This window comes from Bradyrhizobium sp. Ken64, from assembly GCF_055807555.1.
In genome coordinates, this window is the sequence record NZ_JBVVPA010000021.1 from 1 (window position 1) to 57,671 (window position 57,671).

The 57,671-nt window shown below is 60.3% G+C and carries 42 protein-coding genes, 6 pseudogenes and 1 riboswitch; of the genes and pseudogenes, 27 read left to right on the forward strand and 21 right to left on the reverse strand.

From position 1 onward, the window contains the following. The 3 genes and pseudogenes from AC0L2F_RS28220 to AC0L2F_RS28230 all read right to left on the reverse strand — a co-directional run. Window positions 1-560 (reverse strand): annotated as a pseudogene (locus AC0L2F_RS28220) (hypothetical protein); the annotation flags it as partial. Window positions 561-1,259: 699 nt separating this feature from the next. Beyond that, complete coding sequence (locus AC0L2F_RS28225; protein WP_473250659.1) at window positions 1,260-3,149, reverse strand: sensor histidine kinase; 1,890 nt, start codon at window positions 3,147-3,149, stop codon at window positions 1,260-1,262. 278 nt (window positions 3,150-3,427) lie between these two features. Then, a complete protein-coding gene (locus AC0L2F_RS28230) occupies window positions 3,428-3,748 on the reverse strand; it encodes a hypothetical protein (RefSeq protein WP_245313309.1) in 321 nt (106 codons plus the stop codon). 177 nt (window positions 3,749-3,925) lie between these two features. Between AC0L2F_RS28230 and AC0L2F_RS28235 the strand changes: the two genes are divergently transcribed. Next, window positions 3,926-4,189, forward strand: coding sequence for a hypothetical protein (locus AC0L2F_RS28235; protein ID WP_007605545.1), 264 nt, complete (start codon window positions 3,926-3,928; stop codon window positions 4,187-4,189). A 109-nt stretch (window positions 4,190-4,298) separates the two neighbouring features. Continuing rightward, entirely contained in the window at window positions 4,299-4,547 is a 249-nt protein-coding gene (locus AC0L2F_RS28240; protein WP_473250660.1) for a hypothetical protein, read from the forward strand. Window positions 4,548-5,077: 530 nt separating this feature from the next. Here AC0L2F_RS28240 and AC0L2F_RS28245 read toward each other — a convergent pair. The 4 genes from AC0L2F_RS28245 to AC0L2F_RS28260 all read right to left on the reverse strand — a co-directional run bounded on the left by AC0L2F_RS28245 (window position 5,078) and on the right by AC0L2F_RS28260 (window position 9,193). Continuing rightward, complete coding sequence (locus AC0L2F_RS28245) at window positions 5,078-5,221, reverse strand: hypothetical protein (RefSeq protein ID WP_473250662.1); 144 nt, start codon at window positions 5,219-5,221, stop codon at window positions 5,078-5,080. A 58-nt stretch (window positions 5,222-5,279) separates the two neighbouring features. Then, a complete protein-coding gene (locus AC0L2F_RS28250; protein ID WP_473250663.1) occupies window positions 5,280-5,633 on the reverse strand; it encodes a hypothetical protein in 354 nt (117 codons plus the stop codon). 277 nt (window positions 5,634-5,910) lie between these two features. Continuing rightward, on the reverse strand, window positions 5,911-7,335 hold the full coding sequence (locus tag AC0L2F_RS28255; protein ID WP_473250665.1) for a methyl-accepting chemotaxis protein: 1,425 nt from the start codon (window positions 7,333-7,335) through the stop codon (window positions 5,911-5,913). Window positions 7,336-7,444: 109 nt separating this feature from the next. Then, window positions 7,445-9,193: a methyl-accepting chemotaxis protein gene (locus AC0L2F_RS28260; RefSeq protein WP_473250666.1), complete on the reverse strand. Its 1,749-nt coding sequence runs from the start codon at window positions 9,191-9,193 to the stop codon at window positions 7,445-7,447. A gap of 205 nt (window positions 9,194-9,398) precedes the next feature. On the opposite strand from AC0L2F_RS28260, the gene AC0L2F_RS28265 reads away from it, so the two are divergent. From AC0L2F_RS28265 to AC0L2F_RS28295, 7 genes and pseudogenes are all read left to right on the forward strand, one after another. Beyond that, window positions 9,399-10,145 (forward strand): YebC/PmpR family DNA-binding transcriptional regulator, encoded by a 747-nt coding sequence (locus AC0L2F_RS28265; protein WP_007605550.1) that lies wholly within the window; start codon window positions 9,399-9,401, stop codon window positions 10,143-10,145. A 71-nt stretch (window positions 10,146-10,216) separates the two neighbouring features. Then, window positions 10,217-10,744, forward strand: coding sequence for a crossover junction endodeoxyribonuclease RuvC (ruvC, locus tag AC0L2F_RS28270; protein ID WP_007605552.1), 528 nt, complete (start codon window positions 10,217-10,219; stop codon window positions 10,742-10,744). Continuing rightward, window positions 10,741-11,358: a Holliday junction branch migration protein RuvA gene (gene ruvA, locus AC0L2F_RS28275; RefSeq protein WP_473250667.1), complete on the forward strand. Its 618-nt coding sequence runs from the start codon at window positions 10,741-10,743 to the stop codon at window positions 11,356-11,358. Before ruvC ends, ruvA begins: the two co-directional genes overlap by 4 nt. Beyond that, window positions 11,355-11,885: a hypothetical protein gene (locus AC0L2F_RS28280; protein ID WP_473250668.1), complete on the forward strand. Its 531-nt coding sequence runs from the start codon at window positions 11,355-11,357 to the stop codon at window positions 11,883-11,885. Before ruvA ends, AC0L2F_RS28280 begins: the two co-directional genes overlap by 4 nt. After that, window positions 11,882-12,934: a Holliday junction branch migration DNA helicase RuvB gene (ruvB, locus tag AC0L2F_RS28285; protein ID WP_473250669.1), complete on the forward strand. Its 1,053-nt coding sequence runs from the start codon at window positions 11,882-11,884 to the stop codon at window positions 12,932-12,934. Before AC0L2F_RS28280 ends, ruvB begins: the two co-directional genes overlap by 4 nt. Window positions 12,935-13,062: 128 nt before the next feature. Next, complete coding sequence (locus AC0L2F_RS28290) at window positions 13,063-13,980, forward strand: metallophosphoesterase (RefSeq protein ID WP_473250670.1); 918 nt, start codon at window positions 13,063-13,065, stop codon at window positions 13,978-13,980. A gap of 77 nt (window positions 13,981-14,057) precedes the next feature. Continuing rightward, window positions 14,058-14,129, forward strand: a pseudogene (locus AC0L2F_RS28295) (acyl-CoA thioester hydrolase); the annotation flags it as partial. Here AC0L2F_RS28295 and AC0L2F_RS28300 read toward each other — a convergent pair. Beyond that, window positions 14,111-15,814, reverse strand: a complete 1,704-nt coding sequence (locus tag AC0L2F_RS28300) for a recombinase family protein (RefSeq protein ID WP_473250671.1) — start codon at window positions 15,812-15,814, stop codon at window positions 14,111-14,113. The pseudogene AC0L2F_RS28295 and the gene AC0L2F_RS28300 sit on opposite strands and share 19 nt — an antisense overlap. 801 nt (window positions 15,815-16,615) lie before the next feature. Continuing rightward, a pseudogene (locus tag AC0L2F_RS28305) lies at window positions 16,616-16,776 on the reverse strand (IS256 family transposase); the annotation flags it as partial. 1,405 nt (window positions 16,777-18,181) lie between these two features. On the opposite strand from AC0L2F_RS28305, the gene AC0L2F_RS28310 reads away from it, so the two are divergent. Next, window positions 18,182-21,286 (forward strand): efflux RND transporter permease subunit, encoded by a 3,105-nt coding sequence (locus AC0L2F_RS28310; RefSeq protein ID WP_473250672.1) that lies wholly within the window; start codon window positions 18,182-18,184, stop codon window positions 21,284-21,286. Window positions 21,287-22,660: 1,374 nt separating this feature from the next. On the opposite strand, the gene queD is transcribed toward AC0L2F_RS28310, so the two are convergent. After that, on the reverse strand, window positions 22,661-23,023 hold the full coding sequence (gene queD, locus AC0L2F_RS28315) for a 6-carboxytetrahydropterin synthase QueD (protein WP_473250704.1): 363 nt from the start codon (window positions 23,021-23,023) through the stop codon (window positions 22,661-22,663). A gap of 705 nt (window positions 23,024-23,728) precedes the next feature. Here queD and AC0L2F_RS28320 point away from each other — a divergent pair. Continuing rightward, window positions 23,729-25,147, forward strand: a complete 1,419-nt coding sequence (locus tag AC0L2F_RS28320) for an MATE family efflux transporter (protein ID WP_473250705.1) — start codon at window positions 23,729-23,731, stop codon at window positions 25,145-25,147. An 86-nt stretch (window positions 25,148-25,233) separates the two neighbouring features. On the opposite strand, the pseudogene AC0L2F_RS28325 reads toward AC0L2F_RS28320, so the two are convergent. Beyond that, a pseudogene (locus tag AC0L2F_RS28325) lies at window positions 25,234-25,635 on the reverse strand (transposase); the annotation flags it as partial. Here AC0L2F_RS28325 and AC0L2F_RS28330 point away from each other — a divergent pair. Continuing rightward, the gene (locus AC0L2F_RS28330; RefSeq protein WP_473250711.1) at window positions 25,600-25,869 is read left to right on the forward strand and encodes a hypothetical protein; all 270 of its coding nucleotides are present in this window, start codon (window positions 25,600-25,602) and stop codon (window positions 25,867-25,869) included. The pseudogene AC0L2F_RS28325 and the gene AC0L2F_RS28330 sit on opposite strands and share 36 nt — an antisense overlap. A gap of 836 nt (window positions 25,870-26,705) precedes the next feature. Here AC0L2F_RS28330 and AC0L2F_RS28335 read toward each other — a convergent pair. Both AC0L2F_RS28335 and AC0L2F_RS28340 read right to left on the reverse strand, forming a co-directional pair. After that, on the reverse strand, window positions 26,706-28,106 hold the full coding sequence (locus AC0L2F_RS28335; protein WP_007605562.1) for an aspartate ammonia-lyase: 1,401 nt from the start codon (window positions 28,104-28,106) through the stop codon (window positions 26,706-26,708). A gap of 100 nt (window positions 28,107-28,206) precedes the next feature. Further along, on the reverse strand, window positions 28,207-29,262 hold the full coding sequence (locus tag AC0L2F_RS28340; protein WP_204513320.1) for a LysR family transcriptional regulator: 1,056 nt from the start codon (window positions 29,260-29,262) through the stop codon (window positions 28,207-28,209). Window positions 29,263-29,347: 85 nt separating this feature from the next. Between AC0L2F_RS28340 and AC0L2F_RS28345 the strand changes: the two genes are divergently transcribed. Both AC0L2F_RS28345 and AC0L2F_RS28350 read left to right on the forward strand, forming a co-directional pair. After that, on the forward strand, window positions 29,348-29,572 hold the full coding sequence (locus tag AC0L2F_RS28345; protein ID WP_143273817.1) for a hypothetical protein: 225 nt from the start codon (window positions 29,348-29,350) through the stop codon (window positions 29,570-29,572). Between the two features lie 1,055 nt (window positions 29,573-30,627). Further along, complete coding sequence (locus AC0L2F_RS28350; protein ID WP_473250673.1) at window positions 30,628-30,861, forward strand: hypothetical protein; 234 nt, start codon at window positions 30,628-30,630, stop codon at window positions 30,859-30,861. Here AC0L2F_RS28350 and AC0L2F_RS28355 read toward each other — a convergent pair. Beyond that, window positions 30,832-32,037, reverse strand: a complete 1,206-nt coding sequence (locus tag AC0L2F_RS28355; RefSeq protein WP_007605568.1) for an MFS transporter — start codon at window positions 32,035-32,037, stop codon at window positions 30,832-30,834. The genes AC0L2F_RS28350 and AC0L2F_RS28355 overlap by 30 nt on opposite strands. 866 nt (window positions 32,038-32,903) lie before the next feature. Further along, window positions 32,904-33,234: pseudogene (locus tag AC0L2F_RS28360) on the reverse strand (transposase); the annotation flags it as partial. A gap of 741 nt (window positions 33,235-33,975) precedes the next feature. Between AC0L2F_RS28360 and tnpA the strand changes: the two are divergent. The 3 genes from tnpA (at window position 33,976) to tnpC (ending at window position 36,420) form a co-directional block, all read left to right on the forward strand. Next, a complete protein-coding gene (gene tnpA / locus AC0L2F_RS28365) occupies window positions 33,976-34,377 on the forward strand; it encodes an IS66-like element accessory protein TnpA (protein ID WP_473250674.1) in 402 nt (133 codons plus the stop codon). Further along, entirely contained in the window at window positions 34,374-34,721 is a 348-nt protein-coding gene (tnpB, locus tag AC0L2F_RS28370) for an IS66 family insertion sequence element accessory protein TnpB (RefSeq protein WP_204513322.1), read from the forward strand. The genes tnpA and tnpB overlap by 4 nt, the downstream gene beginning before the upstream one ends. Before the next feature lie 45 nt (window positions 34,722-34,766). After that, window positions 34,767-36,420, forward strand: a protein-coding gene (gene tnpC, locus AC0L2F_RS28375) for an IS66 family transposase (protein WP_473250675.1) whose coding sequence is annotated in 2 segments (ribosomal slippage) — window positions 34,767-35,060 and window positions 35,062-36,420 — 1,653 coding nt in all. Because the reading frame shifts where the segments join, the coding sequence is not laid out codon by codon here. 614 nt (window positions 36,421-37,034) lie between these two features. On the opposite strand, the gene AC0L2F_RS28380 is transcribed toward tnpC, so the two are convergent. Further along, on the reverse strand, window positions 37,035-37,241 hold the full coding sequence (locus AC0L2F_RS28380) for a cold-shock protein (protein ID WP_007605570.1): 207 nt from the start codon (window positions 37,239-37,241) through the stop codon (window positions 37,035-37,037). Between the two features lie 408 nt (window positions 37,242-37,649). Here AC0L2F_RS28380 and AC0L2F_RS28385 point away from each other — a divergent pair, with 408 nt between their 5' ends. Beyond that, a complete protein-coding gene (locus AC0L2F_RS28385; RefSeq protein WP_007605576.1) occupies window positions 37,650-37,955 on the forward strand; it encodes a hypothetical protein in 306 nt (101 codons plus the stop codon). 614 nt (window positions 37,956-38,569) lie between these two features. On the opposite strand, the pseudogene AC0L2F_RS28390 reads toward AC0L2F_RS28385, so the two are convergent. From AC0L2F_RS28390 to AC0L2F_RS28400, 3 genes and pseudogenes are all read right to left on the reverse strand, one after another. Beyond that, a pseudogene (locus AC0L2F_RS28390) lies at window positions 38,570-39,774 on the reverse strand (IS91 family transposase). Between the two features lie 22 nt (window positions 39,775-39,796). Next, window positions 39,797-40,630 carry a tyrosine-type recombinase/integrase gene (locus tag AC0L2F_RS28395; protein WP_473250706.1) on the reverse strand — a complete coding sequence of 278 codons (834 nt, stop codon included), beginning with the start codon at window positions 40,628-40,630 and terminating at the stop codon, window positions 39,797-39,799. Between the two features lie 459 nt (window positions 40,631-41,089). After that, complete coding sequence (locus AC0L2F_RS28400) at window positions 41,090-41,779, reverse strand: IclR family transcriptional regulator (RefSeq protein ID WP_473250677.1); 690 nt, start codon at window positions 41,777-41,779, stop codon at window positions 41,090-41,092. A 163-nt stretch (window positions 41,780-41,942) separates the two neighbouring features. On the opposite strand from AC0L2F_RS28400, the gene AC0L2F_RS28405 reads away from it, so the two are divergent. The 6 genes from AC0L2F_RS28405 to AC0L2F_RS28430 all read left to right on the forward strand — a co-directional run bounded on the left by AC0L2F_RS28405 (window position 41,943) and on the right by AC0L2F_RS28430 (window position 47,940). Continuing rightward, window positions 41,943-42,734 (forward strand): ABC transporter ATP-binding protein, encoded by a 792-nt coding sequence (locus tag AC0L2F_RS28405; protein WP_007605580.1) that lies wholly within the window; start codon window positions 41,943-41,945, stop codon window positions 42,732-42,734. Then, on the forward strand, window positions 42,718-43,491 hold the full coding sequence (locus AC0L2F_RS28410; RefSeq protein ID WP_473250707.1) for an ABC transporter permease: 774 nt from the start codon (window positions 42,718-42,720) through the stop codon (window positions 43,489-43,491). The genes AC0L2F_RS28405 and AC0L2F_RS28410 overlap by 17 nt, the downstream gene beginning before the upstream one ends. A 31-nt stretch (window positions 43,492-43,522) precedes the next feature. Beyond that, on the forward strand, window positions 43,523-44,545 hold the full coding sequence (locus AC0L2F_RS28415) for an ABC transporter substrate-binding protein (protein ID WP_473250679.1): 1,023 nt from the start codon (window positions 43,523-43,525) through the stop codon (window positions 44,543-44,545). Window positions 44,546-44,595: 50 nt separating this feature from the next. Continuing rightward, the gene (locus AC0L2F_RS28420; RefSeq protein WP_085383734.1) at window positions 44,596-45,861 is read left to right on the forward strand and encodes a CaiB/BaiF CoA transferase family protein; all 1,266 of its coding nucleotides are present in this window, start codon (window positions 44,596-44,598) and stop codon (window positions 45,859-45,861) included. 55 nt (window positions 45,862-45,916) lie between these two features. Next, window positions 45,917-46,744 carry a citryl-CoA lyase gene (locus tag AC0L2F_RS28425; protein ID WP_007605586.1) on the forward strand — a complete coding sequence of 276 codons (828 nt, stop codon included), beginning with the start codon at window positions 45,917-45,919 and terminating at the stop codon, window positions 46,742-46,744. A 167-nt stretch (window positions 46,745-46,911) separates the two neighbouring features. Next, window positions 46,912-47,940, forward strand: coding sequence for an SMP-30/gluconolactonase/LRE family protein (locus AC0L2F_RS28430; RefSeq protein WP_473250680.1), 1,029 nt, complete (start codon window positions 46,912-46,914; stop codon window positions 47,938-47,940). Between the two features lie 229 nt (window positions 47,941-48,169). Here the strand turns inward: AC0L2F_RS28430 and AC0L2F_RS28435 are convergent, their stop codons facing one another. Then, window positions 48,170-48,628 (reverse strand): GNAT family N-acetyltransferase, encoded by a 459-nt coding sequence (locus AC0L2F_RS28435; protein ID WP_473250681.1) that lies wholly within the window; start codon window positions 48,626-48,628, stop codon window positions 48,170-48,172. 617 nt (window positions 48,629-49,245) lie between these two features. Between AC0L2F_RS28435 and AC0L2F_RS28440 the strand changes: the two genes are divergently transcribed. The 3 genes from AC0L2F_RS28440 (at window position 49,246) to metE (ending at window position 54,647) form a co-directional block, all read left to right on the forward strand. Further along, window positions 49,246-50,460, forward strand: a complete 1,215-nt coding sequence (locus AC0L2F_RS28440) for an EAL domain-containing response regulator (RefSeq protein ID WP_007605590.1) — start codon at window positions 49,246-49,248, stop codon at window positions 50,458-50,460. Window positions 50,461-51,040: 580 nt separating this feature from the next. Then, on the forward strand, window positions 51,041-51,244 hold the full coding sequence (locus AC0L2F_RS28445) for a 4Fe-4S binding protein (RefSeq protein ID WP_007600001.1): 204 nt from the start codon (window positions 51,041-51,043) through the stop codon (window positions 51,242-51,244). Window positions 51,245-52,032: 788 nt separating this feature from the next. Beyond that, a riboswitch (cobalamin riboswitch) is annotated at window positions 52,033-52,232 on the forward strand. A 99-nt stretch (window positions 52,233-52,331) separates the two neighbouring features. Continuing rightward, the gene (gene metE / locus AC0L2F_RS28450; protein WP_473250682.1) at window positions 52,332-54,647 is read left to right on the forward strand and encodes a 5-methyltetrahydropteroyltriglutamate--homocysteine S-methyltransferase; all 2,316 of its coding nucleotides are present in this window, start codon (window positions 52,332-52,334) and stop codon (window positions 54,645-54,647) included. An 820-nt stretch (window positions 54,648-55,467) separates the two neighbouring features. Here metE and AC0L2F_RS28455 read toward each other — a convergent pair. Continuing rightward, window positions 55,468-56,535, reverse strand: coding sequence for a cytochrome-c peroxidase (locus AC0L2F_RS28455; protein ID WP_473250683.1), 1,068 nt, complete (start codon window positions 56,533-56,535; stop codon window positions 55,468-55,470). Window positions 56,536-57,671: the final 1,136 nt, after the last annotated feature.

The following is a 57,671-nucleotide window of genomic DNA, read 5'->3' on the forward strand; positions in this document are numbered from 1 at the left end:
CCTGCCAGAAATGGTCCCCAATACTCAACGACATTGGCCAAATATCCAACCTTCAATTCCACCTGCCGGTTCAGGAAAGTCTGATAATAGCTGAGTGTCGCAAGGCTAAATGCGTTCGGTCCGGCCGGTGCCCAGGTGTCGTAATTGTAGATGCCGCCAACCGCGATCTGACCGTCGGAAATCCCGTATCTGCTGAGGTCGTAAGTCATCTGCATCACGTTATTCGTGAAGAAGGTTGGCTTTTGACCATTATAGACCTGCTGGCCAAACGTGCTCCGTTCGGCGGGCAGCATGTTGTCGTATAAGTTGTTGTTCGTGTAGCCGACGTAGCCGATCCCGAGTGCCGCGAGACTTGATCGGATGCCGGCGAAATCGGGATCGACGGTGTCCTGCGGGCCAGGCAGCGCCACGATAAGCCCCTTGATCCGAAGCGACTGGAAGTCAACCTTTGGCGCGACTGGCGCGGGGCCGAATGCGGTGTCTTCTGTCAGCTCCGCAGCATGACAAGTCGCTTGCAGAAGGAAGCCAGCACAAATCGATAATGCGAACGCCTTCAACATGCAGTCCCAATCGCAACGCGAGGTGCACTATCAGGCTGGCACGGCTAGCAGACCTCATCAAGTGGTAGAGATGATGAGCTTTTGCGACCGCAAATGCGCTTGCTTCTACGGGGGCACATGTCTTTGACATGCGAATTCGTGCTCCGTCATACGCTCGGGAGGACTACCGGAACATGCCCCACAATTTGGTACCAACCCGCAACGCAACCCGAAAACGCCCGGGTGAAATATCTTCAATCTATGGGTCGCGCGGTCCCCGCACAGTTCTATGCCCGTCCAAGGACCCCGGCCTCAGGCCCTGAGACAATCTCTGGGGTGATGGGTGCCGATGTCCGGTCGGATCAGGCGTAGGCTCCGAGTGTGGGCGATGACCTGATCTTCGCAGGTCGGGGGGAACGTCAGAAGATGAAGGGCTTTTTTGTCGGCCTATTCTGCGGTGCCATTGCCGCTGCCATCGTTTGGGCGGCTAGCGCTTTGGTGGAAGCCTCAACGCTCGCCCGAAGACGATGCTCTGTACGACCACGTCTCGCCCGCAATGGCGGCAACGCGGTCGCCTGCGATGCATTCATGCGGGTCTACGCTCGCGCGAAGACGGACGCTGCTTTCGAAAAAACATTGAAAGAGGAAGCGCGACGATGGTTGCCTCAGGGGCCAGCAAACGCGCTACCACGGTGTTCGGCCAACAGGCGCGGTTTTGGATCAACCGACAAAAGGAAGCCTGATCGTGAACGAGGCACCGCCGTGCTCTCGATTGCTCGCTGATATGGACCCGTTGTGCGCTTCGATAATGGTGCGCGCAATGGACAAGCCCATGCCCATGCCTTCGGCTTTGCTGGTGTAAAACGGCTCGAAAACCTGTTTCAATTTGTCTTCTGGAATGCCGGGCCCGCGATCTGATACGGATAGCTCGGCAAATTGATCGGCGCGCGCAGTCCGGATGGTGATAGTGCGGCTTTCGTGAGGCGTGTCCTTCATAGCCTCGACCCCGTTCAGCACAAGGTTCAAAATGACTTGTTGAAGCTGAATGCGGTCGCCGAGGATCGGTAGAGCCTCCGCCGTGATCACGTTGGCCATTTCGAATTTTCGGCTGACGGTCAGCGCCGAAAGAAACCTGATCGTCTCTTGCACAATTTCATTGAGGTCCAATCGCTTCAATTCGAACGGCGCCTTTTTGAGGAGGCTGCGCATCCTGCGAATGACCTCGGTGGCACGCCGGTCATCCTGCAAAATATCGCTCACAATTTCCCTGAGCTCGACAACATCAGAAAGCGCGGCGATATCGGGACGCTGCGATTGCAGGATCGCGGCTGCGGTTTCGGCGTTCGTCAGAATAGACCCAAGCGGCTGGTTGATCTCGTGAGCAATCGAGGCGGTCAGTTCGCCAGCGGTCGCGAAGCGATTGACGTGGGCCAGTTCAGTCATGCGCTGCCGCGACTGTACTTCGGCGAATTGACGACGACGATGCTCAAATAGTAAAAGTGCGATCAGTCCCGCTTGCGCGAGGACAAGCGCGATAGTGAACGTGATTTGCCACCAATATCGCTCCCACAAATTGGGCTCCCGGAAGTAAACCGTGCTGTCAGGCGGCAGTCTGCTTTGAGGAATTCCCCAGCGCTGCAGTTGTCGCCAGTCAAACATAGGCGCGGCCAGCTGGACAAAACTCGGCTTGATGTCGGCAACATTTTCGCCATTGAGGATGCGAAGCGCGACTTCCGCCGCCTGCTTGCTTTGTCTGGCGACGACCTGCATTGGTCCACCGACGATGCCCTCTCCGAAAAAACTTTCGTCGTGAAAAAAGATGGGTGCATTGGCTACGCTGTAAAATCGGGTAAACGCAGTGTTACCTTCATGCGCCACTCCCGCCGCATCGACATTCAAACCAATCCAGAAAATCGCACTGTGCGGCGGAAGGTTGGCCGCATCCTTGAGCATGTCTTCGAAGGAAAGTTCATTGTACCATCGAAACTGGACACGATCCGCGAACCGCGCGGTGGACTTGGCGACCTCGTTACGCCACCAGGTTTCGCTCGGCGAAGCACCGACTACGATGGCAATCGTAGTTGTTTGAGGTAGGACCTGCAGGATATTTTCAAAGAAAACAGGATCGTCGTTCGTGATTGCCACGACGGTGTCGTACTTGGTCAATTTATCGAAGTCCACGCGGCGTCGCTCTACCAGAGTGTACAGCATCGGCGTAGTTGCAAAGAGGTCCTTGCGGTGCGCCTGCACGAAATTGGCAGCAGGCGCACCGATCGCGACGATCAGGTCGGGCGGCTGGTCTATATTGAGGGAACGAAGATACTCGACAAAGGGGGCGTCCGACTTGTCGCTGCTTCGCCGGGCATTCAGCAGCGATTGGTCTTGAAATTCAATGGATGCCCGTCGGCTCAGCTCGGCGCGAAGGGCTTCCGAATAATCGGTCCAAGGCCTGAACCTGAGACCGAATGAATGCAGCATCAGTACTCGCTTTGGCTGTGGATCGGCTGCCGGACTTTGGCCTGTCATCGCGATCAACAATGCGATGCTCAGCCCGGCGGTGAAGCTCCGCACCCGACAGGTTCGCCATGAGCGAGACAGCCAGAAAAGCATCGCGGTCCGAGCCCCGATCCAAGTGGAGTACCGTATCCGCTCGATTAGATTATCAACAAGCGGAGACAAGGGGAAACTACGGGCAATTCTGACACAAGCAGGTCCGCAAGAGTTCATAGCGGGGCGTAGCGCGGTCCCCGCGATAGGCCACGTCGCCAAGAGTACCTGCAGATCGTACCTGCAGACCGATGACGCTGGGTCGCCATCGTCGGACGGTCACCGCCAGCGATTGCTTGCGCGCGCAGAGACCAAGCCGCGCTATCGCGCGTCGCTACGGATCAATAGGCGCAAATATAGTTTCCGTAATAATCGTAGCAACTGCGGCGGTACGCAGCAGCGCCAACGGCAGCCGCGCCGACCGCTGCCGCTCCCACACCGTAGCCGCGATAGCCATAGCCGCGATAGCCGCCCCGATAACCTGCGCCGCGCACTGCAACAGCGCCGCCGCCCCGCGGTCCTCGAACCGCGACCGCACCGCCGCGGTAACCGCCGCCACCCCGATAGGCACCTCCGCCGCGCCGAGCCTCGGCATCATCGGGGATCAAGCAGACGATGAGCAAAACGAAAGCGGCAAGAGGAGCGAGAATATAGCGGAGCATGATGGAACCCTTCCATGAATTCACTAAGCCCCGCTCGCGAGATTGCGGCTCACTCCGCGCGTGAGGTTGATGTAGATCAATCGAACCCGCGCACTGCGACGCCTACGCTGTGTTGAGCCGCACCTGAGGCGGCTTCCGTCACTTTCGGTGACGCAAGTGCGAAAAGGGAGGTCCGCCATGCATTCGAGAAAGCTTCTTTCGATCAGGTCAGCGACTGTTGCCGGGATTGCTGCTAGCGCCCTGTTGGGCCTTGCAGGTCTCACGCTAACTCCAGGCCCAGCCAATGCGGTCGTGTATTGCCAGTACACTGCTTACCCGGTGGGCTGCGTTGCCCGGGCAGGCGTCGTGCTCAGGCCGCGCCCGGTGGCGCGCGCTGCAGTGCGTCATAACGCCGGTGGCAATGCGAATGGCGGCGTCAATCGCGTCGGAGCCAGGCGGTAAAGGCCGATTTCGCAAGCCAGGAGGAAGCCGTCATCGTTTCGTCCCGGTGGCGGTTTTTCTTTGTCTGGCGAGGATAGGCCAGTGGTACCGCCGGGGGCGGCATTAGGGCATGAAACACACTTGGTACGTCACTTTTGAAGTGCCGCCGGACGGCACACTGTCAAGGCGGCGACATCCGCGCCTGACCAACACGTTTGAAAGCGAAGCAGCAGCCAAGGATTTTGCGCGAACCAAATTCAACGACGGACTGATCGTCACTGCAGGGACCATCATCCCTCACTTTCCGAGAGTGTCGATCCCATCGACGGAAATCCCAACGTGGCTTGAAGCACCGGGCCAGGTTGATCCAGATCAATAACTCGGCCACCGACGCTGGTGACATGCTCTGACGGGGCAGCAACCGGGAGCCTGAACATGAATGAACGTTCGGAGCCGAAACAGCTCTGTCGTCGCAACGCACTAACCTTCCTTGGATACGCAGGAGTGTTTGGGCTTTTGGCTTCGTCCGCAATTTTTGCGGCCTCAGAGGCTGTTGCTCAAACCACCGCGCCAGCCGCCGCGCCTACCACGCCGCCAGCGGACGTGCCGAAGTCAGGCACAGAACGCCGACAGGAGCGGCGCAGCGGGCGAACCGAGCGGCGACAGGAACGCCGCACGGGACGCACAGAGCGGCGCCAAGAGAGGCGTACAGGACGTGACGAGCGACGGGACGCTCGCGACGGCACCCCGGCCGCTGCGACGACCACGGAGCAGAAGAAGTAATCCGATTTGGCAAGCACAGCTACCGGGCCACCTCAACGTAGGCCCGGAAGGCCGTACAGCGCGCCGCCAGCGCCGGGCTACCAGACAGCTGCCGAGCCCCTACCGTATCCAGCCTGAAGAACGACCTTAATTCATCTTGCGCCGGAGCTTCTCAACGAGGGCGCGCAGGTCGTCAATATGTTCGGCAAGTAGCTGCCGCGCCTGCTCTATAGGTGATTGTTTCCGCTCCGGCGCGTCGTTGCCCGCAGGGTCTTCGTCAGGATCGTCCATTCTCCTTAGTACGCGGCGTACCGGAAAAAGGTTTTATCAAAAGTGGCAACAGCGTGCCCTAAATAGAGGCGCTGCGGTCTGCCTTATCCGCAGCCTCCAGTATCGCGAGCTGGCTCGCGAGGCCGGTAAAACTGCGGGATATATTCTTCAAGATGTTCAGTGTTCGCTCGGGTGTGCCGGGTTCAGCGGCCCTGCATCTGAACGCAGCGGCGAATTCCAGGCAAGCTGCGGCCGTGGGCATCGCAGCAGGTCCGGTGCCGCTGATTGCTGGTCGACGCAGAAGTTCTTCAGATGCGGCCATCTGTGCGCGTGCGCGTTTTATCTGCTGCTGCACGGCGCCCGTTGCGTGCGGATGCTCGTCAAGTGTGCTGCGGTGGCTTTCTTCGAGGTCCTTGCCCGGGTAATAGCGCATGGCTGTTCTTCGCCCTCTCCACGCATTGGATGAACGTAAATAGTTTCACTCCTCATGATCCTCTGCAAGGAGGGGTGCGGATTTCGGAATAATAGCACTCTACGCCTGTTTTGCCCGACGGCGCAATGGCCTCAACAGGCACCTACTGGATCGACGGATTCATCAGGCGCTTAAGTCCTTGATTCTGCTCGCCCCGGCTACCGTGCATGGGGTTGTTTTCGAGGTTTTTGATTCAAGGACGCCATGCGCCGCCGCCGTAAGCGCGTCGCGACGACCGTCAGCTCTGCCGAAAGCCCATCCGGAAGGCGCCCCAGTGCTTGCCGCGGATCATGATCGGCGAGGACAGATCCTTCATCAGAACGAACTGCCCGCCGCCCATGTCGCGGCGATAGGTCTGCAGCAGGAACGGCTTGGTGTTGGCCGCGACCTTCTGCACCGCGCGATCGGTGAACAGGCGGCGGTTGCGGCAATTGGCGTTATTCCAGACCGGGTCCTTGCCCTGCGGCAGGCGGTAGTTCGGGTTGTGCGTCGGCAGATAGCCGCCCTTGGCCCAGGCGACGCAGAACACGATGCGGGGATCGGACTTCTGGATCGGGTCCTGGATCGCGGGCAGCAAGCGGTCGGTGAAGTCGACATAGTCAGTGTTGTACTGCTTGGGATCGGTGCCGGGGATTTCCCGGTAGTTCTCGTCCATGAACTGGTCGAGCGTGATCTCGCCGCGGCCGATGGCCGCTTCGAACTCGTCGGAGATCCGCTTGGCGGTCTCGACGACGGTTCGGATCAGCGGTGCATCGGATGTCTCCACGCCGCTGTCGGCGATCAGCGCGATCAGGCCTTCGGACGTGTCGAGCAGCTTCGTCACCCGCTGATCGGCGTTCTTGAGATCGCGCGAGGAGAGGTCGACGCCCCTGGCGAGTTCGTTGAGCTCGCTGATGACGGTGTCGCAGTGTCCGAGATTGGAGGTCGCCGCGCGCGTGACGCTGCCGATCTCGGCTTCCACGGAGGCGAAGCCCTGCTGGACCCGCGAGATGATGCCGGAGATGCGCTGGGCGCCTTCGCCGGCCGTCTTCGCACGCTGCGAGGCGTCGCTGCTCTCGCCGATCAGGCCTTCGATCTGGCCGTCGAGATCGCGCACGGTGTCGGAGATCTGGTGTGTGGCCTGGCGCGTGGCTTCCGCGAGGTTCTTGACCTCGCTTGCGACCACCGCGAAGCCGCGGCCGGCATTGCCGGCGCGTGCCGCCTCGATGGTGGCGTTGAGCGCGAGCAGATTGGTCTGCTTCGCGATCGCCTCGATCGAGCCCGACACTTTTGCGACTTGTGCCAGCGCGGAGCCGACGGCGCTCAGGCGCGCCTCGATCCGCTCCACGGCTGCAACGAGCTCGGAGATGTGGCTGACCGCGGCGTCGACTGCGCCGCGCGACTGCGCGATCTCGCCGACCGCCGCTGACGTGGTCGTTTGCACCGCCTGCGACGCGTTGGCGATGTCGTGATTGGCCGACACCATCGTCTCGGCGGTTTCCTGGAGATGATGAAACCGTTCCGACTGGTTCGCGACGCGGCTTGCGACTTCCTGGACGTTGCCGGCGATGTCAGCGAGTTCCACGCCGAGGCCGCCGATGCGGTCGGCGAGCTGATCGATCAGCCGTTCGGCAAGCGTTCGGTTGGAGCCGGTGTCCAGTACTGCAAGTTGTACGACGGACATGTCTTGAGAGTCCTCCAGTCAGAGCCGTTCGCCGGCTCTCCGCGGCATTCCCATTCCAATTCCGGACCTAAGAGGTGATTCGCGCCTTGGCGTCTTGCCTGAGCGCGCACTAGAGCTTGTAGGCCGTCCTGAATCCGCCCCAGTGGCGGCCCTGCACGCGGATCGGAACGTCGATCTCGCGCATCATCACCGTATTTCCGTTCCCCATGTCGCGCGCATAGCTCTGCACCAGATACGAGCGCAGGTTGCGCGCGGCAGCCAACCCCGCCGGATCGTTGAACATCCGCCGGTTGCGGCTGTTGGCCGTGTTCCAGGCAGCATCGCCCGGCCGCTGCGGATGCGAATAGATCCTGTTGTGCACCGGCAGGAAGCCGTTGCGGTCGACCATGGCGCAGAACGCCAAGCGCGGGTCCTTTGCCAGAAAAGCCTCCTGGAACGCCGGCAGCGCGCGGTCGGCCCAGTCCAGATATCTGGTGCGGTACTGCTGCGGATTGGTTCCGGCGATTTCGGCGTAGTCAGTGTCGAAGAGGTCGTCGATCTTCACCTCGCCGCGGGCAACCGCCTGCTCGAAGATCGCGGTCAGCGCGTTGCCCGCTTCCATGGCGCGGGTGACGAACTCGGTGTTCTCTTCGTGGATCGACCAGAGCCTGTCCTCGATCTTCTCGCTGAGCGCAGCATCGGGATTGACGAATTGCGCGCGGGCGCCGGCCTTGGATTGCTCGACCACGCGCAGGCGGCATACGCCGACGCCTTCGAGGGTGCCTTCGACCATTGCTTGCGACGCAAGGCGGCCCGCGTCCGCGCCGCCGATCAGCACGCCGTCCATCGCTATCTCGTAGACCGGCAGCACGCCGCGGACGGTTTCGAGCTTGAGATGGCAGGGCAGCCGCTCGGTCTTGCGGCGGTCGTCGTGCTCGCTCTGGCGCAGCAGCACGGCGCAACGCGATTTCAGTTTCTGTGCGAAGGCGGTCACGGCCTTGCCGGCGCTGGCGACGTTCTCGCCGTGGCTCTCGGCTGCCTTGGTCGCAGCATCGATCTCGGCTGCGCTTTCGCCGACCGAGATGATGAACTCCGACGCGCTTGTCGCGTTGCCGGAGACTTCGCTGGTGGTGGCGTTCTGTTCGGCGACTGCGCCGTTGACGGTCTCGAACACCGGGCGGATCGCCTCGATCGCCTGCGAGATGCGGTGCACCGCATCCGCGGAGCCGGCGGCGTCGCGCTGCAGCGCGTCGATCTTTTTGGTGATCTCCTCCGTCGCGCCCTGGGTCTGCACCGCGAGTGCCTTCACCTCGGTGGCGACGACCGCAAAGCCTCTTCCCGCAGCGCCCGCGCGCGCGGCCTCGATGGTCGAGTTGAGCGCGAGCAGCGTCGTCTGCCGTGCGATCTGCGCGATCAGGTTGACGACGTTGCCGATGGCGGCCGAGGATTCGCGCAAGCGATCGACGTTGGCGCGGGCTTCCTGCGCCGCGGCGCTGGCCTCGTCGGCGAGCTTGCCGGCCTCGCGGACCTGCGCCCCGATGCCCAGCGCGGACTGGGTGAATTTGTCGGCGGCATGGGCGAAGGTGGAGGCGTTCGATTGTGCAGCGTTGGTCCGGCCGGTCAGAGCGTCGGTGCGGTCGCGGATGGCGGCAAGCGTCGTGGCGGTCGCCTCGGCGCCGCCGGCTACCGAATTGGCGGCGCGCTCGAGCTGGCGAATCATGGCGCCCAGCTCGAGTTCCAGCAGTTCCAGGATTTCCTTGGCCGAATCGCTCTCGACGGCCGCGGCAGGCTCGGAATGGGCCGCCGGCTGCGCAGCCTGCGGGGCAGCCGCAGTTGCAGCCATGTCCGGCAGACGCTTCCGAAATAGTCCGAATGCCATCAGGTCTCTCTTGTCGGGGGACGGTCGGAGGCTATTTTCGCAGGCTGGAATGAAATCAGGGTTAACGGTGCCTGACATCTAGGCACGGGCCCATACGGTGTTACCTTAAAGTCGTAGAGCCTCTTTCTTTCCAGGGGGGTGGCGGCCTATAAGGCCGCGCTTCCCACGCTCACCTTGGCGCACGAGTCCCTAGAGAAGATCACGCATGGCCGGACATTCCCAATTCAAGAACATCATGCACCGCAAGGGGCGGCAGGATGCCCAGAAGTCGAAACTGTTCGGCAAGCTGGCGCGGGAAATCACCGTTGCGGCCAAGCTGGGGACGCCCGACCCCAACATGAACCCGCGCCTGCGGGCAGCGATCACCGCTGCGCGTCAGGAGAACATGCCGAAGGACAATATCGAGCGCGCCGTCAAGAAGGCGCTCGGCAATGACGGCGAGAATTATGACGAGATCCGCTACGAGGGTTACGGCCCAGGCGGCGTTGCCGTCATCGTCGAGGCGCTGACCGACAATCGCAACCGTGCGGCTTCCGACATCCGCTCCTTCTTCACCAAGTCCGGCGGCAATCTCGGTGAAACCGGCTCGGTGTCCTTCATGTTCGACCGCACCGGCATCGTCGAATACGACCGCAGCGTCGCCTCCGACGATGCGGTGCTGGATGCCGCGATCGAGGCCGGCGCCGACGACGTGATCTCGAGCGAAGGCGGCCACGAGATCTACGCCTCGACTGAAGGCTATCGCGACGTCGCCAAGGCGCTGGAAGCCAAGTTCGGCGAGCCGCGCAAGGCCGCGCTGATCTGGAAGCCGCAGAACACCGTCGCGGTCGACGACGAGACCGCCGAGAAGCTGCTCAGGCTGATGGACCTGCTCAACGAGCACGACGACGTCCAGCACGTCTACGCCAATTTCGAGGTGTCGGACGCGCTGCTGGCGAAGATGGGCGGGTAGGGGGCCACTTCCCCTGTTACTTCCGTTCTGTTTCTGTTTCCCCCACGGCGGCCAGCCGCTATCACTGGCCCATGACGACGCTCCCGATTCGTGGCCCCGTTCGCATCATCGGCATCGACCCTGGCCTGCGCCGCACCGGCTGGGGCGTGATCGAGGCCGAGGGCAACCGCCTGATCTACATTGCCTGTGGCTCGGTAGAACCGCCGGACGATTTGCCGCTGGCGAGCCGGCTGCTCGCGATCCATGAGGGGCTCGCCGCCATCCTGTCCGGTCACAAGCCGATGGAAGCCGCGGTCGAACAGACTTTCGTCAACAAGGACGGAGTCGCGACGCTGAAGCTCGGCCAGGCCCGCGGCGTCGCCATGCTCGCGCCTGCGATGTTCGGCATCAGTGTTGCCGAATACGCGCCGAACCAGGTGAAAAAGACGGTGGTCGGCGCCGGCCACGCCGACAAGCAGCAGATCGCGATGATGCTCAAGATTTTGCTGCCCAAGGCCGATCCGCCGTCCGCGGACGCCGCCGACGCGCTCGCCATTGCCATCACCCATGCCCATCATCGCCAGAGCACCGCGCTGCGGCTGAAGGTGGCAGGCTTATGATCGGCAAGCTCAAGGGCCTGATCGATTCCTACGGCGAGGATTTCGTCATCCTCGACGTCGGCGGTGTCGGTTATCAGGTGCATTGTTCGACGCTCACGCTGCAGCATCTGCCCTCGCCGGGCGAGGCCGCCGTGCTGTCGATCGAGACCTATGTGCGCGAGGATCAGATCAAGCTGTTCGGCTTCCGCAGCGACCAGGAACGCGAATGGTTTCGCCTGCTCCAGACCGTGCAGGGTGTCGGCGCCAAGGTCGCGCTTGCCGTGCTCGGCACGCTGCAGCCGTCCGACCTCGCCAACGCCATCGCGCTGCGCGACAAGGCCGCGGTGGCGCGCACGCCTGGTGTCGGCCCCAAGGTCGCGGAGCGCATCGTCACCGAACTGAAGGACAAGGCGCCGGCCTTTGCCAATGTCGATCCGGCGGTCGTGCATCTCGCCGGTGCCGTGGACGACCAGCGCGCGCCCCGGCCCGTGGCGGACGCGATCTCCGCGCTGGTCAATCTCGGCTACGGCCAGCCGCAGGCCGCGGCCGCGATCGCATCGGCCTCGCGCAGCGCGGGCGAGAGCGCCGAGACCGCGCAGCTCATCCGGCTGGGCCTGAAGGAGCTGTCGAAGTGAGTGCGGCCCGCGCCAATCCCGTCGCCGTTCTTTTTCGTCGCCTTTCGCGCGTGGCCGGTATCGTCGTGATCTTCGCCGTTGTGGGGCCGCTGACGGTCGCCGCGCTGGTTTCGGTGATGGTGACGACGCTCGGTGCCGCGGTGCTGCAGATGTTTCTTGCGCTCATCGAGCTGGAAGCACTGCGCACCCTGGTTTCGATCGCGATCGTGCTGCTGGCCATCGCCACGGTTCTCGCCTCGTTCCTTCCCGCAGTCGCCGCCGGCTTGATCTTCGCGCTGGCCGCGGTCTACGCCGACCTCAACATGATCTGGATGGCGTGGCTCGCCGCGGCCGTGGCCGCCGCCGGCTTCGTCGGGTTTGGCATGTTCGTTGTGCCCGCCGAAACCTCCGCAGTGATCTTGCCGAGTGTCCGTTCCGCGCCTGAGGCGCTGAAGCTGTCCGCCATGCTCGCTATCGTCGCTGTCATGCCGGCCAGCCTGTGCTGGTGGCTCGCGAAACCGCTGCACCGTGTTATCCTGCCCGCATGAGCACTCCTCCCCGCATGGTCACGCCCGAGCGCCGCAGCGATGATGTCGGCGACACTGCGCTGCGTCCGCAATCGCTATCCGATTTCGTCGGCCAGCAGCAGGCGCGCAAGAACCTCTCGATTTTCATCGAGGCGGCGCGCAAGCGCGGCGAGGCGCTCGATCACGTGCTGTTCGTCGGTCCGCCGGGCCTTGGCAAGACCACGCTGGCGCAGATCGTGGCCAAGGAGCTCGGTGTCGGCTTTCGCGCCACGTCGGGCCCGGTGATCGCCAAGGCTGGCGATCTTGCCGCGCTGCTCACCAATCTCGAAGAGCGTGACGTGCTGTTCATCGACGAGATCCATCGCCTGAGCCCGGCAGTGGAAGAGGTGCTCTATCCCGCGATGGAGGACTTCCAGCTCGACCTTATCATCGGCGAGGGCCCGGCGGCTCGCTCGGTCAAGATCGAGCTGTCGAAATTCACCCTCGTCGGCGCCACCACGCGCGCCGGCCTGCTCACCAATCCCTTGCGCGATCGATTCGGCATTCCTATCCGGCTCAATTTCTACACCATCGAAGAGCTGGAAAGCATCGTCACCCGTGGCGCCCGGGTGCTCAATGTCGGCATGAGCGCGGACGGCGCCAACGAGATCGCGCGCCGCGCCCGTGGCACGCCGCGTATTGCCGGCCGGCTGCTGCGCCGCGTGCGCGATTTTGCCTCGGCGGCCGATGCCGACAGGATCGATCGCAAGATTGCCGACCACGCGCTGAGCGCGCTCGAGGTCGATGCCGCCGGCCTCGATGCCATGGACCGCCGCTACCTCACGACCATCGCGCAGAACTATGGCGGCGGCCCGGTCGGCGTCGAGACGATGGCCGCCGCTCTGTCGGAGCCACGCGATGCGATCGAGGACATCATCGAACCCTATCTGATCCAGTGTGGCTATCTGCAGCGGACCCCGCGCGGCCGCCTGCTCACCTCGCACGCCTTCCGCCATCTCGGGATCGCCGAGCCCTCGCGCGATGTGGCGGCACAGTTCGGCCTGTTCGGCACCGACGAGAGTGACGACTGATCTGCGCAAGTACGGACTGCTCGGCCGTCATTAATTTCCGGTCATCTCGTGCAGAGGGTCTGCACAAACGCACCCCATTTCTGCTCCAATAGGGTCGCATCAAGGAGCTGCATCACCATCGAGCTTCCATGATCACGCGTCGTCATCTCATCCGTTCCATCGGCGCCCTGTCCGCCCTCGGCGTCTCGACCGCGGCCTATGGCGTCGGCGTCGAGCCGGTGCTGCGGCTTCGCGTCACCCGCTATCATCCAACCCCGCGGCAATGGCCGGCGGATTTCCAGCTGAAGATCGCGGTGATCGCCGACATCCATGCCTGCGATCCCTGGATGTCGCTGGAGCGGATCGAGGCCATCGTCGATCGCACCAATGCGCTCAACGCGGATATCATCGTGCTGCTCGGCGACTATGTCGCCGGCCTGCACCAGGTCACGCGCATCATTCCGGCGAACGAATGGGCCAAGGTGCTGGCCGGCCTGAAAGCGCCGCTCGGCGTCCATGCCGTCATGGGCAACCACGACTATTGGGTGGACAGGACCGTGCAGCAGGCTGGGCACGGGCCGACGGTCGCGCATCGCGCGCTGGAGGCGGCCGGCATTCCCGTCTACGAGAACGACGTCGTGCGGCTCGCCAAGGACGGCCGCGCGTTCTGGCTCGCGGGCCTCGGCGATCAGCTCGCCTTTCTGCCGGCGCGACGCTTCCGGAGCACGGGGCGCTTCGGCGCCGATGATCTCGACGCGACGCTTGCCAAGGTCAGCGACGACGCGCCGATCATCCTGCTCGCGCATGAGCCCAATATCGCGCCGCGTGTGCCCGCCCGAGTCGCGTTGCAACTGTCCGGCCACACCCATGGCGGCCAGGTCCGCCTGCTCGGCTGGTCGCCGGCGGTTCCACCGCAGCACGGCCTCCGGCTCGCCTATGGTCATGTCCGGCTGAAATGCGACGTCATCATCTCCGGCGGCCTCGGTTGCAGCATCATGCCGCTCCGCGTCGGTGTGCCGCCGGAGATCGTCGAGGTCAGGCTGGGACGGGGGCCGGCGGTCGCGTAGTCCAGCTTGCGCGGCCGGCCGTTTTTGCGCAAAACGGGCCTCTATCTGAAAGCGAAGAGGCTCGCGACGTGACAGCTCATCTCGACGGCGAGATCCGCGACGGCCGCCACCACATGCAGGTCCGCGTCTACTACGAGGACACGGATTTCCCTGACTTGCCATTGTCGTAGTATGCAAACGTGCTGATCTCTCGCTCCTTGCTGCGGTTTTCGGGAAAAAGGTTCCTTCCGTAAAGCGCGGAGCTGTTCAGGTAGGGCGTATATTCGTAGGGCATCCGCTTGCGAACCGGATGCACTACTATGCATTCAATCAAGTTGCGGAAGGCAATGCGAGTTTCGATCGCCTTCGGATTGGTTTTGAGCGCGGTGATAAGCCTTCTAACCTCCGAGGAGTATCGGTCACTGAATTTCGGGCGATCGAAGCCAACTATATTTTCGCCGCCACCGCCCAGCAGCCGCAAGCGCTCTTCAACGCTTTCCCGCTCCAGGTCGCACTCATCGATCCGCTTGAGCAATTCGTCCGGCTTGCGGCGGCTATTTGCGATGGCATAAGAGAGGCGTTCGATCTCGGTAGTCAATACGCGGCGTCGACGCTCTAGCTTATTGTGTTCGCTGCCATTGTTCCGATCGTTTTTGCGCTCCTCCTTCCAAGTACGCATCGCCTCTCCAATGGCTTTCGGCGAAAGCAATTTCACCTGGATTTTTTCGGAGGCATCCTCGAGCAGAACGTCCATATCAAAGCTACGGGTGTGCTCGCAGGTGCCCCGCTGATGCGCGCTCGCGCATGCCGCGCGCGGCGCACCGTTACGCGAGGATTGAGCGATTCGCATATGGCCATTGCAGACGCCACACCGGAGCACACCGGCAAGCGGGTGCTCATTGTTGCGCGGACTCACGGCGCGACGCCGCGGCTGGCCAGTCGGTCCGAACATAGATACCGCGCGCACCCTACGAACCTTCTGCGCTAGATCCCAGAGCCCTTGCGGAACGATCCGCAGCTCTGGCTTTTTGACGATAATGTGGCGTTCTGCTGGATTGCGGCGCTTCTGTTTCTTCTGCGTCTCTGGGTTAAGAATTGTCGAGCGAACGTTCCAATGTATCTCGCCGATGTATAGTTCGTTGCCGATAATGCCGCGACCATGCCGACCGCCTGTGATGCACTGATGGTTCCAGGTGGTGCGACCCGCCTTGTTCTTGTGACGAGTTGCCCCTGGTGAGGGCACGCCTTCGCGGGTGAGGTCAGCGGCGATAGTTCGGGTCGAGCGGCCCGCTGCATATTCTTTGAAGATGCGGAGCACAATCTTTGCTTCGTTCTCATCGATTACGCGCTCGCCGGGCGCGCCCGGCCTCGGCCGATAACCATAGGCGTATGAGCCCGGAATTCTTCCGTTCGCAACAGCGTTGTCATGGCCGCGCCGAACCTTTTCGGCGAGCTGCGGCTTGTAAATCGTGTTGTACAGACTTGCGATGCTAATGTCAGTGGCGGTCGCGTAGACTCCTTTCTGATCCATCAACTCAACGCCGTTGAACTCGAAAACCTGCTTGAGACGCTGGATGGTTGCGGGATCGCGCGACAAGCGGTCGAAATGCTCAACGACGACTACGTCAAACTGCTGGCTTCGCACACCGTTGAGCAAGCGCTGATAGCCGTCCCGCGCACCTTCGGTAAGACCAGATTTTGCGGCATCCACAAACTCGCCGACGACATCGAGGTTGTTGCGCAATGCGACCTTGCGGCAGAGTAACAGCTGACCGTCAATCGAGCTCGCCTTTTGCATGTCGCTCGAATAGCGCGCGTATATTACGGCCGTTTTCTTCGATGACGGTGTCGTCATGCCGGTCCTCTATCGGCTGCCCCGAGCCATGATTTTCATCCCGTGCGATCTGACGTCCGATGGCGCGCGCCAACTCAAACCAGATTTCCTCATTGTCCGGATTATCCCAGCTCTGAGGATGGGAGGGGGCAAGCGGTCGAATGGTCGCTCGTTGTCGTCGGAAAGATCGGATGCGGGTAGGCATTTGCAAACTCGCGAGCGGAAGCTAGCGTAAATTTCCGCGCTGCGCTACGGCCAAGCCGCAGCGATTACTCGCAACGCGTCCCTCATGCTGGCTTCGGCAGCGTCGAATGAAAATGAAATTCGTCAAGTGCCGCAGCGTGCGTGAGGGCATTCCTGGCGATGAGGCGCGTAGTCCAGAGCAGAAATGCTAAGCAAAGCAGAGTAAAAATACTTGCGGGTGGCGGCGGCGTAAGTTTGTTATCGGGTGCGGGTGCGGGTGCGGGTGCGGGTGCGGGTGCGGGTGCGGGTGCGGGTGCGGGTGCGGGTGCGGGTGCGGGTGCCCGGTGCGTAGGAGCCGTCCTCGGTTCCCCACAGATTGTAGTGGCTGCCGCAGAGCCCCGGCGAACTGTAACGTTCAGCCCAGACGCGGTGGTCCGAGCCCAAGGAGCCTTCGATGATTGGGTCTTTTCTTATTCCGCTTGTTCGATCGCTCTTGCGTCGAGGCTCCAAGAGCTAGCAATCGCGCCTTCGTGAGCTCCGCAGTAAGGCGCGAAAAGCACTGTCAGAAATACTCGTGTTCCTCAGCATGCTGTAACTGGCGCTCGGGCAACCGGTTCGCCGGCAAGAGGGCCGGGCCGCTCAGCTGGCGGCCGGAAGGCTGACGCTCGAATCATCGCTCAAAGGCGCGATGGTTTCCAGCGTCATGTAACGGGCGCGCTGGACGGCCCATTGTCGTTCTGTTCGAGCAGGACCGCTCCAATGAGGCGAACCATGGCCTTCTCCTTGGGGAACATGCCGACCATATGTCCAAACCGGTTCACAGCCCTGCTGCACCACATCGAGAAAGACGCTCTGCTTCGGGCGTTTCGACGACAAAAGCCCGCAGGCCGGCGCGGAGGTCGATGGGATAAGGGAGGCAAAGTACGAAGAGGGGCTCACGGACCAATCCGCGATCTCTGCGCACGGGTCCACACTGTCCCTACCGGCTACAGCCGGTGCGGCGCGTCTACATCCCCAAGCCGACGGGGTAGGCGGCCTCTCGGTGTGCCGGCCGCTAGAGGACAAGATCGTCCAAAGCGCGGTGGCCGAGGTGTTGAGCGCCGCCTATGAGGTCGAATTCCTCGGGTTCTCCTACGGCTTCCGGCCGGGGCGGAATCCTCAGATGGAGCTTGATGCCCTGCATCCGGCTATCATGACATATCCAGTGTCTTCGATTCGGTCGACCACGAGTGGCTGCTGCGGATGGTGGCGCACAGGATTGCCGATCCTCGTATCCTGCAGCTCATCGAGCTGCGGCTGCGAGCTGGCGTTCTTGAGAGCGGCGAGAAGCAAGACACACACCGCAAAGGGCAGGATCAGTCCGCTCCTTTCCAACATCTTCCTGCATTACCTCCTCGATCGCTGGGTCGACCACTGGAGCGGTCGCCATGCACGCGGTCGCGTTGTGACCGTGCGCTTTGCGCACGACTTCGTCATCGGCTTCGAGAGCAAGGCAGATGCCCAGGAAATGCTCTTGGCCCTCAAGGCGCGACTGGCCGGCGCTCCATGCGGACAAAACCCGGTTGATCGAGTTTGGCGCGGTTCGCGGCCCTCCCGCGTCAGCCGCGCAGCGAGCGGTGGCCGAGACCTTCGCCTTCCTGGGGTTCACTTACTTGCGGGCGGACCCGAGATGGCCGGTTCATCGTGAAGCACAAGACCGAAGGAAAACGCCTGTGCTCTCGAACAACATCACAAGTCTCGCGCGGCTCATGCGGGCGCCGCTCGTCGACAAACGTTGGTATAGGTTATGCAACCCGTTCTATATCCCCCGCTTACCTCTGTAGAGTTGAGCTGCCCGTCGGCTTGTCTGTAGTTTCAGCGTCGAAGCTGGATTGTCCGAAGGGTGGGGCGGCGCGAAATCCTAAGCTGAGTTGATAAGTGTTGGAGGTCCATCAGCACATTGTGTGCTTCCTCCAGAAGCAAGACCCAGTGATCTTGGACATCGGCTGCTACGACGGAGCTGACTCTTTACATTGTCTGCGGCTTTGCCCAGAGGCTCAGCTCTACTGGTTCGAGCCGGACCCCCCGGGGCGGTTGCTAGCTTAAGAGAAACATGGGGCTCTACCCTGAGAAGGTGCCCCTGGCCACAGTCGCCGCGTTGATGACTGTTGCTGTAGCCTGGCTTACTGGCCAATTTCCGTCAGTCTATTGAATGCGAGCATCGCGATGGCATTTACCGAGCTCTTCATCAAACGTCCGATATTGTCTATCGTCGTCAGTCTCCTGATCCTGCTGACCGGCATTGGTGCGGCCACCGTTTTGCCAATCCGGCAGTATCCTAAGCTGACCAACACGGTCGTCAATATCACAACCTCTTATCCTGGCGCCTCCGCCGACATGATCCAGGGGTTCATCACCACGCCCCTTGAGCAAGCGCTCGCTTCGGCCGAAGGCGTTGATTACATTACGTCCTCCTCGGTGCTCGGTGCCTCGACGATCCAGGTCTATATCAAGCTCAATTTCGAGCCCAACGAGGCGCTCACTGAAGTGCTCTCCAAGGTCAACTCGGTCAAATATTTAATCCCTAAGGAATCGAACGATCCGGTCGTCACCAAATCTGCCGGTCAGACTACAGCTGTCATGTATATCGCCTTCTCCAGCGAAGAACTGACGGCCAGCGCGATCTCCGACTATCTCTCGCGCGTGGTGCAACCGATTATGTCAACTGTAGACGGCGTCGCAGCGGCAGACATCCTCGGCGGCCAGAGTTTTGCGATGCGGTTATGGCTCGATCCCGCGAGAATGGCGGGCCACGGCGTGTCGCCAGCTGATGTTTCGGCTGCAATCGCGGCCAACAACTTCCAGGCTGCGGCCGGCCAGACTAAGGGCTATTTCACTCTCTCCGACGTCACGGTCAACACTGATCTGCGGAGTGTTGATGACTTCAAGCGCATGATCGTCAAAGCCAACGACGGCGGCTTTGTGCGCATGGAGGACATCGCGACAGTCGAGCTTGCGGCGCAGAGCACAAACGCCAGCGTCGCGATGAACGGCGAACACGCGATCTTCGTCGCCGTGCAGGCGAGCCCAGAAGGTAATCCACTGAACATAGCGCGAGGCGTTCGGGCACTGCTTCCAGAAATGAAGCGCAGCCTGCCGCCATCGCTGAAGATGGAAGTGGCCTACGACTCCACCAAGTTCATCCAATCATCGGTAGACGAGGTGGAGAAGACGCTCCTTGAGGCGGTCGCGATCGTGGTGTTGGTGATCTTCCTGTTCCTGGCCTCCCTGCGGTCTGTCATCATTCCGGTCGTCACCATTCCGCTGTCCATTATTGGCGTCTGCGGTATGATGCTGGCGCTGGGGTTCTCATTCAATTTGCTGACCCTCCTTGCGATGGTGCTTGCGATCGGTCTTGTGGTTGATGACGCAATTGTCGTGGTGGAGAACGTTCATCGCCATATGGAAGAAGGTGCGTCGCCCGCGCAGGCCGCTACGAACGGCGCGGGCGAGATCGTCGGCCCCGTCCTCTCCATGACGATTACGTTGGCCGCCGTGTACGCGCCCATCGGCTTTCTCGGCGGCCTCACCGGCGCGCTGTTCCGCGAATTCGCGTTTACACTGGCGGGTTCGGTGATCGTGTCGGGCGTGATCGCGTTGACGCTGTCGCCCATGATGTGCGCGGTCTTCCTGAAGAGCGCTGAAGAGGGGCGGTTTGCAAAGTTTGTGAATCGTGTGTTCAGCGCTATGACGCGCTGGTACGGCCGCAAGCTCGACCGCTCGCTCGACTATCGCCCGATTACCGGGCTGTTTGCGCTGACCATGCTGGGCCTCGTCGCCTTTCTGTATATGCACACTTCCAAGGAACTCGCACCCGAGGAGGATCAGGGCATCGTATTCGCACTGACAAAAGCGCCGAAATACGCCAATATTGATTACCTGGATTATTACGGCGCCAAGCTCGACAAGGCACTCCAGAAGTTTCCCGAGACGGATTTTCGCTTCGTGCTCAACGGCATCAGCGGTCCGCAGGGCGGCATGGCCGGGATGTTGCTTAAGCCTTGGGCCGAGCGCAAGCGCTCATCGATCGCGCTGAAATCGCTGGTCCAGGCCGAGCTGTCCAAACTGGAAGGCATCAACGCATTTGCCTTTAGCTTGCCGCCGCTTCCGGGCGGTTCCGGCGGCTTACCAGTGCAGATGGTGATCAAATCGACGCTCGGTTTCCAGTACATCTACGAGCAGATGTCGGAGCTGAAGGATGCCGCGCGCAAGAGCGGTCTGTTCATGGTCAGCGACTCTGACCTTGAGTTCAACCAGCCGGGGGTGCGAATCAAGGTCGATCGATCCAAGGCGAGCGACCTTGGCATCACCATGCAGAACGTCGGTAGCGCGCTCGCGACCCTCCTTGGCGGAAACTACGTCAATCGCTTCAACCTGCAGGGCCGCTCCTACGAAGTGATCCCGCAGGTGCCGCGCGAGAAACGCCTGACGCCGGAATCACTTGGGAGCTATTATGTCAAGACAGCGGCGGGCTCGATGCTGCCGCTATCGACCGTGGTCTCCATCGAGACTGCGACCAATCCGAACGCACTCACCCACTACAACCAGGTCAACTCCGCGACCTTCCAAGCCGTACCGATGCCCGGAGTCACGATCGGTCAGGCTGTGGACTTCCTCGACGTCGAGGCAATGAAACTGCCCGCAGAGTTCAGCCACGACTTCCTCGGGGACGCCCGTCAATATGTGCAGGAGGGTAACAAACTAGTCATCACCTTTGCGTTTGCACTCATCGTCATTTTCTTGGTGCTCGCGGCGCAGTTCGAAAGTCTGCGCGATCCCCTCATCATCATGTTCAGCGTTCCCATGGCAATCGCCGGCGCCTTAATCCCGCTATTCTTTGGCTTGGCGACGATGAACATCTACACCCAAATCGGACTGTTGACATTGGCTGGGCTGATATCCAAGCACGGTATTCTGATGGTCCAGTTCGCCAATCAGCTGCAGCTCAAGGAGAGACTCGATTCCCGCTCGGCCATCGAGATGGCGGCGCGCGTCCGCCTCCGCCCAATCTTGATGACCACCGCGGCGATGGTCACGGGCCTCTTACCTTTGTTGACCGCAACGGGTGCTGGCGCCGCGAGCCGCTTCTCGATCGGGCTCGTGGTCGTCGCGGGCATGTCCATCGGCACGCTGTTCACGCTTTTCGTGCTGCCGGCGCTCTATGTCGCGATCGCGTCGGATCACCGCGCCGACGCGAGTTCCGATCACGTCCAGAACGCCGCCGAGCTCACCTTCATCGGAGCATCCGATGCCCACCTGGCCAAGCGATGATCCTAACGATCAACTCGGGTTTGCTCGATCGCGCCGCTAGCGTAGCGGCGCTGCTCGCCGACCGCGGTAACTTGATCGCACTGGGTGCCTGCAGTTCATGGCGGCGGACAGGAAGGATGATCCGCGGCTGCTGCGCTTCGTCTCGATCTACTGCTTGCCCGAGGTGAAGGACTACATCGCGACCAAATACGGCCGCTTCATTGTGCAGATGTGGTGAGCGACGGATGCCTGGGAGGGTTTCACGGTCCCTTGCGCGTCCGGAGCTTCAAGCCGGTGGTGCGAAGCTTGGGGAGAATCATGTGTTCGGCGAAGAGCGCGTCACGGATCCGTTTCTGCTCCGACAGGCGGATGCTGTTGTTACCTGACCGAGCAGGCCACCGCCACGTGATTTGCCGGACATCACGGCAGCATAACTCGCAAGATTGACGTCGCCCGGGACAGGGACAGAATCCATGTTCCCCGAATGGGTGGTGTACCCATTTTTCAATTGGTTCTTGGTGGAGAATTATTCACTTCCTGACCGCGCTGCAATTGCTGTCTGAAAAGAGACCGCTGATGTGCTGCAGGCTTAGATAGTTGCCAAGAAATTCAGTCCCCGCCAATTTTGGGCGCGAAACGAGCCGGCCAAGACGCGATAGTCCGGCGATTACTCGAGCGCGGCCGCCATTTCGGCTAAGGTTTGGGGATCGGAGGTTCCCGGGATGAACCCGCGGTCGGTGCGGGCCTGACTGCACTCTATCGGATGCGGCGGGGCGAGGCATCGGTTCCTGTGGACAGCTGTTCGCCCGGTTTACGTCCGCAGCTATTGGTTGGGTGGAAATAACCAGTCGGCCAAGGGATGCATCCGTGACCAGTCAGCGCGGACGCTCGAGTCCGGCACCTCGCCAGCGTCAATTGAGGCTTCGCCCGTCGAAGCGTCGAACGGGGGGTATTGACGGCGATGTCTATGGCACGCTCGCGCACATGCGGGCTTGCGCGATCTTGCATCCACCCGTGCTCCTCGCATTGGCGGCTAGCGCCGACCTGCTGCAGCACCAAGTCGCCCAGCCGCAGCGTCCGGGATGGCGGGTCGTCTCGCCGGTACAATCAGCATCGAATTCGCTCCTGAGGACGAATCCCTCAGATCGTTCCGCGGTTAGCACAACGCGGGATTCCGAATCGTTTGGCCGGAAGCCTTTCGAATGCGGTCACGTGATGGGTGTCCTCATAGCCAAACCGGGCGCTCCGGTCGGATCCAAGGGCTCTTCTGTGAGCGCGGAAATCTGGCCGCGGGCGTGGCGGATGAAGAGCCGAATCGCAGATCGAGCAAGTCCGCTTCTGAGCCGAAGAACGACAGGCGCGCCGCATCGACACAGTCCCAAATGAGCGACGAATTCAGCGATCGGGCCCGTCATATTCCGCCCAACTATCCGTCGTCTCGTACACCCTCACGCTCGAGAGTTGGCCGAGGCGCGGTTTCGCGTGCTCCCAGATCCAGATGGCGATATTTTCCGCCGTCGGATTTTCCAGTCCCGGGACGTCGTTCAGGCAATGGTGATCGAGCTTCTTTATAATAAGTCCAAACGCTTCCTCCAAGTTCAAGAAATCCATTACGAATCCGGTGTGCGGATCGACGGCCCCGTTCAGCACGACCTCGACGCGATAGGAATGACCATGCACCCGATGACAGCGATGTGTCTGCGGGACGTTTGGAAGTCGGTGCGCTGCCTCGAACTTAAATGCTTGGGATATCTTCATGTGATGCCGAGTGTTTGTGGGACTGCACGATAAGCCGCCATTTCGGCTGAGCCAGACAGTACGCGATAGCCCGCCGCTCGACGGCGTCAGGGTGGTCTTTCGATCGAAGCAGAAATTGTCCAAGCCACGCTCATCGAACCGGTCTGGCAGGCTGCCGGTTGCGGCCATACGAATTTTCAGTTCGTGTCCGCGAGTGACGGCCAGCGCGGCGCGATTTACTGACGCAAATCAAGTCACCACGCTGGCCGGGGCCGGCAGCCTGCCGTTCGTCTCGATCGCGCTGAGGAACCCGATATCGTGTACAGATTGCAGGACATCATCGAACCACCACAGTGGTTCTGAGCACGTTCATTGCTTGTGCCATGCAGATGATGGAGCGTCTACTACAAGATCCGGTAGATGCCAAAACCAACTTGAGGCTCTAGGGTCTGGCCGCGTTTCCCCGCCGATCATCATCCCGAGAAGTGAACGCAACCGGCACGATGCTCAACCAAAGGGCGGAACGGCACAATATGACTAGCAGAACCTGGGGCTACCCTCGAACACCTCAGTCAGTATTCGCTACAACTGACGGGAGGCGTATGCCCAGGCAAAAATCAGCTTTGAAAACGTCAACCTATCCAGGCGATCACGGCTTGCCAGAGCAGATCCGGAGAGGATTGCGCTGAGTACGCCATCGTCGAATTTGGAAAAGTTCACTTGTCCGTGAATGGACCGAATACAGAATTCGCCCTCGACAGCAAGCGCAATGTGATGCCAAAGAAAAAACAGCACGTCGATCTATCGGACCAGAATCTCTTGAGTCTTATCCTGCGGCTCGCCATTCCGTCTGTTGTTGGATTATCGATCCATGCGCTGCAGCAGGTCGTCAATGCGATCTTTGTTGGCGCCCTAGGCGCGCAGGCGATCGCAGCTGTTAGCATGACCTTGCCGATCGTGGTCCTGCTCGCCGCAGCCGGACAGGGGATCGGTGTTGGAGCAGCGTCGTTCATATCTCGTCATCTGGGCGCTCGTGAGTACCTAGAAGCGAGTCGAGGCGCAAGCACGGCACTCGCGCTGGCCGCTCCGATCGGTATCATAGTCACCCTCACTCTGCTTCCAAATCTGCCAGGGATATTTGCAACGCTCGGAGCAACCCCAACCATCATGCCCGTGGCGCTCGACTACGCGGGAACGGTTTTGTTGGGGTACACCCCGATGCTACTAAATACCGTCAGCGGGTTCATTGTAAGAGCCGAAGGCTATACACGATTTAGCATGTGGGTGATGATGACCGCGTTTATCCTGAACGCTGTGCTTGATCCCGTCTTCATATTTTCACTTGACCTTGGCGTGCGAGGCGCAGCCCTCGCAACGCTGGTGTCTCAGATCTCTGCTGTCGGACTGTATATCGTGTATTTTACGAAGCTTGGCGGGACGGTTCTCGTCAGGATATCTCACATATCATTGCGAGCAGATCGCATCAGACAGCTCGCGTTGGTAGGCGCGCCGGCGACAATGACGAGTATCTTATCTGCTCTTGCCGTTATGCTCTTGTACGGAGCTGCTGCGCCGTTCGGCGACGATTCCATCGCCGCGGTTGGAATAGCTGTGCGTATCTTGATGGTCGGCGCACTGCCTATCACCGGGTTCTGTATTGGCGCTCAAGCTATCCTGGGTTTCGGTTGGGGCGCACGCGACTATGCTCATATATTGAGAGCTGCGAAGTTCATGCTCTTCGTGACGATCGCATTCTCGGTGCTGTATTCTGCGGCCGTTGTGATTTTTGCGAGGCCTTTGGTGAGCCTATTTAGCGATAACGAGTACGTCACCGAAATTGCCGTCTCGACCTGCATCGTGTTCCATCTCTTCTTTGGACTGTTTGGGGTTCAGAGTTTCGTGACGGCAATGCTTCAGTCATTTGGGAGAGCGCGCCTCAGTGCAATTGTGTCCTTGGCCAGGCAGGGGTATCTCTTCATACCGACCGTACTATTATTCCCGCTGGTAGCGGGTTTTAACGGACTGTTAGCCAGTCAAGCGCTCGCAGAGCTTGGCGCCGGAATAATCGCTCTCATCGTCATGTTCAACCAGTTCGGCGAGCTCAGACGAGCGCTCCGGCACGGTCCTCAAGAGCGATCGGGATAGCGGGTTGAGCTGAGAACGGATATGATCGAGGCACAGAGCATTGGGCGCTAGCCTCCTGGGAGGCTCGCCGTTAAAGCGTGATGGGACTAGCTTCGATAGCCTGAGTTTTTGAGGTAGTTGGCGCATTCTTCGGGTGTAAATGCATAAAGGAGTTCGCCGATGGCGGCGCAGACCGCATCGACGGTTCGTGCGGCTGCCTTGCGGAGCAAACGCTTGAGTTTGGCACGACTTGTTCGATGGGGTTCAGGTCGGGTGAGTATTTTGGCAGGAAGAAGAGTTTTGCTCCGGCGAAGCGGATGAGCTGGCGCACGGCTTTGTTTTTGTGGCTGCCGAGATTGTCCGGGACGACGATGTCGCCGGGCCGAAGGGTCGGCAGGAGAACCTTCTCCACATAGATCGGAAGCTCACGCCATGATTGGTCCCTCGATGAACCATGGCACATTGATCCGGTCATGGCGCAGGGCAGCCAGAAAGGTAATGGTTTTCCAACCCATCTGGCCCCGAGCAACGCTGCCGGTCTCATCGACCCGCTTCATCCAGCCGATCGCCGTGCTGATCGCCACTCCAAACTGCTTGGCGGCCCGATTGCGCGCCCTACCGGCCAAATTAAGGGCGTCAGCTCTTACGGCATTGATATCGGCCAAAGGCTGGAAGTCGAAACGGCCCAAGGCAGCGGCAATGTGGTCGGCCGTGAAGCGGGGGTGATCTCAATCGAGAACTGACTGTTACACCAGTAACATGCGGCGTTTCCGAATTGGTGAATGGAAATGCGAACCCCCTTTGCGCTTTGCCACTCTATGGCAAGCAGCTAAATGCAATGGCGCCAATACAAAAGGTGATGCTAACTTTTGCTACAAACCAGGTAAACACGGGCACGGTCATCGACAAGGCCTACAGCCAGAGCATCTTGATTGACCTACCTTATACTCAAACCGAATGTCGCATACGACATAAACAACGGCTGGGAGTGGGGAAACTTCAGCTGGGCCCAGTCGAGACGACGGATGAGATTCTGACGCGCGCAGCTGCCTCTCGGCATCGGATGGATTTCGCGTGCCTCAGTGCCGTCTTGAGTACGGCAGCGAACGAAAAAATGTTGGGCCCGTGTTCGAACCTGCGGGACTCGATCACGCATCGTGAATGTATCATCAGGTGAATCAGGCCGTAACCAGCTATCGGAGAACTTGCACATCTTGATCGGGCTACCGGCCGAACAGGATGTGAAGATTGGCGGAGGCCGGGACGGCCCCACGCGAATGGTTTGAATACGTTATCGACAATGTCTTACGTGTTTGCTGACTTTGCCGATCACTGCCCCTGGCACTTCGGCCAGGCGCGTCCGTATAAGCACGACTTGAAGAGAGGCCGGAGCACTGACCTATGAACAAGCGGCCTCTCGATCGCGGCGCATCGTCTCATCCGCCGCATCGGGTTGGAGACAGGGCGATGGCGAGTTGGCTGTGGCATGACCTTCGTAGGTTGATCCTCTGGCCTTGTGCATCGACTCGCGGCATGCTCGTGAGCCCTTCGCGTACAAGGGCAAGTGCAGAATCGCGGCTCATGCGGCATTCTCGCGATAACGGGTGCTCTCGTGCAGCATCTGCAAAACCGCGCTACGGTTCAGAAGCCCGCGGTCGATCGCGATTTCGATGAAGGGCCGCGTTTGCTCAGCGGCTGTAAGCACAAGTGTCGATACCTGTTCATAACCAAGGCGCGGTACGAACACGGTCGCAAGAGCCGAAGATTGCATCAAATTGCTGAGCGACCGTTCCCGGTCTGCCCGGATCCCCGAGATGCATTGGTCGGCAAATATTCTGGCCGATCGCGTCAAAAGCTCGATCGAATCGAACAGGCGCGAGGCGATGACTGGCTCGAAGTGATTGATTTCGAGTTGGCCGTTCAACGCTGAGAGAGATACTGCGGCGTCGTTGCCCACGATAGCGAACGCAACTTGCTGGATCATCATTGGTAGGACTGGATTGAGTTTACCTGGCATGATCGAAGAACCGGGCTGGAGAGCGGGCAACCGCAATTCGCCAAGCCCCGTATTTGGCCCAGAGGAAAGGATGATCAGGTCAGAGGCGATTTTCGCCATTACCTCTGCTGCGATGCGGATTTCCGACGACACGCGTGCGAAGGCGTCGGCGTTCTGCATGGCATCGAACATGTCGTCGCCTGGGCGTACCGCGTGGCCCAAGATTGCCGCAAGATGTCCATAGACGGCACGGCGATAGCCCGGCACTGCTCCGAGCCCGGTGCCAATCGCAGTGCCTCCGAGGGGAAGCACCATCAATTCCTGGCGCGCTACGGACAGCTTCAAGGAGAGCCGCTTGATCGCTGATGCGTAACCGCCGAACGCCTGACCGAGCGTCATCGGCTGGGCGGCCTGCATGCATGTGCGGCCGACGCGCAATACGTCAGCGAATACAATGGCCCGCTCCGAAAGAGCGGCCGCCACCTGTTCCAGCGCACCCACCAGATCGCCGGACTTTTCGTGCGCCGCCAACTTGAGCGCCGAGGGCAGCACGTCGTTCGTCGACTGGCAAAGGTTCACGTGATCATTTGGGTGGATCACGTCGTACCGGCCGGGCTTTTCACCGACAATTTGCAGGGCCCGGTTCGCCAGAACCTCGTTCATGTTCATGTTGATTGACGTGCCGCCGGAGCCTTCGAGCAAATCGATGATAAACTGCCCATCGTGTTTACCAGCAATGACCTCGTCCGCAGCCGCGATTAGTGCTCCTGCTACTTTGGCGTCGAGGGCTCCGAGCTCACGGTTCGCCGCCGCGGCAGCGCGCTTGATGCGCGCTAGTGCCCGAAGAAGTGCCGGCTGATCACCGAGCTTCTGGAGTGAGATGTCGAAATTCTCGCTCCCACGTAGGGAGGCCAATCCGTACAGGGCGCGCAGCGGCAGCTCGCGCGTTCCTAGACTGTCTATTTCGGTGCGAGTCGCTGACATCTCTGATCTCGGGTTCCGGACGCTACGCAAACAACTTTCTCCGAACACGGGCGAGAGTTAAAGCTAAAATCGGAGATGTTTTGGAGGCTAATAAGTATGATTAATTAGGGTTATGTGTTCGTCGAGAGTCTCCGGGTGGGCCACCCGCAACGCACCGGCAGGCGGCGTCCTCGTGAGCGAGCGGATCCAACACGATGCTGCCGACGGAACGAGCCATCCAAGGAATTTGAGCCGCGATCTGGGGCAAGGTCCAGTTCCGCAGGAGCACACGAGCATCATCCGCTATTCGCGCAGCCAACGTGTCTAATCCGCCTTGCTTAGTCACCAACGCGATCGTGCGCGAGAGGCCGGTCGCCGGCAATGGCATGACTTCGAGCGCCGGCCGATGGACGGCAGCCTGCAATATGCACAGGGGTGTTGTAATCGCCACGCCCATGCCATTGGCGACCATCGAGAGTAGCGAGTCCGACGTGTCGAACGACATCGTCTGCGGATGCTCTATCCTTAGACGCCGGAGATGACGTTCAATTTGCGTTCCCATGTGCGAACGCGCGGTGTAGCGGATAAGTCGGTGCTCGAGTAGTAGGTCGTCCAGTGGACGATCGCGAAGAGTATCCGCCCAAGCAATCGGTGCTACCAGGAGGAATGGCTCGCGCAATAGGGGTAAGTGGGTAACTTCGTCAACGCCCTCCATTGGATCCGATGTGACAGCTGCATCGATCTCGTTGCGCATCAATGCCTCTGCGTGCGCGGGTACCAGCCCCGAATACGCGCTCACGCGAAGCGCGATTGAACCCGCCATGAGGCTGCGGACCAACAGTGGTCCCACTGTGGACGCGAACGTGTCGATCATCCCGAGCCGAAGGTCCTCGCGTTCGGGACGCGCTGCGGCGGCCCGCATTTCCTCGACAGCTCGTCCGACGCGCAGGGTTATCTCGCGCATGTGGGTGAGCAGAGCTTGCCCCGCCTCCGTGGGCTCAAGGGGACGACGATCGCGACGGACGAGGGACGCGCCAATATGCGCCTCCGCGCGCTTCATCGCTTGTGAAACGGCCGATTGAGTGATGCCAAGTCTGAGGCCGGCCGCGCTCATGCTGCCCTCTTCGATGACGACGGCCGCGACTTCCAGTACACGCAAATCAGGCAAACTAAACATAGGAAGCCTACGCTAATGGATTTTTATCGGGTGAGCCACTAGTCCGTTTTCTCAGTTGCGGCGAGTCAATCTACTCGACAGGTTGGTGCACCGGAAACTCGCGCTTACTGCGCAAACAGCCGATTCCAAAGCCGCAGCGGTGGAACTGTTCGACGACACTTCATTTATCCACATTTCCAACCGCTCCAATTTCGGCGCAGAGTTCGATCCGGTGTGTCTGGAGAGTCCGCGCCAGATGACAACATTTCCGGGTGGCGGATCGGCGGCCCTGGCCAGGTCGCCACCCAATAGTGCAAGTTCGGTCAAGTAGAATGCGGGGGCTCCAAGGCGACCTCGTCGAATGCCGACGTCCTTGATGAGTTCATCGAGCAATACGATCTCGGTGTCTGTGAAGGCGATCTTCGGTGATGCGTCCGGGCCGTACGATTGAGCATGATGAGCCAGAGGACGCGCCAGCTGAGAGGGCAGACGACCGCCATCAAACTAGCGAGCCGCTCCGCGGTCCGCAGTTTTGAGTCCTCCGCACTGCAGCCCGATTTTAGGAGCTTCTGGAACAGCTCGATTTTCGTGCACGCACCTATTGGATCATGGACGTAGCCGCGCCTTCTCTCTTATCAACGATGAGTGCGCCGCCTTTGTCCATGAGGTCAGAAGTTGACGCGATGGCCGCCGCGCATGAGCTCCCTCTTGAGCCTGTGGTTTTGGCCGACGCGGGCATCGATGTGTAGGTGCCTGCGAGTTCGCGGATATGGGTATCCGCAGACACGTCCGACCACCGGCCGATGATCCAATGCGACGGCCATCCCGAAACGAGTGAAGCGACCTGCCACAATGCGCTCAAGAGCGTAATCTTGATCTAGAGGCCGCGCCGATCTTGAGTCTCGTCTTCGGCACCATCATGCGAGTTCATTGACAGTAAGCCCAGTTCTAGACCATGGCTTTGAGATCCCAGTGGGTCTAAGGACGCAATTGATCGAGTCGCTGGTTGGAATGCCATTGTGATGCTGGTGAGCGCTCAATCAGGAAAGCACGCAAGTAGACGTCATCAGCTTGCTCATTTCGCGCAGGAAGGCGATGATGGCTCAGCTGCTCGGCAGCGCCTCGGAAGAGCCAGCAAAGAGCGCCTTCGGTTGAGCGCGATAGGACCGATCATCGAGAAGCGCGTCACACGCCAGCGTGAGGACGCTCACGGGATGAAGAAGGCGAGCTTGCCCGTCTGTCCGGTAGCGTCAATTATGATGCTAGAATGCGGGGTAATCTCAGGACAGAGACATTGTTGTGGAAAGAATGCAAAAGTGTCCCGCAGTGCGGTAGACCGCTCGACCGAATGCTCCTCGCAATGCCGCAACGGCGCAATCCCCCGAGATGTTCGCGTACATCGCCAAAAACTTCGATGCCGAGTTCCTCAACGAGTTCTCGGGCAAGGCCTGGCGTGGTGTTTCACCCCCTTCGGCCGGTCCGCCGGGCTGCACGAACATTTTGGTCCAACGCTCGCGTACCAGCGGAAGGTTTCGTGCGACATTCGTGGTAGGGCAGGCGGCGATCCGCGCCGTGCGCACGGCTGCGGCGTTATCCATCAAGCAACGCCCCCTTTTTTAGGTCACCCTCTGGGGCCGCTTGCGGGAGAACTATCAGCAGAGGGATGATGATGACCATACCAGCTGCCAGCATCACTCCTGATGGGCCGGCTACAGTCAACACCTGGGCGCCAAGGACGGCTCCGAAGCCGATGGCCGAATTGATGACCGCCGAGTGCATCGCGGCAGCAGTCATCACTGTCGAACCGGCGGCGCGCAGGATCCAGGTCTGGAGTCCCGCGAATAGCGCCGCGACGGCCGCGCCCCAGATGACCAGCAAGACAAGGACCCGGCCTGTCCCCAACTGGGGACCAAACCATCCAAGGCCAACGAGCGCCAGACACAGAGCAAGCAGCCCCGCAGTGATGATGGGCTTCATGAAGCGGTCGATGAGGACGCCCGCCAGGATGTTCCCCAGGAATCCTGCTCCGCCAAAGCCGAACAACAGCGCGCCAATCATGACTTGGGCAACATTTGGAATCTCGTTGAGGAATGGTTCTATAAATGTGTACGCCCCGAAATGCGCCGCCGCCATGAATGTCGTTACGGCATAGATCCCCAACAGGTCATGCCTGCGGCAGACTGATCCAAGCTCTCTCCATCCCGCTGGCGTCCCGGCCTGCATTTTCGGAAGAACTGCCACCATCAGGGCTGAGGTGATCAGTCCGATGGCGCCAATTAATCTGAACGCTGCACGCCATCCGCTCACCTGACCGACGAAGTTCGCGAGCGGCACGCCAACAACGGTCGCCATCGAGATCCCGCCGAATACGATTGCCGTCGCAACACCCATACTGCGGGACGGCGCAATCTTAGACGCAACCACAGCCGCCATGGCCCAATAGAAACCGTGAACGACAGCGCCCACCGTGCGTGCCAGCAACAACCCTTCGAAAGTGTGAGACATCGTCGCCGCAAACGTTGTTGCGGAAAGGATAAGAGTCAAGGCGATGAGTAGCGGCTTGCGAGGAAACTTCTGAAGCAGAACGGGTGACAACAGACCGCTGGCAGCACCGATCCAGGCATAGAGGGCCACCGTGAGCCCGACCGCTGCCTGATCTCGTCCGAGGTCGCGAGCAATCTGAGACAACAGCCCGATAGGTGCTATCTCTGCCAAGACGATGTGAAACGAGGCGATGCCTAGCACGATGACGGCGAGCCAGATGCGGAGCGAAGATTCTGTGCCGTCACTCGTCATTATTAAACATCACTGTACGAAGGATCCGCCCGTTTGATTTGTCGATGATCAGCCGCTGCTTGTACGCATTTTTCATCCATGGACGTGGCGCCGCATGGCACGGGCGTCTCTCCGGATGTTAATCGACCTGCATCGGTGGTATCCGATCGTTACGGTTGCATGGGTCGTTCTCTCCATCAACTGCGAGAGTTGATAGTTGACACACGACAAACGGCACTCGGTGTCCTCGACTGGCGTCCTGAGTGGGACTGTCGTTCCGGCCGGGGTCGTGAAAGAGGGCCTGACCTTACTCGAAGAGCTGCGTCGCTCGCCACCAGGCGCTGCGCTTCGCCAACCCCGCCAAACGAACGGTGCAATAGCATCGTGATGCCTTTCGTGCGTTCGGGCGGCCTGCAGATTGCCGAGCTGCCAACACCGAGGAGGAGGTCTCACTCACGATGTCCCGGCACTGCTTCGGCAGCTTTAGCAGGGCGCTCGCGGATCATGATCTCCGGGAAGCCGCGATTGCCTCGCCTGCGTACGCGCGCGCTGGGTGTCAATCGGCCCTTTAATTGCGGTTTGTTGTCAAACTTACATTTCTGAACTCGCCCACGGCACGGTGGTAGTGCTCGCGCCGTCGGAGCTGGTCCGGATTGCGGAGACGGCGCGGGCCGGCTGATACGTGCATTGGATCGCCGGGGCTGGTTGAGGTCTTCGCTGGGATCATGGTCCTTTCCAAGTCGCGCAGCGCCTCATGATGATGTCGGGGTCGGGCGCCTCAACGTTTGCAGCGGAGTGCGGACGAGCCGCCACCGCCTGATTGACCGAGGCCGCCACAACACCGTCCCAGCGAGACATCGCCAGTCCGGCAGACCGGACCAGGAACTCTACAAGATCGGATCAGGCTTCCTTCCCCTGGCCCCAGTCGAACGATGGAACGATGTGCCGTAGACCCAGATACAGTGAAGAAGGATGGCGAGTTTGCGCGCGATGGCGACCTTTGCCTTTCGCATGCCAATCCGCTTAGCGAGCTTCATGCCCCAAGCCCTAAGAGAGGACCATTTCTTCGTTCGATGAAGCAGGACGATCGCCGCCTCGTACAGGTAGGTTGGGAGAAGACGGTCGCCCCATCGTGATATCTTGCCCAGTTTCGCCAGAGTGGTTGCGTCGAGGCGTAAGACCCAGATAGGCGCCGACGCTTGATGCCGATCGGAAGCGCGATGTTTCAAGGTGCCGTCGCATGCGCTGGTTCATTAGGAGGACGGATCGAGCTTTAGCATTGATGCTAGCAGCCGCTCCGGCTTTGAATCCTCAAGTGGGCTTCAACGCGCGATGCCAACGGGCCGTATGTTGGTCCGTGCGAAGCCCGAATGATGGACGGAAGCGTTCCGCGGTTACATAAATTAGACTACGAGGGGCGCGGATCGGTGGTGGACGCCCGAAATGTCCCGGCTCAGCAAAATCCCCTTGGAATTCCGATAGGTGAGTTCGGCATTGCCTTCGCGCATCTCAAAATTCGATTTTCAGTTCTAGCCGGTTCGCTGCGCCAAGAGGATTGCCAACCTCCACGACGAGAGGCTCTAGGGCGGAGAGCGATCCCAAAATGGCGTGGCGACTGGACGAGCACTCACCAAAGATGGCCCCGCCCAATTAAGGTAAATTCAATCCAGCCCTGCCCCGACACTTATTCATGTGAAGGTAAACGATCATCGCCGCTGCGTATCATTTCTCGGCGAGATCATCCAGCACTTGAAGGGCGACTACGCGGTTTCAGCTTCAGCGTACGCGCCAGGCGTGTGGCTGAGCAAAGAACGCGGCGACCGCATGCACAACCGCGGCCGCAGGTGCGGCGTCGTGATCCCCGAAGGCTCCTGATGGAGGGTATTCCTCCGTTGAGGGCCGCCTTGTTTGACGGACGCGAACGCTGCAGGTCCTAGGGGTAATCCTAGGAGAAGCGCTATGACGGTTTCGAGGGCGGAGGTGATCACATCGGTCGAGCGGCGACGCCGGTGGTCGCAGGATAAGAAGGAACGGCTTGTTGCAGCATCGCTCGAGCCCGGAGCCTGCGTTTCCGAGGTGGCTCGCATGGCTGGCCTTCATGTAAGCCAGCTGTTCAGGTGGCGCAAAGAGCTTTGCAAGCACGCTGAAGCGAGTATAGCGCCGTTCGTGCCGGTCGAGATTGGGCCGTCTGTGCCGCCGCGGGAGGTGGCCGAAGCGCCGCTGACGACGACGGCGGCGCGTCGACGGAAGAGCCTGGGCATCATCGAGATCGACCTTGGTAGCGGGCACCGCATCCGGGTCGATGGCGACGTTGATGGAGACGCACTACGTCGCGTTCTCGATGCTTTGGTACGCGGATGATCCCGGTTCCGACGGGTGCGCGCGTGTGGCTTGCGACAGGCTACACGGACATGCGCCGAGGCTTTCCAACGCTGGCACTCCAGGTGCAGGAGGTGCTGCGCAAGGACCCGCTCAGCGGTCATCTGTTTGTCTTCCGCGGTCGCCGAAGCGATCTTGTGAAGGTGATCTGGCACGATGGCCAGGGAGCATGCCTGTTCACTAAAAGGCTGGAGGGAGGGCGGTTCATCTGGCCTTCGGTTGCGGGCGAAGCAGTGACGATCTCTCCGGCGCAGATGAGCTACCTGTTGTCCGGAATCGATTGGCGCAACCCGCAAGAAGCCCAGCGTCCGACGCGGATCGGATAGCCGTTTTGGGTTTGAATCTGCTGCTTGATCTGATTCAATGGCTTCATGATATCGAAGCCGGACGAACTTCCATCGGACCTTGTGAGTGCCCTGGCGGCGCTGCAGGCCGAGCGTGAGGCGCGGCTGCTCGCCGAGGCGGTGGCTGCCAGTGCGCGGGCGGAGCTGTCGGACAACGCGGCGCTGATCGCGCATCTCGAGCTGCGGATCGAGAAGCTCAAGCGCGAACTGTACGGGCGGGGCTCCGAGCGCACGGCCCGTCTGATCGAACAATTGGAATTGGAACTCGAAGAACTCGCCACCACGGCGAGCGAGGATGAGCTTGCGGCTCAGGCCGCGGCGGGCGAAGACCCAGAGCGTGCGCGCCTTCACGCGCAAGCGGCCGGTACGCAAGCCCTGGCCGGACGACATCGAACACGAGCGCATCGTTATCGAGGCTCCGACGAGCTGCGCCTGCTGCGGCGGATCGCGGCTGGCGAAGATCGGCGAGGATGTGACCAAGACGCTGGAGGAGATCCCGCGCCGCTTCAAGGTCATCGAGACAGTGCGCGAGAAGTTCACCTGCCGCGATTGCGAGAAGATCAGCCAGCCGCCGGCGCCGTTCCATGCCACGCCGCGCGGCTTCATCGGCCCACAATTGCTGGCGACGATTCTGTTCGACAAGTTCGGCATGCACATCCCGCTTAATCGCCAGAGTGCGCGCTCTAAGGCCGAGGGGATCGACCTGCCATTGTCGACGCTGGCCGACCAGGTCGGCCACGGGACCTTCGCCGTCATGCCGCTCTTCCACTTGATCGAACGCCATGTGCTTGCTGCCGAGCGCCTGCATGGCGACGACACCACCATCCGCATCCTGGCGAAGGGCAAGTGCAAGACCGGTCGGATCTGGACATATGTGCGGGATGACCGGCCCTTCGCCGGGCCAGCGCCACCGGCGGCGGTCTATTACGCCTCGAGCGACCGTCGAGGCGAGCATCCACAGAAGCATCTGGCCGCCTTCACCGGTATCCTGCAAGCTGATTGCTACAACGGCTTCGAGCCGATGTTCGATCCGCAGAAGAAGGTGCTGCCGATTACGCCGGCGTTTTGCTTTGCCCATGCGCGGCGGGGCTTCTTCGAGCTGGCCGACATCGAGAAGAACGCCCGGGAAGGCCACAGGGGCAAACCGGTCTCGCCGATCGCGTTGGAGGCGGTCAGACGCCTCGACGCGTTGTTCGAGATCGAGCGCGCCATCAACGGCCGCGGCGCCGACGAGCGGCGCGCCGTGCGCCACGAAAAGAGCAAGCCGCTTCTCGAGGACATGCATGCCTGGCTGCTCCTCGAGCGCGAACCCCTCTCGCGCTCCTCCGAGGTCCTGAAGCCCATGAATTACATGCTCAGGCGCTGGGCCGACTTTGCCCGCTTCCTCGACGATGGCAGGATCTGCCTCACCAACAACGCCGCCGAAAGAGCGTTGCGCGGCATCGCCTTGGGAAGGCGCAATTGGACCTTCGCCGGCAGCCTGCGCGGTGCCGACCGCGCCGCCATCATGCTGACGATGATCACCACCTGCCGTCTTAACGATGTCGATCCCAAGGCCTGGCTCGCCGATATCGTCGCCCGTATCGCCGATCTTCCCGTATCGCGTCTGCACGAACTGCTGCCCTGGGAATGGAAGCTCCTCCGCCAAGGCGACACTCCCGCCGATCAGCAGGCTGCCTGATCTTCACGCAACGCCCTTCATAGAGCTCGTCGCGCTCGCGCGCATGCGTCAATCAGGCGGCCTTCGTCGTGTGCGTACGATGGAGGGCGTTGAGGAGCCTGCCCACAATCTACGAATTGCCTGCTTGTGAGCCCTCGAGGCTGGCGACCTTGACCGGATCCAACGTCCGGCGAAGGGAGCTCGCGCAGCAATAGCCTTATGTCGTAGCCCTCTCGAACCGCTCGAGAGTCCTTGCTTAGCTTTCCCATCCCTTCGTTGGTCCACACTGTTGAACTCGCGCCGCAGCATGGTATCGGGTTTGATCAGCGCCGGCGCCACCACCTCCAGTCCAGGATGATCGGCGAGGATGACCTTCCGACCAATAAGCCGCTCGCGAGCGCCTTCAAATCGCGCTATGACGAGCGGGCGGACTGACTGTTACCCGTCTACCAAACGGGACAAAGAGGCGTTGCGCTAGCGAGCATCGCTAGCTACGTTCTCTTGTATTCGGACCCGCGAAACGTCGAAAATTGGCGAGAAATGAAACGACCCCAGTGCTTAAAGCGGCTGGGGTCGTTCCGAGGTAAGCGCCAGACTTGGGAGGGGGGCTGAGGCCAGACGCCTACGACATGAAATCAGACACGCAGATCTTCCGCACTGCTTTTACCGCGCCTCGGGTCGACTTTAAGCTCGTAAGAGACTGCCTGCCCTTCCCGCAGGTCAGAGAGGCCAGCGCGCTCCAGGGCGCTTATGTGTACAAAAATGTCTTGGCCGCCCCCATCCGGCTGAATGAAGCCGAAACCCTTCGTCGCGTTAAACCATTTCACAACACCCCTCGCCACTCCCATCTCCTATTTGAGCAATACTGTAGGGTAGTTCTGGTCGGACCATTCGGGCGATTCGCGCATTGACGCACAATCTCCGCTGCTTCGGCGTCAGCGTAGTTCGCTTGAGGAGTTCGAGTATGGCGAGCCTGGGCGATCATGCTTTCATGCCAGAGACCAGGCACAGCCGACGGGTTTGACCCAGGTCGCATCGTTCTGATCTTCCATCCTGTTGCGTCACTTGGGTGACGAAGGTTACATGGGGGGTTCTCCTAGCAGGGAAGCCGCGAATTTCATCGGCCCAGATGGCTCATCGGCCACTATTTTGAGGACAAGCAGCGGCCTCGCAACTACCAAAAGGGGTAGCTGGACGAGCGTACCGCACCAAATTAGCATGCTCCCATGACTGTTCGGAGAACATGGAAGATGAACTGGAAGAACGAACTGGAGGCGCTGGTTCAACAATCCGCGGCACTCGTAGAACGCGCACGGAGCGTAGCGCCTATTCCAAAGCTGGTAGCACCCATCGCGCCAATCGCAAAAGCTTCCCCGCCCGATTCTGCCCGGCGGTTGAGCTGGAACACCTCCGAGCGAGAGCACATCAGCAAACGAGTTGCGAATTTCAGGGCGCATCAAGAGCGCGTGCGCCGCGAGCGCGACGAATATTTTTCCCGCACGATGCAACGGACACGAGATCTCGCGAGAGGCCACGGCTCCGACGAACAGATGTAGGCGGTCGGACAGTCGCGCAACTTTGCTAACAATCCGCCAAATCGCGCCAGAAGAGTCGACTGCGGCCGACCACCGGCTGGGAACGGCGAGTAGCCGTGAGAGTCGTACGAGGCTCCAAAAGACGCCCGTCACAGCCCATCTGAGGATTGCCGCGCGCTGAGGATTGCCGCGTCGTGTCCTCACGCCATAGGTTGCTCTCGTACTGGATGCGCTGGGGGCAACCACGCGATCGTTGTAGTGGCGCCGCCGACGCCCACACGAATCTGGCGCATGGATTTTGCACCGCCGAGGAAGGCGTGGGTGTTGACCCTACCCCTCGGGCTTAATCCAGTTTGACGTTCGTTCTGGCCGAAGACGAGGACCAGAGCATGCAGCACGTTCGAGATCGGAAGGCCCGATCTGCTGGCTCGGCGCGTGAGGCAGAGACACGAGATGTGCGCGTCGGGGAAGAGTTGAGATCAGACGCGCTTCACTGGAGATCGCGATAGGCATTTTGCTGCATCGGACCGTTGTTGTCGCGGAGTGTGAAAGCACGGAGTCGACATCGTCCGCGATGATCGAGACGCTGGGAGCGAAATGACGAATGATGATCGTCGTGCACGGCATGACTTGGCTCACGATGTGTCGCATCGGAACGGTGATGTTCGAGGGCTGGAGCATCTGAAGCTGTGTCGAAAGCGCTCAATGATGCGCATCACGCCACCACAATCGGGCCAGGCAGGAACTTCGGCCCAGGTTTGAGCTTCCAAATCCACAGGCGGCGGCTCGCTGTCGTTTGGGGCTGTCTCATGATCGAGAAGTTCGCGGCAAAAGGCGAGCTTGGCAGCGCGATGGCGGTTGGCCATGAAGCCGAAGTGGCGGATGCGATGGAAACCGTCGGGCAGCGTATGAAGCAGGAAGCGGCGAATGAACTCGTCGGGCTTGAGCTTCATGATCTTTGTCGCGCCGTCCTGGCGGTAATCCTTCCATGTGAAGGCAACATGATCGTTGTCGGGTGCGACGAGCCGGCTGTTGGCGATCGCGACGCGATGGGTATAGCGGCCGAGATAGGCCAGCACCTGTGCGGGTCCGCCGAAGGGCCGCTTGGCGCAAGCGACCCAGTTGACGCGCTGCATGGCTTTGATGCGACCAGCGAAAGCGTCGAGTTCGGCAAGAGAAGCAAGATCGCCGAAGAAGCGCAAGGCGCCGGCGTTGAAGACCCCGATCAGGCGTTTGAGAAAAAGCCAGCGAAAGAGCCGGGACAGCGGTTTGACGGCCAGGAAGAAGTTCGGTCGGCTGGCGATCCAGCGTGTTCCATCAGGTGACGGGCCGCCGCCCGGCACGACACAGTGAATGTGGGGATGATGCGTTAGCGCTTGTCCACAGGTGTGCAGGACCGCGACGCCGCCGATCTCCGCGCCGAGCCGGCGCGGATTGGCAGCAAGCGTCGGTCATCGCCTCGGCGGCGGCCTTAAACAGGATGGCATAGACGACCGCCTTGTTTTGGAAAGCAATCGCGGCGATCGGTGCAGGAAGCGTAAAGACGACGTGGAAGTAGGGAACCGGCAGCAGGTCGGCTTCTCGCGCGGCACGGCACGCGGCTCGGGCTGGCCCCTGACACTTCGGACAATGCCGATTCCGGCAGGAATTATAGGCGATCCGCGTCATGCCGCAGTCATTGCAGGCCTCGACATGGCCGCCGAGCGCCTTGGTTCATCACCCGCCGCTCGACGCGACCGAGATGACCGGCATGGTCACGACGATAGGCGTCGCCATGCCGGCGCAAGATATCGGCAATCTCGATGGCGGGTCGGTGCGGGCGGACGTCGGGGCGGGTCATAAGCCGGATCCCGGAGCCGTTGTCATGCCGGTGGCGTCACCTCCAGCGACACGCGGTCGAGCGGGCTCTGCGTCGCCCGGATCGTATGGGTGGCGACCTGCGTGTAGCGCGCCGTCGACGACGGATTATTGTGCCCGAGCAGTACCTGGATGATCCGGATGTCGATTCCGTTCTCCAGAAGATGTGTCGCGAAGCTGTGGCGCAGCGTGTGCAGCGTGACGCGCTTGGTCAGGCCCGCAGCCTTGACCGCCGAGCGGCAGGCGGCATGCAACACGGTCGGATCAATCGGGTGACCTTCGTCACGCCCAGGGAACAGATAAAGCCGCGGCCGGGCGAGCCGCCAGTAGGTGCGCAGGATGCCGAGCAGTTGGGACGACAGCATCACGTTGCGATCCTTCGCGCCTTTGCCGTGGCGCACCTGGATGACACCGCGGGTGCTGTCGATGTCTTCGATCCGCAGTCCCGCGACCTCGGAGGCCCTGGGGCCGGCCGCATAGGCGGTGGTGAGCGCGGCGCGGCTCTTCAGGCTCGACACCGCCTCGAGGAACTGCACCACTTCGTCGGCGCTGAGAACGACCGGCAGCTTGCGGGGCTCTCGCGCATCGGGAATGCGCTCGGGGATGAGCGCCTCGCCAAGCGTGACGCCGTAGAAAAACCGTAGCGCACAGACGATGATCTGGTTCAGCGCCGGCCATGAGATGTCGGTCGAGACCAGATGCACCTGGAAGGCCCGGACGTCTTCCAGCTCCAACCGCTCAGGCGATCGGCCGAAATAGCGGCTGAACTTCGAAACCGCGCTGATGTAGGATCGCTGCGTCGCCGGCGACAGATTGCGGACTGTCATATCCTCGATCATGCGGCGGCGAAGAGGGCTCAAAATCGGCCATCTCAATACCCTGTCTGAGGGGGGCTCCAACACCCACATCCTCTCCGCCAGGAGGCGATCTACGCCACCTCGCCACGCACGCTGAGACAGCGGCTTCGTTCAATCCCAAATCGATTCGGTCTAACCCCATCCGGCTTTAGGCCGCACAATCCGCGAAACGTCCTAACCGCGCTTGCATCGATGTCGGCGCGCCGCAGCTTGGCCGTCAGGCCATGACGGCTCCAGAACACGCGCACCAGCACACATCACACGAGCAGCGTAATAGCCTTGAAGAAGCCTCCCTCCTGATGTCCGTGTAGGGATGGGTGGCGTCGAGATCGAGGATGATCTGCAGGCCTCAACAATGCGAGAAATGCGCGCTACGCTCAGGAGAGGCCATTGCGGCACCCGCTGAGCTGTGCGTTATAAACAGAACGCTGCCATTGTAGCTCAGCGCTCAGTTGAAGGCAGCAAACCAATCAGCGCTTCAGCCTCGGACTTCAGCACTTCAACGGCAGATTTCCGAGCATCTGCATCAAAGCGAGTGCGAATGGCGGAGACTGAGAGCGCGCCCCGCAATTTGCCATAGACATCGATTACGGGCACCGCTGCGGCCGCAACCTCAGGATCACGCTCGCCGATCGAGACGTAGAAGCCACGATCTCTGATCTTCTTTCCACCAGCTAATGCAAAATCGCGGTAAGCGGTAAGAACGCGGCCCGCAGCGCCACGATCAATCGGCAATCGTTGTCCTTCTTCGAGGTGATGCCGGACGGAACGCGGAGAATTAACGCGATAAAGGCAAATGCGCTCGTCGCCCTCCGCGATGTAGAAGGATGCGGTCTCTCCGGTTGCTTCGACCAGACGATGGAGCGAGGGTCTGATCAGGTCACCGAGGTCCAGCCCACGCTGATAGAGCGCCCCAAGGCGCCATAGCTCCGGTCCGGGTCGAAATAGGCGGTCGGTCCCCCGCACCAGGAATCCGTCCGCTTCCAGGGATGCGGCAAGGCGAAGGACCGTGCTCTTGTAGAAGTCCGTCGCCTCGGCAATCTCGGTCAGCGTCATAGCTGCGCGCTCAGGACCGAAGGCCTTGAGGATCGCCAGGGCGCGCCCGACCGCATCAACCCCTGTCTTTGCCATTGATACAGCCTCGTGTTCTGTTCTGCAGAACAGATATCCAGAATGGATAGAAAGTCCAGTGTCCCATGCTCATCTGCGTTCTGTGTTGCAGAATGCAATTGACTCCGGATAGAGCAAAAGTTACCTGTTTTGAGGCTTAGAACAGGTTCTGCGGAGCGAAACAATGGAAGGGCAGCCGGCACTTGCCGTCGACCTGCGCGACGTAATGATTCGCTTCGGCGACTTCACCGCCGTGAAAAGCATGAACCTCCAGGTCGGCGAAACCGAATTCGTTGCAGTGGTCGGGCCGACCGGCTGCGGAAAATCGACCATTCTCAATACTGTCACCGGACTGCTGAAGCCGGCCGCCGGCGAGGTTCGCATTTTCGGCAAATCGCTTAGGGGCCTGAACGGTCAGTCCGGCTACATGCTGCAACAGGAAGGGCTGCTGCCCTGGAAAACAGCCCAGGACAATGTCGGCCTCGGGCTGGTGTTTCAGGGAAGCTCGATTGCGAAAGCGCGCGAGCAGGCGCGGCCCTGGCTCGCCAAGGTTGGCTTGAAAGGGTTCGAGGAGCGCTATCCGCACCAATTGTCCGGCGGCCAGCGCAAGCGGGTCGCCATGACGCAGACCCTGATCATGGAGCCGAAGATCGTCCTGATGGATGAGCCTTTCTCCGCGCTGGACGTTCACACGCGCCGCCTCATGCATCGCATCCTGCTCGAGCTATGGCAGGCGGACCGGCGCTCACTCGTTTTCATCACCCATGACCTCGATGAGGCGATCACGCTGGCGGACCGCGTCGTTGTGATGTCTGCCGGTCCCGCGAGCCGCATGGTTGGCGATGTCAGGATCACGCTGCCTCGTCCCCGCGACGTCTCGGCGCTACAGACCACCGACGAGTTCGTCGCGCTTTACCGTGAAATCTGGTCGCTGCTCGGCGCCGAAGTGGAGAAAAGCTATGCCACGCAGGGGTAAGGTCGCTCTCACGCAGTTCGCCATCGTGCTTGGGCTGATCCTGATCTGGGAATTGGGCGTGCGGGCCGGGTTGATCGACCCGTTCTTCTTTCCGGCCCCGTCGACACTCATCGCAAGGATCGGAGAGTGGATGTCAACGGCCGACTTCTGGACCGATGTCAGCATAACACTGCTGGAGACGGTCCTGTCTTTCCTGGCTGGTATCGGGATCGGCACGGCGCTTGGTATCTGGTTGGGCTTAAGCCCGTTTGCGGCCGAGGTCGTTCAGCCCTTCATCAAGATGTTCAATGCGATCCCGCGCATCTTGCTGGGGCCCATTTTTGTCATCTGGTTCGGATTGGGCCTCACCTCCAAGGTCGCGCTGGGCGTGACGCTGGTTCTCTTCGTCGCTTTTTTCAACACCTTTCAGGGCGTTCGCGAGGTCAATCCGGTCGTGCTCGCGAATGCGCGCCTGCTACGTGCATCGAAGTCCTCCCTGCTGCGCCATGTCTACCTGCCGTCCGCCACCACGTGGATCCTGTCGAGTCTGCGGGTATCTGTCGGCATGGCCGTGATGGGAGCGGTGGTCGCCGAATATCTCGGTTCGTCCGCAGGATTGGGGCACCTGATTGCGAAGGCCGAGGGCGTCCTTGATGCCGCCGGTGTCTTCGCAGGGATCATCGTCCTCTCCGCTTTCGTCATCGCGCTCGATGCCATCGTCGACCGGGTGGAAAAGCGGCTGCTGGTCTGGCGGCCGGCACCTGCCCACGAAGTTTGATCGTAGCGCTCCCATTCTCACGGAGGTTCCCATGCACGCTTTTCCGAGACTGATGGTGGTTATCGCGGCAGCTGTATTGCCGCTCATTTCAGCGCATGCCGCCGAGCCGGAGAAGACAAAATTGAAGATCGCAGTGGGATCACAGATCCTCAACTATATGCCTCTCGAGCTTGGTGTGAAGCTCGGTTCGTTTAAGGACCAGGGCCTTGAGGTGAGCGTCGAAAACTTCCAGGCCGGTGGTTCGAAGGCTTTGCAGGCGCTGGTCGGCGGTTCGGTGGACGGGACAGTCGGCTTTTACGATCACACCATTCAGATGCAGGCGCAGGGCAAACAGATTTCCTGCGTGTTCCTGCTCAATGACATTCCCGGCGTGTTGCTCGGTGTCCGCAGCGGCCTCGCTGACAAGGTCAAGTCCGGTGCCGACCTGAAGGGCCTCAAGCTCGGGATCACGGCGCCGGGGTCATCGACCGACACCATGGCGCGCTACTACATCAAGAAATCTGGGTTGGGTCCGCGCGACGTGAACATTATCGCGGTCGGCAGCGGGGCACCCGGCATGGTGGCGCTCGAGGCCAGGAATATCGACGCGCTCGTCTATTTCGACCCGATTGCGACCCTTCTCGCGCGCAAAAAGAGTGCGACGCCGCTGTTCGACGCGCGCACACTCGAAGGCTCAAAACAGGCCTTTGGCGGAATCTATCCGACCGCCTGTCTCTACCTGCAGCAGACTTTCATCGACAAAAATCCAGAAACGGTCCAGCGCCTCGTCAACGCCTTGCTCAAAACCCACCGCTGGATCAACACGGCGTCGACGGAACAACTCGTCGACGCGATGCCTCCTGCATACAAGACCGACAATCGCGAGGTGAACATCGAGATCATGAACGCGTCGAAAGCGCTGTTCTCGCCAACCGGTCAGATGGACATCGACGCGGCCAAGGTCCCGCTCGCTGTCCTACGCGACTTTGATCCGAAGATCGCAGCCGCAAAGATCGACCTCATCAAGACCTTCACGAATCGATTCGCGGAACGTGCTGCGCAGCAACTGAAATAAGTTGCGTACTAAGCGCTCGCTATCGGATCACCTACAAGAAGGCTCTTCAGATGTCTCTGCCGCTAACCGGTATCCGCGTTCTCGACCTGTCAAACGTGTTGGCGGGTCCGTTCTGTGGTTACCATCTTGCGCGCCTTGGCGCGGAGGTCATTAAGGTGGAAAATCCGAACGGCGGCGACCTGGCGCGGCGCCTCGGCGCGGATCCGCAAAGAGCGGAGCGCCTGCAGGGACTCTCGTTTGTCGCCGTGAACGCCGGCAAGCAATCGATTGCACTGGACCTGAAATCGGAAGCGGGCCGCGAGGTGTTCTTGCGACTGGTCAAGGAAGCCGACGTGGTGCTCGAAAACTTCCGGCCGAAGGTGATGGAACGCCTTGGCCTCGGCTTTGATGTGCTTGTCGGGCTGAACCCGCGTCTGGTCTACTGCGCGATCTCCGGCTTTGGGCAGAGCGGACCGTGGTCCGCCCGTCCGGCCTATGACCAGATCGTCCAGGGTCTTTCCGGAGCGATGAGCGTCACCGGCGATATAACCTCGGCTCCCCTGCGCACGGGCTTTCCGATCTCGGACACGATTGCGGGACTGACTGCTGCGTTTGCCATCGCCGCGGCTCTGGTCGACCAGCGGCATAGGCAACGGGGTCGGTTCATCGACGTGTCCCTGCTCGAGGCCACCGTTGCGGCGATGGGATGGGTCGTCTCCAACCACCTGAACGCCGGGGTCGAGCCGCAGCCCATCGGCAACGAGAACTTTACCGCGGCTCCCTCCGGCACGTTTCGCACCGCGACGGGCCCGCTGAACATTTCCGCCAACGAGCAGAAGCAGTACCAAGCCCTATGCGACCTGATCGACCGACCGGACCTGAAGGCGGATCCACGCTTCGCTGGACGCGAGATGCGCAAGGTCAACCGCGCTGCGCTGAGCGCGGAGTTGAACAAGGCATTGAGTTGCAAGCCCGCTGAGGAATGGGAGGCCCAAATGAATCTGGCTGGTGTCCCTGCCGGCCGTGTGCTGACGGTCTCGCAAGTGTTGCAGCAGCCACAGGTCCTTGAGCGCGGATTCGTCGAGACTTTGGCGCCAGAACAAGACGGTGCGCAGCCGTTACGAATCACGCGGCCGGGGTTCCGGCTGGATGAGGAGTTTTCGGTGCCTTCACCACCTGCGACGCTCGGAGCAGACACTGAGCGATGGCTGCAGCGGCTCGGCTATTCGTATGCGGAGGTTGAGCAACTGGTCTCAAGCCGAGCCGTCGGGACGCCAAAGCAAGGAGAGGCTGATTTCCTGCCCGTCCGCGTAGCCACGGACGGACCGATATCATGACATCCGACGGCTTGCGTCGGTTGGCAATCGGCAGGTTGAAAGGACGGAACTGGAAATGAGCGAAGAAGAACTGAGACAGCAAGCGGCCAGTTGGTGGCGAACCTCCATTTGCGATATCGCGCCAGGTCGCATCGCCTATCGGGGTTATCCAATTGAAGATTTGATAGGCCGCGTTTCCTTTCCCGCCATGATCTGGCTGATGTTGCGTGGCAATCTGCCGACGCCAGCACAGGAGCAGCTGCTGCAAGCTGCGCTGGTTGGATCCGTTGACCACGGTCCGCACGCGCCCTCCATTGCAATTGCCCAAATGGCGGTGAGCTGCGGCCTGCCCCTGAATGGCGCAATGGCCTCGGCAATCAACACGCTCGATGACGTGCATGGCGGAGCAGGGGAGCAGGCTATCGAACTCTACGAGGATGTGCTGCGACGGCGCCAAGGGCGAGAGATCGAGCAGGCCGCTGGCGCTGCAATCGACCATTTCACCGCAACCCGCAGCAAATATCTGCCGGGCTTCGGCCACCGGTTTCATCCAGTCGACCCGCGCGCGGCCCCGCTATTGGCGCTGGTGGATGCCGCAGCTGACGAGGGCAGTGTCGGCGGCGATTATGCCAAGGCCGCTCGCGCGATCGAGCGGGTGATGCAACAGCGCAAGAGCATGCTCATTCCGATGAACATCGATGGCGCGACGGCGGTCATTTACGGCGAACTGGGCTTCGCCTCTCCGCTCGCGCGGGGGATCTTCTGCTTGTCGCGCGCGGTCGGAATCCTGGCTCACGCCTGGGAGCAAACTGGGCGCAACGATCGCAACAAGGGCCCAATGCCCAAGCAGTTCGGCTACAAATACGAGGGCCAGCCGCGTCGCAGGCTGGAAGGCGCATCATAAGCATCTCGAAAACCCGCCCAAGCTGATGGAGACCAGCGTGTTCTCGTCGATGCCGGCGGAGTTTCGTCGCCCGGGTGTTTCTTCGGAATGGGCAGACGCGAACCGCGGGGCATATCCAGTAGATTGTTTCATCGAGGGACCGTCGTTCGACCAGTCCGGGAATCTCTATGTCGTCGAGATCCCCTTCGGCCGCATTTCCGGATTTCACCGGAGGGCGTCTGGTCTTTGATCATCGAATACGACGGCTGGCCGAACGTCTGAAGGTTGCTCCGGACGGCCGGGTGCTCGTGTCCGACTATATCAACGGTCTCCTGGAGCTCGATCGACAGAGAGGGACCATCCGGCCGTTGCTGGGCCACCGCAATTCCGAGTCCTTCAGAGGCTGCAACGAGCTGCATATCGCGACCAAACGCGACATCTATTTCACCGATCAGGGCCAGACTGGATTGCACGATCGTACCGGCCGGGCATTTCGACTGTGCCCTGACGGCCGGATCGACTGCTTGATTTCTAATGGCCCGGGCCCGAATGGCCTGGTGCTCAGTCCGGACGAGACCGTAATGTACGTTGCAATGACGCGCGACAATTGCATCTGGCGCGTACCGCTGATGCGTGATGGCGTGGGGAAAGTCGGACGATTCAGCTGGTTCTTCGCGACGAGCGGTCCTGACGGACTGACGGTCGATCAAAAAGGGAGGCTCTTTGTCGCGCATGATTCCCTCGGCCACGTCTTCGGTGGGGCCAAACGGCGAAAGCGGTCCGCTTGCATCCAGTCCTGCGCAGGGTGGAAGCTGCACGAATGTCGTATTGGACGCGGCACTCGGCGCATTGCTCATTACGGAATCTTCTACCGGATCAGTGTGATGGCTGATCTCGCTCACCTTCCTCGAAATTCGCCAGCAGGAGTGGCAAGGTGGTGCGGAATCTTTTCACGCGCCGGTCCGCCGCACCAAGCTGCAGGAATGAGTGTGGTAGACGACTGGCTAGCCAGTCGCCGAGAGAATGTAATTGGTGACGAATGGATGGCGTTTGTGTGCGGTGATCTCAAACCAGAGCCGGTAATCGCACTGCATGGGAAGCGCAAAAGAAGGATTCGTAATGCTGGGTCGGGCTCCGCCCGGAACGGGCCGCCGCCGACCTGTCGCCTTTTGGTCGGGCGGGTCGCGGTATCGCTTCCCACAACGCAGAATGATTGATCGCCGATATTTTCGAACGTTCTCGCCAAGAAGGCCGAAGAGGTAACCGCTCGCGGTGGGAGTCAGCACCGCATCAGCGTCAAGGTTCTCGATCATGCTTGGCCGCGACGCACGCGTGAAGCGTTCGTTTTGAGAAGGAACAAGCCCAGGATTTACTGCTTGAAGGACTTTACCGATAGCACGCTAGCCCAGAGCGCTTCAAGTGTGTGGCGCAGAGGTCGTACTACTGTCAGAGCCTCTTGCGCGCGCGCAATCCTCCAACCCGATATCCCCTCTCCTCGTAGAAGTGGCGTACCCGTTCTAGGGCCGGATAACCATCCGGAGGCAACGCAACCTCAATCATCTGCCAGCCGCGTCGCTTCGCCTCCGAATCTACCGCCTCGAGCAGATGCCGACCGCAGTCAGAGCTCCGGAAGTCACGAGAAATCCATAGCTCCTGAAGCACGCCGTACGCTCCGGCTGCTCTCACGGCCTGTACGGCCGAGATGCTAGCTAACCCTACAATCTGCCCGGTGCCTTGTTCCTCAACGACAAAAATGAAGCCCTGTTCGGGATGCTGAATCAGGCGCAACGCCGCCTGCTTCGCGCCTTGAAGGCTGAACTCCGATCCGGGGCCACCTAACTCGGAAAGTAGCTCTTTGACCGCTTTTGCGACCGCGTTCTCATCTCCTGGCACGCTCTTGCGCAAAGCCGTGCACGCGCTGGACGTGCCTTGCCCTTCAGCACCAACACGAACACCCGACCTGGCCCTCTGGGGGAAATTCATGCTCAGGAGGATACAGAAAACGCAATTGAGAGCAACTATCAGGCTCGGTAGGAAGCAGCACGTCCACACTCGCTATAGGCAACAGAGCTGAGGTAATTGCAAGCCATTGCCGTTCTCAGAATCGACTGCGGCTTGAGCAGCTGCGAACTCATGATGGACTGCCTTCGATTGGAAAACATATCACGGCACACGCCGGTCATGCCGATCAAACATTCGTAAGAGTGATTGCCGATCGTCGCTCACGAACTACTCGCTTCAACAAATCGTGCGCCACGATGATCGCAGCGCCATAGAGCGTCAGCTCGGTGCGTCCGAAGGAGAGATTCCCACCTCGCGTGCGTCACTCGTACTTGCGCGAAGCGCGACAGGTATCATACGCGTGCGTCCGATAAAATCGTCTGAGCAAGATCGCGAAAGATTTTGCACACCAATGCACTATCTTAAGCTTATCTCGAACAATCGAAAGATATCGGGAAGCACAGCTTGTTTGGACCTTCGCTCCTCGTTTAAGGCACCGTCACGGAACAGGAGTGGTTGCGATGGAACATGGGCAGGCCGAACTGGTCGGAGGGAAACCTGTAATCTTCGGGCAACGTAAGGTGCGGCCGCGGGCGTGCCTGGCCGTCGGCAAGCGGCATCTGCGCGCCTTTCTACGGGATGTGCTGGAGGATATGGGGTTTGTTATCAGCGAATGCAGGACTGCTGACGAGTTGCCGCACGTACTCCGCACGGAGTTCCCTGATCTGATCCTGCTCGGCATTGGCTCGGACCGCATCGAGCCTGGACGATTGCTCGAGATACTGGTACGCGAAGAATTTGCAGGCCGAGTGCTGGCGTTCGGAGCGCGCGAGTCGATCATCATGGCGGCAGTGCAGCAGGTCGGTAGTGAATATGGACTTGCTATGCTGCCGCCGCTCAGGGCGCCGTTTGCAGCCGAGACGTTGCGCGATCGGATCGGCATGCTCTTGCCAAGAGAGCCGGCGCCCCGTCCCGCGGTCCATGTCGGAGAAGCCTTACACGCTGGCTGGCTTGAGCTCTGGTATGAGCCGAAGTTTGACGCGTGTACCCTTAGCCGCCGCGGCGCCGAGGCTCATGTGCGAATGCGGCACCCGACCTGGGGCGTTGTTCCACCGGCCTATTTCATCCCGGAATCTCACGATCCGCATTTTAGGAACTTGTCGCAGTTCGTGATCGACCGCGCGATCAAGGATTGGCAGTATCTTCTGGAGCAGCAAACTTCGATCGATCTCTCCATCAATCTCCCGGCAGCATTCCTGATTGACCCGCAGGCGGTACGCGATCTCTGTCGGCGCATGCCGTCGCACGCCGCTTTCGGCGGTTTGACGATTGAAATCGAGAGCGTGGAAGCGATCCAGAACCTAGATCTCCTGGTCGAGGTTGCGCGTGAGGTTCGCTTTCACAACATTGGCCTTGCAATCGACAATGTCGGTGCCAATTGGCCGCAGCTGATGGGGATGACAAAATTCCCGTTCATGAAATTGAAAGTAGATCGTCAGTTCGTCGGCGGCTGCGCGAATGGGCCCCTCAAGCGAACGGTGTGCCGCCATATCGTCGATCTAGCCAAAGAGTACAATGTGCGCACCGTCGCCGAAGGTGTGGAGAGCCAGGCTGACCTAATCGCTGTGGCCGAACTCGGCTTCGACCTTGCGCAGGGCCATCTGTTCGGAAAAGCCATGCCACTGAAGCAATTTGCACAGTCATCTTTCAACCCTGCTCCAGCTCGTCCAAAATAGTTGCGAGTGGCTGAGTGCGGCCAAGCGACGCTCGCGAGCACCGCCATGCCTACTCGGCACCAGGCATGAGGCTGAGTGCAATTCAGTCGGTCTGCAAGGCCAGTGTCGCTCGTCCCGCCGCCACTTCATTTCCCTCCGAAGCTTGTTATACCACAGGCCCGTTTTGGCAAGCCTCCAGCGAGTCCTCCACGCAGCTAGCGTTGCAGCCATGAGCGAGGCTTGCACAAACCTCCAGTCGGGGTGTGTGACCGGAGGTTTGCCGAGATCCGACGTAGACCTGCGTCCGTTCGCGGGTTTTGTCGCCGCCGGTGGAGGAAGCGTCAGCCTCGCTTGCCCCCGCGCTGACGTGCCAAACAAACCGACGGACGCTTCCAGCTTCAAGTCGCGACTGACTCTCGCAAGAGGGCCCGATGGCTCGTAGCCTGAAATTGAAGCGACCTGTTGCTGTCGCAGACGCAACATGGTCTCAGACCCGGGACAGCCGAATTGGGCAAATTGCCCAACATTGAGCGCGTCTGCGTTTGGCACGGCATTTGAAAGGGATCGCCCATGGCATCGCTCGCCTAAGGAGTCGGAAGGCATGGCTTACAAGATCGTCGCTTCGCAATGCACCGTTTGTGGCGCATGTGAGTTCGAGTGTCCCAACGCGGCGATCAGTCTGAAGCGTGACATTTACGTTATCGATGCCAAAAAATGTACGGAGTGCGAGGGCCATTGCGACACGCCGCAATGCGCGGTGGTCTGTCCGGTCCCTGACACCTGTGTCCCGTCCAAGACAGGATAGGCAGCCCGCGACCAAAAGGCCTCATCGCTCGATTTCGCGAACGAAGTTGTAGATGTGGGACCTTGAGGAGACCACGACCGCATGGAGCGCATCGAGGTCGATTAACATCGTTATGAGCTTAAGACGCTGAGCGACGCCGAGGGACCCCTCAAAGGGCTCTGTCGGAGGACACCGTCGAATTTGTCACGAACAAGGACAAGGCCCTCGATGCTCAGTGGCCGCGTTACGGCCTATCGTCGCTGGCGGCGAGTCGAGGCGAGGCAGGCCCGGCGTCGAGCGGCCGCGGACGCATCGAAGCCGGCGCAAAGGTCGCTCAGCACGTGAACACCTAGTGCACCGAGAAGATCATCTTGGCCAACCTCACGGAGGCGGACGACCTCGTGCCTGGTCGCGGGCCCGCCGAACACCAAGGAGCCGACCTGATCATCCGTTCGGTCCTGGAGCAATCCGGCTTTCGAAATGTCTAGGGAGCCTCGTGGGCTGTGACCAAACGGATGCCGGCCGAGGATGATCGCACCTTCCTGACGCGCAGGTTCGAAAAGCTGCTGACGGAAAAGGTCGCCTCCTCGCGATCACACAGATACCGAAGGCCGCCCGGGTTCGTTCCGGTGGTGGAGCTCAACCGTTACGCGAGCAGGGAGCGAATGCATTTCAAAAGCGGAGCCTCCACAGATGCGGGCGTGTTCACTAGGCCGCGAGCAAGACCGTCTTACCTGCCTAGTGCGCTCGTAATCGCTTGGGCAATGTCGCAGCGAGAATCGGTAGGTTGACGCATCGATCCTCGTGCGCATAATCCAAGCCGTCGCGGTCTCCGGATTTCGTTTGATCCGGAGCTAAGAGGGAAGCCGGTGCAATGCCGGCGCTGCCCCCGCAACTGTAAGCGGCGAGCCGCTGTCCAACGAAGTCACTGAAGCCATGCGGCTTCGGGAAGGCCGGACAGCAGCGACGACCCGTGAGCCAGGAGACCTGCCTCGACAAGATATCGTCCACGGGCGGGGCGTCCCGGTGTGCGCCAAGCAGTTGTCGCTCACGCGATGTTCGCTGTCTGCGTCCGCCATGGCCTTTGCCCCAACATGGGGTCTAAGCTATGTCAATCCTTTCGCTTCCCGTTGCCACACTGGGGACGTCACGCATCGGCCCACGACGCGAACTCAAATTCGCGCTCGAGAGCTACTGGGCGGGAAAGTCCAGTGAAGCCGAGCTCCTCGAGGCGGGGAGTGGACTTCGTGCCGCTAATTGGGCACGGCAGAAATCCCGCGGTGCGACCGTCATTCCTTCGAATGACTTCTCGCTCTACGACCATGTGCTCGATACCAGCCTAATGGTCGGCGCCATTCCCGACGTTTACGGCTGGAGCGAAGGTCCTGTGTCGCTCAAAACCTACTTCACCATGGCGCGTGGCGCTCAGGACGGTGGTCACGCTCAGCATGGGCCCGGCGTAGCCGCACAGGAGATGACGAAGTGGTTCGATACGAACTACCACTACATGGTGCCGGAATTTCACCAGGATCAGATCTTTAAGTTTGCCTCTCGGAAGCCGATCGAGGAATATGAGGAGGCAAGAAGCCTCGGCTATCAGACGCGGCCCGTCCTAGTGGGCCCAGTCACTTTCCTGAAGCTCGGCAAAAGCGTAAATCCCGCATTCAATCCGCTCTCGCTGCTTGATCGGCTCCTCCCCGTCTATGTCGATGTTCTCCGCGAACTAGCCTCGCGCGGCGCTGAATGGGTTCAGCTCGACGAGCCATGCCTAGTGATGGACGTCGACGAAGGATCTCGGGCGGCTGTCCGCCGGGCCTATGCTCATTTCGCTAAGGCCGTGCCGGCCCTTAAAATCATGCTGGCCACATACTTCGGGGCTGTCGGCGACAATCTTGAAACAGTCTTGGCCTTGCCCGTTGCCGGGCTTCACGTCGACCTGGTTCGTGCACCTGACCAGTTCGACGCGATTGTCGCCAGAGCGCGTAGAGATCTCGTGGTCTCGCTCGGTGTCGTTGATGGTCGCAACGTGTGGCGCTCTAATCTGCCGGCGCTACTCGACCAACTTGCTCCTATGGTCAAAAAACTGGGCAGGGACCGTGTTCAGATTGCCCCCTCCTGCTCGCTGCTTCATGTTCCGACCGACATTGAGCTAGAGATCGATCTCGATCCCAATCTGAAGACGTGGTTGGCGTTCTCAGTGCAGAAGATCAAGGAGCTTTCGATATTGGGCAAAGCGCTGGCTGGCTATGCTGCCGATGTGGCCGATGAACTCACGCTCTCAGAGGATGCATCCGTCACCCGCGAAACATCGCCGAAGATCCACAGTGCGAACGTCGCCGGACGAATGGCCGCGATCGACGATAGCATGCGTCGCCGTCGCAGTGCGTTCACCCAGCGCGCCGACGTCCAGCGCGTCGCCTTCGCATTGCCAATGTTTCCAACCACAACCATCGGATCCTTCCCGCAAACGGCGGACGTCCGCAATGCGCGTGCAGCTCATGCGCGGGGAGCGCTGAATGACACGCAGTACGAGCAGCTTCTGAAAGCGGAGACAGCCCATACCGTGCATTGGCAGGAAGATATCGGCCTGGACGTGCTCGTGCACGGCGAGTTCGAGCGCAACGACATGGTTCAATACTTTGGCGAGCAGCTGTTGGGTTTCGCATTCACCAAGCACGGCTGGGTTCAGTCTTATGGCTCGCGGTGCGTTCGTCCTCCTATCCTGTTTGGAGATGTCTCCCGCCCGAAGCCCATGACCGTTAAATGGTGGCGACATGCGCAGTCTCTGACCAAAAAACCCGTCAAGGCTATGCTGACCGGACCGGTGACGATCCTGAACTGGTCGTTTGTCCGTGACGACATCCCGCGGAGCGAGACATGCCGACAGATCGCTCTCGCGATCCGAGACGAGGTCATCGACCTTGAAACAGCTGGAGCGACCATGATCCAGATCGACGAGGCTGCGTTGCGGGAGGGATTGCCGCTGCGCAAATCGCAGTGGAAGGACTATCTCGATTGGGCAGTGGACAGTTTCCGCATTTGCTCCTCCGCTGTCGCTGACGGAACTCAGATCCATACGCACATGTGCTATTCCGAGTTCAACGAAATCATCGATGCGATCGCAGCAATGGATGCCGACGTCATTTCAATCGAGGCGTCGCGCTCCAAAATGGAATTGCTCGACGCTTTCAAGAGCTACAAATATCCTAATGAAATCGGGCCGGGCGTCTATGACATTCATTCACCGCGCATTCCCGCAGCAGCCGAGATCAAGCAGCTGATTGTGTTGGCGCGGCAGCGGGTTTCCGATCGGCAGCTCTGGATCAATCCCGACTGCGGACTGAAAACTCGAAGATGGGAGGAGGTGCGTCCCGCGCTCGTCAATATGGTGGCCGCCGCACGCGAGTTGCGGGCCGAGGCATGATCGTACGGAGCGTGTCGCCAACGTATCTGTGAATAAGATGAACGCCCTTTGGGAGCTCGCGATATCCTTGCGAGCTTCCAAAGTTTCCAGCGCCTACGAATGCCGGTTTGCCCCGGCGGAGGCGATCGCATACAGCGGCGACAAGCTCGAATCCGGCGGACGACCGCGTGCCGGCCATACCGATTAGGTGACATATTCCAAGTCACTTACGCTCGACGCGAACCACGGTCCTATCGCTTCATTTATCCATCCCATGGATGCGTCCCATCACAAAAATCTATTTTACCGCCCTTGCGGAATTTCATACCTAATTTGCGCCTTCGCGCGGTCTTCGGGAAGATTTGCTGGTATTCGGCGGTGCCAAAATACTGGCGCGTGACGGCAAACTGACGGTTGAGTTTCAGGGCTCGGCAGTCAAACCGCCTGCGCGATGGATCCCAGCTCCATCAAGGCGCTGCCCGTGCCAACCGGACAGCTGGCAAGTGGTGAGCAAGTCCTGAAGTTCACGACAGGAGCGGAAGGCAAGCGGCTCGCTAAGTTGTGCAGAGCGATATCCGCTTCTGCTTGTTTGACGGCGAATGCCCTCGTCGTAAGTCGATCGCCGGTAGTCCTCCCTACCGACGAAAGCTGGAACCATGCGGAAAGCAGCGTCGCTCCCGCGTGACTTTCGCCCGGCCTCGCATTGAGGCCGGGCGGCTGTTTATGTGCCTGCTTATCAGTGACAGCAGGGGATCATTCATTTTGGCGTCATTGCGGGACCCCGGGTTCTTGGAGCGCATCTGTTGCTGTTCGGCAGGGAATGAGGCCGGTGCTGCTAAGGCTATCTGTCTATTGAAGGCTTTGGTGTCGTGTTGGTACGCGTTGGTAGTACCGGATATTCGATCCTAGGCAGCCGACCGGTCAGCGAATTCAAAAATGCGACAATGTCGTTTTCCTCCCTATCGCTAAGCTCGGCGCCGAGCTGGATGTCACTCATTAGGGCAACAGCTTGCTTCAGGCTCCAAACCTGGCCCGAATGGAAGTAAGGGGCTCGCAACGCGACGTTCCGCAATGGCGCCGCGCGGAAGACATATTCGTCGCCAGCCGCCCTGGTAACCGCGAACCGGCCCTTATCGGCGTCCGGAAGCACGCTTGCGTCCGGCTTTTTTATCACGCCGAACGGGAAGTAGGCCTGTCCACCGAGATTGATTCCATTGTGGCAAGAGGAACATCCCTTCGCCATAAACAGCGCCAACCCTGACTTCTGCTGATCATCGAGAGCACGTGTATTGCCCTCCAGATACTGATCGAATGGAGCCGCAGGTGTAATGAGAGTCGCTTCAAAAGCCTCGATCGCCTTCGCAAAATTTTCAAAGGTGACCGGTCTCGCTTCGTTCGGAAAAGCGTTCTTGAACAAGACGACGTAGCTGGGCATTGAGTTCAAGATACCGAGCACATGATCTGGAGTCGCATTCATTTCGGCACTCGCCTGCACAGGGCCGGTGGCTTGCGCCTTGAGGTCCGCGGCGCGTCCGTCCCAAAATTGCGCCGCATTGAACACTGCGTTGTAGACAGTTGGGGCCCGGCGCAGGCCGACCTTCCAGCCGTGACCAACGGAGGTCGGACCGGCATCGACTCCGCCGGTGCCGAGATTGTGGCACGTATTGCAGCTAATGATTCCGCTCGCCGATAGCCGCGGATCGAAGAACAGCATCTTGCCAAGCTCGACCTTTCCATGCGTCACTGGATTGTCTTTTACTGCAGGAATGACCGAGGGTATTGGATGGAAGATCTGCTTGGCGTTTCTCATCAGATCATCGTCGGCGTTAGCTCCTGACGACATCAGCAGCCCAATAGCTAAAATAGATGCTTCAGCGACAAGCCGAAGCTCCGGGATTGACATGTTCATACACCGCCTCATTAGTTCTGATTGTTAAACAAGGAAACCGTCGAAAGCGATGCCACGCGTTCCTCGACGGTCCGGCGCAGCATGCAGCGGGGCATCTGGAGCGAGGCTGCATCAAAATGCGCGACTTTGCAGCTGGCCGCCGGCGTTCACGCACGGGCTTGAGGGGCTTACGTGATTCGCGAGTTCGCTTTGAGCTTAGATCGCGGCCTTTCTGTTGGTTGATCAGCCTAGCGCCTCAACGTTCGGCGTGATGGTCGATCTGACAACAACAAGTGTGCCGCAAGCAGTAAGCTGTCCGGTGGCCGCATCGGTGCTCCATCGGGCGATTGGGTGGCCAATACGCTCCCGCAAGGTTGATGTATCCGTCTTACTCCGCTGGCCGCGCTCAGCGCTCACGGTGTAATTGGACAATTAGCAACTGCGATGCCAGTTGCGTCCGAGATGCAAGTTGCTGATTTAGTTGTAGAACGGGTCCGGACGAACAAACAAAGTCTGATGTCTTGGTGTGATCACTACATTCAGTGTCACAGATCCCACAAGCGCCAGGCCCGGCTAGAGGTGATCGTAGATACTTTTGTGGTGAGGTTCGCTTGCTAGCTTGCCGGCCGCACGCGGGAACGGCGGTAACAAGACCTACGCAGCTGGGCGAGACACTGAGAGGCGCCCGGCGGTGCGCATCGTTCACGATTTCGCCGAGCCCAGCCGACTGAAGCCTCTCCGACTTATATCCAGGCCGCTCTGGCGCGCCGTCACCACGAAGCCCGGCTCGTTGGTAAGGACGAGCCTCAGGACCGAACATGGCTTGTTTCAATTTCACCTGAGGTTCGCTGGCATGGCAATTGCCGTGCTCAAGTCTGAAAGGCGCGGCTGCCCAGAGTTTGACGGTGCGACCGTCCGATTAATCGCTACTCCAATTCGACAGGGACCGGCCTGACCCCTGATCCCGCGGGTGTTGGTTGGATTACCTAGTCGGCCCACTCACGGGCTGCTGCTAGCTTTTGAAATCCTGCGGGCTGAGGCGAAATAAGCTGAACTTCTGCGGGAGCAACCGCTACTTCGTGCTCTTGCGTTGAAAGACGCCGATACAAGAGGACACGTTGGGAGGAGATCGTGACATCATGTCCGCGGATGGCCCA

Coding starts and splice junctions, on each gene's coding strand:
- AC0L2F_RS28225 (WP_473250659.1), bottom strand. CDS start 3,149: ATGCTTTTCTGGCTGTCTCGCTCATGGCGAACCTGTCGGGTGCGGAGC.
- AC0L2F_RS28230 (WP_245313309.1), bottom strand. CDS start 3,748: ATGCTCCGCTATATTCTCGCTCCTCTTGCCGCTTTCGTTTTGCTCATC.
- AC0L2F_RS28235 (WP_007605545.1), top strand. CDS start 3,926: ATGCATTCGAGAAAGCTTCTTTCGATCAGGTCAGCGACTGTTGCCGGG.
- AC0L2F_RS28240 (WP_473250660.1), top strand. CDS start 4,299: ATGAAACACACTTGGTACGTCACTTTTGAAGTGCCGCCGGACGGCACA.
- AC0L2F_RS28245 (WP_473250662.1), bottom strand. CDS start 5,221: ATGGACGATCCTGACGAAGACCCTGCGGGCAACGACGCGCCGGAGCGG.
- AC0L2F_RS28250 (WP_473250663.1), bottom strand. CDS start 5,633: ATGCGCTATTACCCGGGCAAGGACCTCGAAGAAAGCCACCGCAGCACA.
- AC0L2F_RS28255 (WP_473250665.1), bottom strand. CDS start 7,335: ATGTCCGTCGTACAACTTGCAGTACTGGACACCGGCTCCAACCGAACG.
- AC0L2F_RS28260 (WP_473250666.1), bottom strand. CDS start 9,193: ATGGCATTCGGACTATTTCGGAAGCGTCTGCCGGACATGGCTGCAACT.
- AC0L2F_RS28265 (WP_007605550.1), top strand. CDS start 9,399: ATGGCCGGACATTCCCAATTCAAGAACATCATGCACCGCAAGGGGCGG.
- ruvC (WP_007605552.1), top strand. CDS start 10,217: ATGACGACGCTCCCGATTCGTGGCCCCGTTCGCATCATCGGCATCGAC.
- ruvA (WP_473250667.1), top strand. CDS start 10,741: ATGATCGGCAAGCTCAAGGGCCTGATCGATTCCTACGGCGAGGATTTC.
- ruvB (WP_473250669.1), top strand. CDS start 11,882: ATGAGCACTCCTCCCCGCATGGTCACGCCCGAGCGCCGCAGCGATGAT.
- AC0L2F_RS28290 (WP_473250670.1), top strand. CDS start 13,063: ATGATCACGCGTCGTCATCTCATCCGTTCCATCGGCGCCCTGTCCGCC.
- AC0L2F_RS28300 (WP_473250671.1), bottom strand. CDS start 15,814: ATGACGACACCGTCATCGAAGAAAACGGCCGTAATATACGCGCGCTAT.
- AC0L2F_RS28310 (WP_473250672.1), top strand. CDS start 18,182: ATGGCATTTACCGAGCTCTTCATCAAACGTCCGATATTGTCTATCGTC.
- queD (WP_473250704.1), bottom strand. CDS start 23,023: ATGAAGATATCCCAAGCATTTAAGTTCGAGGCAGCGCACCGACTTCCA.
- AC0L2F_RS28330 (WP_473250711.1), top strand. CDS start 25,600: ATGGCGCAGGGCAGCCAGAAAGGTAATGGTTTTCCAACCCATCTGGCC.
- AC0L2F_RS28335 (WP_007605562.1), bottom strand. CDS start 28,106: ATGTCAGCGACTCGCACCGAAATAGACAGTCTAGGAACGCGCGAGCTG.
- AC0L2F_RS28340 (WP_204513320.1), bottom strand. CDS start 29,262: ATGTTTAGTTTGCCTGATTTGCGTGTACTGGAAGTCGCGGCCGTCGTC.
- AC0L2F_RS28350 (WP_473250673.1), top strand. CDS start 30,628: ATGTTCGCGTACATCGCCAAAAACTTCGATGCCGAGTTCCTCAACGAG.
- AC0L2F_RS28355 (WP_007605568.1), bottom strand. CDS start 32,037: ATGACGAGTGACGGCACAGAATCTTCGCTCCGCATCTGGCTCGCCGTC.
- tnpA (WP_473250674.1), top strand. CDS start 33,976: ATGACGGTTTCGAGGGCGGAGGTGATCACATCGGTCGAGCGGCGACGC.
- tnpB (WP_204513322.1), top strand. CDS start 34,374: ATGATCCCGGTTCCGACGGGTGCGCGCGTGTGGCTTGCGACAGGCTAC.
- AC0L2F_RS28385 (WP_007605576.1), top strand. CDS start 37,650: ATGAACTGGAAGAACGAACTGGAGGCGCTGGTTCAACAATCCGCGGCA.
- AC0L2F_RS28395 (WP_473250706.1), bottom strand. CDS start 40,630: ATGATCGAGGATATGACAGTCCGCAATCTGTCGCCGGCGACGCAGCGA.
- AC0L2F_RS28400 (WP_473250677.1), bottom strand. CDS start 41,779: ATGGCAAAGACAGGGGTTGATGCGGTCGGGCGCGCCCTGGCGATCCTC.
- AC0L2F_RS28405 (WP_007605580.1), top strand. CDS start 41,943: ATGGAAGGGCAGCCGGCACTTGCCGTCGACCTGCGCGACGTAATGATT.
- AC0L2F_RS28410 (WP_473250707.1), top strand. CDS start 42,718: ATGCCACGCAGGGGTAAGGTCGCTCTCACGCAGTTCGCCATCGTGCTT.
- AC0L2F_RS28415 (WP_473250679.1), top strand. CDS start 43,523: ATGCACGCTTTTCCGAGACTGATGGTGGTTATCGCGGCAGCTGTATTG.
- AC0L2F_RS28420 (WP_085383734.1), top strand. CDS start 44,596: ATGTCTCTGCCGCTAACCGGTATCCGCGTTCTCGACCTGTCAAACGTG.
- AC0L2F_RS28425 (WP_007605586.1), top strand. CDS start 45,917: ATGAGCGAAGAAGAACTGAGACAGCAAGCGGCCAGTTGGTGGCGAACC.
- AC0L2F_RS28430 (WP_473250680.1), top strand. CDS start 46,912: ATGTCGTCGAGATCCCCTTCGGCCGCATTTCCGGATTTCACCGGAGGG.
- AC0L2F_RS28440 (WP_007605590.1), top strand. CDS start 49,246: ATGGAACATGGGCAGGCCGAACTGGTCGGAGGGAAACCTGTAATCTTC.
- AC0L2F_RS28445 (WP_007600001.1), top strand. CDS start 51,041: ATGGCTTACAAGATCGTCGCTTCGCAATGCACCGTTTGTGGCGCATGT.
- metE (WP_473250682.1), top strand. CDS start 52,332: ATGTCAATCCTTTCGCTTCCCGTTGCCACACTGGGGACGTCACGCATC.
- AC0L2F_RS28455 (WP_473250683.1), bottom strand. CDS start 56,535: ATGAACATGTCAATCCCGGAGCTTCGGCTTGTCGCTGAAGCATCTATT.